The sequence below is a fragment of the Corynebacterium sp. ES2775-CONJ genome, from assembly GCF_024814515.1.
Taxonomy (GTDB): Bacteria; Actinomycetota; Actinomycetes; order Mycobacteriales; family Mycobacteriaceae; genus Corynebacterium.
In genome coordinates this window covers 115,344-173,014 of the sequence record NZ_JANUXT010000001.1, presented here as the reverse complement: position 1 = coordinate 173,014, position 57,671 = coordinate 115,344, and the positions used below count along the sequence as shown (strand labels likewise).

The 57,671-nt window shown below is 53.5% G+C and carries 54 protein-coding genes (2 of these 54 cut by a window edge); 9 read left to right on the top strand and 45 right to left on the bottom strand.

What is annotated here, in order from left to right:
- The 6 genes from NXT01_RS00765 to rimP form a co-directional block, all read right to left on the bottom strand.
- Positions 1 to 399, bottom strand: the 5' portion of a protein-coding gene (locus NXT01_RS00765; protein ID WP_259076347.1) for an MATE family efflux transporter. 966 nt of this gene lie to the left of the window's left edge; 399 of the gene's 1,365 nt are visible here — the first part of the coding sequence; it begins with the start codon at positions 397 to 399; its stop codon lies beyond the left edge, outside the window.
- Positions 400 to 425: 26 nt separating this feature from the next.
- Complete coding sequence (gene rbfA / locus NXT01_RS00760) at positions 426 to 851, bottom strand: 30S ribosome-binding factor RbfA (RefSeq protein WP_259076344.1); 426 nt, start codon at positions 849 to 851, stop codon at positions 426 to 428.
- A 185-nt stretch (positions 852 to 1,036) separates the two neighbouring features.
- Positions 1,037 to 3,940: a translation initiation factor IF-2 gene (gene infB, locus NXT01_RS00755; protein ID WP_259076342.1), complete on the bottom strand. Its 2,904-nt coding sequence runs from the start codon at positions 3,938 to 3,940 to the stop codon at positions 1,037 to 1,039.
- A 121-nt stretch (positions 3,941 to 4,061) separates the two neighbouring features.
- Entirely contained in the window at positions 4,062 to 4,418 is a 357-nt protein-coding gene (locus tag NXT01_RS00750) for a YlxR family protein (protein WP_259076340.1), read from the bottom strand.
- 294 nt (positions 4,419 to 4,712) lie between these two features.
- Positions 4,713 to 5,711 (bottom strand): transcription termination factor NusA, encoded by a 999-nt coding sequence (nusA, locus tag NXT01_RS00745; RefSeq protein ID WP_259076339.1) that lies wholly within the window; start codon positions 5,709 to 5,711, stop codon positions 4,713 to 4,715.
- Positions 5,712 to 5,759: 48 nt separating this feature from the next.
- Positions 5,760 to 6,299 (bottom strand): ribosome maturation factor RimP, encoded by a 540-nt coding sequence (gene rimP / locus NXT01_RS00740; RefSeq protein WP_259076337.1) that lies wholly within the window; start codon positions 6,297 to 6,299, stop codon positions 5,760 to 5,762.
- A gap of 28 nt (positions 6,300 to 6,327) precedes the next feature.
- On the opposite strand from rimP, the gene NXT01_RS00735 reads away from it, so the two are divergent.
- Positions 6,328 to 7,170, top strand: a complete 843-nt coding sequence (locus tag NXT01_RS00735; protein ID WP_259076329.1) for a DUF4439 domain-containing protein — start codon at positions 6,328 to 6,330, stop codon at positions 7,168 to 7,170.
- A gap of 59 nt (positions 7,171 to 7,229) precedes the next feature.
- On the opposite strand, the gene NXT01_RS00730 is transcribed toward NXT01_RS00735, so the two are convergent.
- From NXT01_RS00730 to NXT01_RS00720, 3 genes are all read right to left on the bottom strand, one after another.
- Positions 7,230 to 8,987, bottom strand: coding sequence for a proline--tRNA ligase (locus NXT01_RS00730; RefSeq protein WP_259076328.1), 1,758 nt, complete (start codon positions 8,985 to 8,987; stop codon positions 7,230 to 7,232).
- Between the two features lie 11 nt (positions 8,988 to 8,998).
- The gene (locus NXT01_RS00725) at positions 8,999 to 9,712 is read right to left on the bottom strand and encodes a copper homeostasis protein CutC (RefSeq protein ID WP_259076326.1); all 714 of its coding nucleotides are present in this window, start codon (positions 9,710 to 9,712) and stop codon (positions 8,999 to 9,001) included.
- An 87-nt stretch (positions 9,713 to 9,799) separates the two neighbouring features.
- Positions 9,800 to 12,022 (bottom strand): acyltransferase family protein, encoded by a 2,223-nt coding sequence (locus NXT01_RS00720; RefSeq protein ID WP_259076324.1) that lies wholly within the window; start codon positions 12,020 to 12,022, stop codon positions 9,800 to 9,802.
- A 214-nt stretch (positions 12,023 to 12,236) separates the two neighbouring features.
- Between NXT01_RS00720 and yaaA the strand changes: the two genes are divergently transcribed.
- Complete coding sequence (gene yaaA / locus NXT01_RS00715; RefSeq protein WP_259076322.1) at positions 12,237 to 13,001, top strand: peroxide stress protein YaaA; 765 nt, start codon at positions 12,237 to 12,239, stop codon at positions 12,999 to 13,001.
- A 2-nt stretch (positions 13,002 to 13,003) separates the two neighbouring features.
- Here the strand turns inward: yaaA and cobA are convergent, their stop codons facing one another.
- Positions 13,004 to 13,741 carry a uroporphyrinogen-III C-methyltransferase gene (cobA, locus tag NXT01_RS00710; RefSeq protein ID WP_259076321.1) on the bottom strand — a complete coding sequence of 246 codons (738 nt, stop codon included), beginning with the start codon at positions 13,739 to 13,741 and terminating at the stop codon, positions 13,004 to 13,006.
- Positions 13,742 to 13,776: 35 nt separating this feature from the next.
- Between cobA and NXT01_RS00705 the strand changes: the two genes are divergently transcribed.
- Positions 13,777 to 15,147, top strand: coding sequence for a protein adenylyltransferase SelO family protein (locus tag NXT01_RS00705; protein WP_259076319.1), 1,371 nt, complete (start codon positions 13,777 to 13,779; stop codon positions 15,145 to 15,147).
- Here NXT01_RS00705 and NXT01_RS00700 read toward each other — a convergent pair.
- From NXT01_RS00700 to mqo, 5 genes are all read right to left on the bottom strand, one after another.
- On the bottom strand, positions 15,144 to 16,532 hold the full coding sequence (locus tag NXT01_RS00700) for a cobyrinate a,c-diamide synthase (protein WP_259076317.1): 1,389 nt from the start codon (positions 16,530 to 16,532) through the stop codon (positions 15,144 to 15,146). The two genes, NXT01_RS00705 and NXT01_RS00700, sit on opposite strands and share 4 nt — an antisense overlap.
- Positions 16,526 to 17,146, bottom strand: coding sequence for a cob(I)yrinic acid a,c-diamide adenosyltransferase (gene cobO, locus NXT01_RS00695; protein ID WP_259076315.1), 621 nt, complete (start codon positions 17,144 to 17,146; stop codon positions 16,526 to 16,528). The genes NXT01_RS00700 and cobO overlap by 7 nt, the downstream gene beginning before the upstream one ends.
- 78 nt (positions 17,147 to 17,224) lie before the next feature.
- Positions 17,225 to 17,911, bottom strand: coding sequence for a VWA domain-containing protein (locus NXT01_RS00690; RefSeq protein WP_259077088.1), 687 nt, complete (start codon positions 17,909 to 17,911; stop codon positions 17,225 to 17,227).
- 70 nt (positions 17,912 to 17,981) lie between these two features.
- The gene (locus tag NXT01_RS00685) at positions 17,982 to 19,064 is read right to left on the bottom strand and encodes an ATP-binding protein (RefSeq protein WP_259076313.1); all 1,083 of its coding nucleotides are present in this window, start codon (positions 19,062 to 19,064) and stop codon (positions 17,982 to 17,984) included.
- A 137-nt stretch (positions 19,065 to 19,201) separates the two neighbouring features.
- Positions 19,202 to 20,701: a malate dehydrogenase (quinone) gene (mqo, locus tag NXT01_RS00680; RefSeq protein WP_259077087.1), complete on the bottom strand. Its 1,500-nt coding sequence runs from the start codon at positions 20,699 to 20,701 to the stop codon at positions 19,202 to 19,204.
- A gap of 407 nt (positions 20,702 to 21,108) precedes the next feature.
- Between mqo and NXT01_RS00675 the strand changes: the two genes are divergently transcribed.
- Both NXT01_RS00675 and mtr read left to right on the top strand, forming a co-directional pair.
- Positions 21,109 to 22,167, top strand: a complete 1,059-nt coding sequence (locus NXT01_RS00675; RefSeq protein ID WP_259076312.1) for an alpha/beta hydrolase — start codon at positions 21,109 to 21,111, stop codon at positions 22,165 to 22,167.
- Between the two features lie 21 nt (positions 22,168 to 22,188).
- Entirely contained in the window at positions 22,189 to 23,577 is a 1,389-nt protein-coding gene (mtr, locus tag NXT01_RS00670) for a mycothione reductase (RefSeq protein WP_259076309.1), read from the top strand.
- Between the two features lie 48 nt (positions 23,578 to 23,625).
- Here mtr and NXT01_RS00665 read toward each other — a convergent pair whose 3' ends face one another.
- The 6 genes from NXT01_RS00665 to dxr form a co-directional block, all read right to left on the bottom strand.
- Positions 23,626 to 25,065, bottom strand: coding sequence for a cobyric acid synthase (locus NXT01_RS00665; protein ID WP_259076307.1), 1,440 nt, complete (start codon positions 25,063 to 25,065; stop codon positions 23,626 to 23,628).
- 23 nt (positions 25,066 to 25,088) lie between these two features.
- Complete coding sequence (gene map / locus NXT01_RS00660) at positions 25,089 to 25,961, bottom strand: type I methionyl aminopeptidase (RefSeq protein WP_259076306.1); 873 nt, start codon at positions 25,959 to 25,961, stop codon at positions 25,089 to 25,091.
- A gap of 62 nt (positions 25,962 to 26,023) precedes the next feature.
- Positions 26,024 to 27,859 carry a penicillin-binding transpeptidase domain-containing protein gene (locus NXT01_RS00655; RefSeq protein ID WP_259076304.1) on the bottom strand — a complete coding sequence of 612 codons (1,836 nt, stop codon included), beginning with the start codon at positions 27,857 to 27,859 and terminating at the stop codon, positions 26,024 to 26,026.
- 118 nt (positions 27,860 to 27,977) lie between these two features.
- Complete coding sequence (ispG, locus tag NXT01_RS00650) at positions 27,978 to 29,168, bottom strand: flavodoxin-dependent (E)-4-hydroxy-3-methylbut-2-enyl-diphosphate synthase (RefSeq protein WP_259076302.1); 1,191 nt, start codon at positions 29,166 to 29,168, stop codon at positions 27,978 to 27,980.
- A gap of 165 nt (positions 29,169 to 29,333) precedes the next feature.
- Positions 29,334 to 30,539, bottom strand: coding sequence for an RIP metalloprotease (locus NXT01_RS00645; protein ID WP_259076301.1), 1,206 nt, complete (start codon positions 30,537 to 30,539; stop codon positions 29,334 to 29,336).
- Positions 30,540 to 30,561: 22 nt separating this feature from the next.
- On the bottom strand, positions 30,562 to 31,725 hold the full coding sequence (gene dxr / locus NXT01_RS00640) for a 1-deoxy-D-xylulose-5-phosphate reductoisomerase (protein WP_396124683.1): 1,164 nt from the start codon (positions 31,723 to 31,725) through the stop codon (positions 30,562 to 30,564).
- A 338-nt stretch (positions 31,726 to 32,063) separates the two neighbouring features.
- Between dxr and NXT01_RS00635 the strand changes: the two genes are divergently transcribed.
- The gene (locus NXT01_RS00635; RefSeq protein WP_259076300.1) at positions 32,064 to 32,486 is read left to right on the top strand and encodes a DUF2631 domain-containing protein; all 423 of its coding nucleotides are present in this window, start codon (positions 32,064 to 32,066) and stop codon (positions 32,484 to 32,486) included.
- Positions 32,487 to 32,544: 58 nt separating this feature from the next.
- Here the strand turns inward: NXT01_RS00635 and rlmN are convergent, their stop codons facing one another.
- On the bottom strand, positions 32,545 to 33,657 hold the full coding sequence (gene rlmN, locus NXT01_RS00630) for a 23S rRNA (adenine(2503)-C(2))-methyltransferase RlmN (RefSeq protein ID WP_259076299.1): 1,113 nt from the start codon (positions 33,655 to 33,657) through the stop codon (positions 32,545 to 32,547).
- A gap of 487 nt (positions 33,658 to 34,144) precedes the next feature.
- Between rlmN and NXT01_RS00625 the strand changes: the two genes are divergently transcribed.
- On the top strand, positions 34,145 to 34,573 hold the full coding sequence (locus NXT01_RS00625) for a lipopolysaccharide assembly LapA domain-containing protein (RefSeq protein ID WP_259076298.1): 429 nt from the start codon (positions 34,145 to 34,147) through the stop codon (positions 34,571 to 34,573).
- Between the two features lie 67 nt (positions 34,574 to 34,640).
- On the opposite strand, the gene NXT01_RS00620 is transcribed toward NXT01_RS00625, so the two are convergent.
- From NXT01_RS00620 to rpsB, 5 genes are all read right to left on the bottom strand, one after another.
- Positions 34,641 to 35,510, bottom strand: a complete 870-nt coding sequence (locus NXT01_RS00620; RefSeq protein WP_259076297.1) for a phosphatidate cytidylyltransferase — start codon at positions 35,508 to 35,510, stop codon at positions 34,641 to 34,643.
- A 129-nt stretch (positions 35,511 to 35,639) separates the two neighbouring features.
- Entirely contained in the window at positions 35,640 to 36,197 is a 558-nt protein-coding gene (frr, locus tag NXT01_RS00615) for a ribosome recycling factor (protein ID WP_259076296.1), read from the bottom strand.
- A gap of 151 nt (positions 36,198 to 36,348) precedes the next feature.
- Entirely contained in the window at positions 36,349 to 37,083 is a 735-nt protein-coding gene (gene pyrH, locus NXT01_RS00610; RefSeq protein WP_259076295.1) for a UMP kinase, read from the bottom strand.
- Positions 37,084 to 37,402: 319 nt separating this feature from the next.
- Complete coding sequence (gene tsf, locus NXT01_RS00605) at positions 37,403 to 38,230, bottom strand: translation elongation factor Ts (RefSeq protein WP_259076294.1); 828 nt, start codon at positions 38,228 to 38,230, stop codon at positions 37,403 to 37,405.
- Between the two features lie 281 nt (positions 38,231 to 38,511).
- A complete protein-coding gene (rpsB, locus tag NXT01_RS00600) occupies positions 38,512 to 39,336 on the bottom strand; it encodes a 30S ribosomal protein S2 (protein WP_259076293.1) in 825 nt (274 codons plus the stop codon).
- Positions 39,337 to 39,749: 413 nt separating this feature from the next.
- Between rpsB and NXT01_RS00595 the strand changes: the two genes are divergently transcribed.
- Positions 39,750 to 40,289 (top strand): M23 family metallopeptidase, encoded by a 540-nt coding sequence (locus NXT01_RS00595; RefSeq protein WP_259076292.1) that lies wholly within the window; start codon positions 39,750 to 39,752, stop codon positions 40,287 to 40,289.
- A 42-nt stretch (positions 40,290 to 40,331) separates the two neighbouring features.
- Here NXT01_RS00595 and NXT01_RS00590 read toward each other — a convergent pair whose 3' ends face one another.
- The 15 genes from NXT01_RS00590 to rimM form a co-directional block, all read right to left on the bottom strand.
- A complete protein-coding gene (locus NXT01_RS00590) occupies positions 40,332 to 41,231 on the bottom strand; it encodes a tyrosine recombinase XerC (protein WP_259076291.1) in 900 nt (299 codons plus the stop codon).
- Between the two features lie 44 nt (positions 41,232 to 41,275).
- Positions 41,276 to 42,451 (bottom strand): DNA-processing protein DprA, encoded by a 1,176-nt coding sequence (locus NXT01_RS00585; protein ID WP_259076290.1) that lies wholly within the window; start codon positions 42,449 to 42,451, stop codon positions 41,276 to 41,278.
- A complete protein-coding gene (locus tag NXT01_RS00580) occupies positions 42,438 to 43,970 on the bottom strand; it encodes a YifB family Mg chelatase-like AAA ATPase (RefSeq protein WP_259076289.1) in 1,533 nt (510 codons plus the stop codon). Before NXT01_RS00580 ends, NXT01_RS00585 begins: the two co-directional genes overlap by 14 nt.
- Complete coding sequence (locus NXT01_RS00575) at positions 43,960 to 44,358, bottom strand: YraN family protein (protein ID WP_259076288.1); 399 nt, start codon at positions 44,356 to 44,358, stop codon at positions 43,960 to 43,962. Before NXT01_RS00575 ends, NXT01_RS00580 begins: the two co-directional genes overlap by 11 nt.
- A 211-nt stretch (positions 44,359 to 44,569) precedes the next feature.
- Entirely contained in the window at positions 44,570 to 44,875 is a 306-nt protein-coding gene (locus NXT01_RS00570; RefSeq protein WP_259076287.1) for a DUF2469 domain-containing protein, read from the bottom strand.
- Positions 44,865 to 45,545, bottom strand: a complete 681-nt coding sequence (locus NXT01_RS00565; RefSeq protein WP_259076286.1) for a ribonuclease HII — start codon at positions 45,543 to 45,545, stop codon at positions 44,865 to 44,867. The genes NXT01_RS00570 and NXT01_RS00565 overlap by 11 nt, the downstream gene beginning before the upstream one ends.
- A gap of 15 nt (positions 45,546 to 45,560) precedes the next feature.
- Positions 45,561 to 46,352 carry a signal peptidase I gene (gene lepB / locus NXT01_RS00560; protein WP_396124698.1) on the bottom strand — a complete coding sequence of 264 codons (792 nt, stop codon included), beginning with the start codon at positions 46,350 to 46,352 and terminating at the stop codon, positions 45,561 to 45,563.
- Between the two features lie 124 nt (positions 46,353 to 46,476).
- Positions 46,477 to 46,818: a 50S ribosomal protein L19 gene (rplS, locus tag NXT01_RS00555; protein ID WP_259076284.1), complete on the bottom strand. Its 342-nt coding sequence runs from the start codon at positions 46,816 to 46,818 to the stop codon at positions 46,477 to 46,479.
- 162 nt (positions 46,819 to 46,980) lie between these two features.
- Positions 46,981 to 47,544 carry a methylated-DNA--[protein]-cysteine S-methyltransferase gene (locus NXT01_RS00550; protein WP_259076283.1) on the bottom strand — a complete coding sequence of 188 codons (564 nt, stop codon included), beginning with the start codon at positions 47,542 to 47,544 and terminating at the stop codon, positions 46,981 to 46,983.
- Between the two features lie 7 nt (positions 47,545 to 47,551).
- Complete coding sequence (locus NXT01_RS00545; RefSeq protein ID WP_259076281.1) at positions 47,552 to 49,825, bottom strand: Tex family protein; 2,274 nt, start codon at positions 49,823 to 49,825, stop codon at positions 47,552 to 47,554.
- Between the two features lie 93 nt (positions 49,826 to 49,918).
- Complete coding sequence (locus tag NXT01_RS00540) at positions 49,919 to 50,569, bottom strand: FMN reductase (RefSeq protein ID WP_259076280.1); 651 nt, start codon at positions 50,567 to 50,569, stop codon at positions 49,919 to 49,921.
- 6 nt (positions 50,570 to 50,575) lie between these two features.
- Complete coding sequence (locus NXT01_RS00535; RefSeq protein ID WP_259076279.1) at positions 50,576 to 51,694, bottom strand: CE1758 family FMN-dependent luciferase-like monooxygenase; 1,119 nt, start codon at positions 51,692 to 51,694, stop codon at positions 50,576 to 50,578.
- 154 nt (positions 51,695 to 51,848) lie between these two features.
- Positions 51,849 to 52,229 (bottom strand): hypothetical protein, encoded by a 381-nt coding sequence (locus NXT01_RS00530; RefSeq protein ID WP_259076278.1) that lies wholly within the window; start codon positions 52,227 to 52,229, stop codon positions 51,849 to 51,851.
- Positions 52,222 to 53,109, bottom strand: coding sequence for a tRNA (guanosine(37)-N1)-methyltransferase TrmD (gene trmD, locus NXT01_RS00525; protein ID WP_259076277.1), 888 nt, complete (start codon positions 53,107 to 53,109; stop codon positions 52,222 to 52,224). The genes NXT01_RS00530 and trmD overlap by 8 nt, the downstream gene beginning before the upstream one ends.
- On the bottom strand, positions 53,109 to 53,624 hold the full coding sequence (rimM, locus tag NXT01_RS00520; RefSeq protein ID WP_396124681.1) for a ribosome maturation factor RimM: 516 nt from the start codon (positions 53,622 to 53,624) through the stop codon (positions 53,109 to 53,111). The genes trmD and rimM overlap by 1 nt, the downstream gene beginning before the upstream one ends.
- Before the next feature lie 78 nt (positions 53,625 to 53,702).
- Between rimM and NXT01_RS00515 the strand changes: the two genes are divergently transcribed.
- Positions 53,703 to 54,095, top strand: a complete 393-nt coding sequence (locus NXT01_RS00515) for a cupin domain-containing protein (RefSeq protein WP_259076274.1) — start codon at positions 53,703 to 53,705, stop codon at positions 54,093 to 54,095.
- Here the strand turns inward: NXT01_RS00515 and NXT01_RS00510 are convergent, their stop codons facing one another.
- The 3 genes from NXT01_RS00510 to ffh all read right to left on the bottom strand — a co-directional run.
- Entirely contained in the window at positions 54,096 to 55,721 is a 1,626-nt protein-coding gene (locus NXT01_RS00510; RefSeq protein ID WP_259076272.1) for a hypothetical protein, read from the bottom strand.
- Positions 55,722 to 55,828: 107 nt separating this feature from the next.
- Positions 55,829 to 56,308, bottom strand: a complete 480-nt coding sequence (rpsP, locus tag NXT01_RS00505) for a 30S ribosomal protein S16 (protein ID WP_259076271.1) — start codon at positions 56,306 to 56,308, stop codon at positions 55,829 to 55,831.
- Between the two features lie 196 nt (positions 56,309 to 56,504).
- Positions 56,505 to 57,671, bottom strand: the 3' portion of a protein-coding gene (gene ffh, locus NXT01_RS00500) for a signal recognition particle protein (RefSeq protein ID WP_259077084.1). It continues 393 nt past the right edge of the window; the window shows 1,167 of its 1,560 coding nt (coding positions 394-1,560); its start codon lies off the right edge, out of view — the gene reads right to left on this strand; its stop codon occupies positions 56,505 to 56,507.

The window sequence follows — 57,671 nt, the reverse complement described above, 5'->3', positions numbered from 1 at the left end:
ATTAGCGGAGATCCACAGGCTAAACCATGGAGCCCCGAACCACATAATCAGTGCGAGCACGATTCCCACGGCGATCCCCACCCAAGTTGCCTGTACCCCTTCGGCGATAGCGCTGCTTCGATCCCCCGCTCCGAAATATCGTGCAGAACGGGCAGTGGTTCCATAAGAAAGAAAAGTCAGCTGCGTGGTCACAATAGAGAACAACGTCGTTCCTGTTGCTAAAGCCGCTAAGAACTCTCCTCCTCCAAACCGTCCGACTGCTGCAGTATCGAGTAGCAGGAAGAGCGGAGTAGCAATGAGGACGCCAAGGGCAGGAAGCGCCAGCGCGAGAATTGATCGAGCACTAGGCAACTCATACGTATCCGGGTGGGACTGCTCAGTAATCATCGAATTATTCATAGCCTATCGGCTGCGAGCGCCTAGCTCTAGTTCTTGTAGGGATTCTCGTCGCCAGCGGGCCGGGCATTCTTCCGCAACTCCGCCAATTCTGCATCGCGCTCACGAGCCCGCGCTAAGAGATCCTCCATGCGGGCAGAGGTCTCCGGGACGGTATCGAGTTCGAATTTCAGGGTAGGTGTAAAACGCACTGAGAGCGCTTCACCTACTATCTTGCGTAGTGAACCACGAGCTTTTTCCAGCCCTTCAGCGGCTCGTTCGTGGTCTGCTGGCTGGTCGATGCTAGCTCCACGCACGGTGTAGTAGAGAGTCGCATCGTGGAGGTCACCGGTTACTCGAGCGTCGGTGATCGTAACAAATTCCAAACGCGGATCTTTGATCTCCCGTTCGATGGCGGTAGCAACAATTTGTAGGATCCTTTTTGCCAGACGCTGTGCGCGAGAATTATCTGCCATGAAAACTCACTCCTTGAATAATATTTTTTTCCCGAGGTGCGGGGGCGCTCACTTTTCGGTGCACCTGAACCTCTCTTAAATAGTATCGGTTTAGTGCTCAATTAACGATCCGAGGCGAGAAAGCTATATAGCGCAGAAAAATCCCGCTGTGAGAGGGATATTCTTCTCACAGCGGGATAGTCAGCCTATTTATCGCGAGGTACTTCGACCTTCTCGTAGGCTTCGATTATGTCGCCCACCTCGATATTCGGGTAGCTGAGCACCATACCGCACTCATAACCTGCAGCCACCTCGGTCACGTCGTCTTTTTCTCGACGTAACGAGCTGATTGTGGCATCACTGGTTACTACGTTGCCATCTCGGATCAAGCGGATCGATGCACCACGGCGCATCTTGCCATCTTCGACCTTGCAGCCCGCGATAAGGCCGACAGAGGAGGCCTTAAAGATGGCGCGAATTTCAGCGCGTCCGACATCGCGGTCTTCGTAGACCGGCTTGAGCATGCCGCGCAGAGCGGACTCAACTTCCTCAATCGCGCGGTAGATAACCGTGTAGTAGCGGATATCTACACCCTCAGCGTTTGCTTCCTCGGTTGCCTTACCTTCGGAACGCACGTTGAAGGCGATGATGACGGCATCGGAAGCGGCAGCAAGCGATACGTTGGTCTGGGTTACTGCACCCACGCCGCGGTCGATGATATTGAGCTCGACTTCGTCGTCCATATCGATCTGTAGGAGGGCTTCCTCCAAAGCTTCCACCGAACCGGCGTTATCGCCCTTAAGGATGAGGTTGAGCGTGGAGTGCTCGCGCAATACTGCATCCAGATCCTCGAGAGAAACGCGCTTGCGAGTCTTCGCAGCCAATGCGTTGCGCTTGCGGGCATTTCGCTGATTTGCAATCTGGCGAGCGACGCGATCATCCTCAACAACCAGTAGGTTATCACCAGCGCCTGGAACTCCGTTGAGGCCCTGTACCTGGACTGGACGCGATGGACCAGCTTCCTCCACGTCATTGCCGTGCTCGTCGACCATGCGGCGAACACGACCATATGCGTCGCCGGCTACGATCGAATCGCCGACGCGCAGGGTGCCTCGCTGCACAATTACGGTGGCCACCGGGCCACGGCCGCGATCCAGGTGTGCTTCAATAGCAACGCCTTGGGCATCCATCTCGGGGTTAGCACGCAGATCCAATGAAGCATCCGCGGTGAGCAGAACCGATTCGAGGAGGTTATCGATATTGATATTTTCCTTAGCGGAAATATCAACGAACATGGTGTCGCCACCATATTCCTCCGGGATCAGTCCATATTCGGAAAGTTGACCACGGATACGATCAGGAGAAGCCCCCGGCTTATCAATCTTGTTCACAGCCACAACTACTGGCACATCTGCTGCCTTGGCATGGTTGATCGCCTCGATGGTCTGGGGCATCACTCCGTCATCTGCGGCCACCACGAGTACGGCGATATCAGTGGATTTGGCACCACGGGCACGCATGGCGGTGAAGGCCTCGTGTCCTGGCGTATCTAGGAAGGTGATCTTTCGATCGCGGCCCTCGATATCAACCTGAACCTGGTAGGCACCGATCCCCTGGGTGATTCCACCTGCCTCGCCGGAACCGACGTTAGCCTTCCTGATGGTATCCAGTAGTCGAGTTTTACCATGGTCGACGTGGCCCATTACGGTCACAACTGGAGGCCTAAATTCTAGATCGTCTTCGGTTCCGGCGTCTTCGCCAAACTGCAGATCGAAGGTCTCCAGTAGCTCACGATCTTCATCTTCTGGGGAAACGACCTCAACGACGTAGTTCATTTCTTCGCCCAAAAGCTGGAGGGTTTCCTCGGAAACGGAAGCCGTGGCTGTTACCATCTCGCCCAAGTTGAACAGTGCTTGCACCAATGCCGATGCATCGGTATCAATCTTGTCAGCAAAGTCGGAGAGAGAAGCTCCGCGAGCGAGCCGCACGGTAGCGCCAGCGCCATTGGGCAGCGCGACGCCACCAATGACATTTGGCACCTGCATGGACTCGTACTCGTTACGCTTCTGCCGTTTCGACTTGCGTCCGCGGCGAGGGGCGCCACCTGGGCGTCCGAAAGCACCCGCGGTTCCTCCGCGTCGACCACCGCGACCTGCGCCGCCTGGTCGATTCGGTCCAAAGCCGCCGCCCTGATTATTGCCACCTCGGCCACCTCGACCCCCAGAAGCTGCGCGCTCTGGCATAGCTCCTGGTGATGGATGGTTCGGCATCATAGCTGGCGAAGGACGACGTCCTCCTCCTTGACGCTCTTGGTTATTCGGACGATCTTGTCCGCCTGGGCGCTGACGATCACCTTGAGGGCGATTGCCACCCTGACCTCCGCGAGCACCGCGAGCTGGGCGGTCGCCGGTGGATCCTCCTGGGCGCGGACCGGGGCGCCCTCCTGGACGCGGACCTGGTCGGTCTTGGCCTCCGGTAGAGAATGGGTTATTTGCCACTCGACGTGCGCCTGGCTTTGGAGCAGGCTTCGCTTGTGGCTTTGGCATTGTCCCTGGGGTGGGTCCCGCTGGCTTAGCAGCTGGAGCAGGCTTATCAGAGCTTGCACTAGCAGGCTCTGAGAAAGTTGGGCTTGCCGGCTTGGCAGTTTGGGCTGCTGGATTGACAGGCTTCGCTACTTGCTCAGTGGGCTTCGCTTTGGGTGCAGCTGGTTTTGCTTTTTGCTCCACAGGTTTCGCAGGGGTGGCGGCAGGCGCACTTGGCTTGGGAGAAGCCGGTTTTGCAGTCTGAGCTGCTGGCTGAGCGGCTGGAGCGGCTGGCTTTGCGACCTGAGCTGCGGGTTTAGCCGCTTGGGCTGCAGGTTTAGCAGGCTTTGCTGCGGGTTTGGTAGTCTGCTCAGCTTTTTGGGTATCAGCTTGAGGTTTTTCTGCGGCGGCAGGTGCAGCTTCCGCCTGCGCGGCATAATGCGCCTTCATGCGCTTGACTACCGGTGGTTCTATGGTTGAGGAAGCAGTTTTGACAAACTCGCCTTTATCTCTGAGTGTGGCAAGTAACTCCTTGCTGGTGATACCGAGCTGTTTAGCGAGCTCATGTACACGTAATTTTCCGGGCACTTTTCTCCTTGTGTTATGGATAGAAAACAAGCAGATAGCCTGAAGTCCTGGAAAATACCCGCGGAGTACAGCCTATATGCAGTTTTCTAGCCGAATGTCATTGACGTTCATCGCTGATGCTTCATGATGTGCTCATCAGTGTTCGGTCTCTTTCTATTTCCTTGGTGTGTTCGTGGCTCGCCTGAATATGTTGGCGCAACGAACGGGTATCGAGTGGTCCCGACACGCGCAGCGACCGGGTAAACGCCCGCTGTTTTTCCGCTAATTCCACTGCTTCAAGATTTGGGGTAATCCAACATCCACGACCTGGAAGCCGGCGGTGCGGATCGGGCACGAGTGCATCTTTATTCGAACTGAGAACAACGCGCAAAAGCGTGCTGTCATGAGCCCGGGTACGGAAGGCGATACAGGTGCGAATACGGATAGTCGGTGCATTAGCGCCGTCGCCTGGCGACGACTGCATAAAGCTCGAGCTCACGTACTATTCCTTATCTTCGACCTTCACAGGCCACTCGCACTATTGATTCCAATATCAAGTCTGCGTAGTTTAAGCGGTAGCGTTTGATCTTTTTCCGCGCTTAGATATTATCGACATCTTGATAATACTGGCAGTAAAAATGAAACAGCTCTGCGTGACTGCAAATTCCACAATCAACAGGGCCTAAACCCATAGTAGTCGACGGAACAGAAAAAGTTAAGTTCTTTCCCCCTAAGAGACCGTGCATCGCTGTCTATATAGATGTCGGCTCAACACGGTCGTCGGAATAATGATCTATTCCGCGTCGGAGCGAATATCGATTTTCCAGCCAGTCAGGCGAGCGGCCAAACGAGCATTCTGTCCCTCTTTGCCAATAGCTAAGGAGAGCTGATAATCAGGAACTGTCACTTGGGCGATCTGCTGCTCGGGGTCCGTAATAGTAACATTGACTACTTTCGACGGAGCGAGCGCATTTCCTACATAGGTTGCAGGATCGTCGGAAAAGTCGATAATGTCGATTTTCTCCCCTCCCAATTCCTGCATGATATTACTGACTCGTTGTCCACGCGGCCCGATGCATGCACCTTTTGCGTTAAGCCCTTTGACATTAGCTTTCACAGCAACCTTGGAGCGATGGCCTGCTTCGCGCGCAATGGAAACGATCTCTACCGAGGAATCGGCAACTTCAGGGATTTCTAGCTCAAATAGCCGACGCACGAGCTCTGGGTGGGTACGCGAGAGATTAATGCTGAGCGAGCGTTGATTCTGACTAACCCCCACGACAAAGCTCTTGACGCGGTCTCCGTGGCGCAGCTTTTCTCCTGGAATCTGTTCAGCTGGAAGAAGCACGCCGTCTTGGCCGTCCATCTCGGTACCAAGGTGGACCACTACCATGCCGCGCTCGTTGGCCATAGCATCGGCTTGAACGACACCAGTAACAACAGTGCCCTCATAATCCGAATATGCTACATACGCCTGCCGAGCTTCAGCCTCGCGGAGCCTTTTAACGATTGCGTCTCGCACAGCGTGGGCGCCGAGTCGATCGAAGTGGCTTGGGGTATCATCGTATTCCGATTCCACGTTGCCCTCGGCATCGAGGCTGGAGACGATGACCGCGACGGAACCTGTTTGAATATCGATATCCACCCGGGTACGCGTATTGTCCTGTGGAGGGACATCTTTATACTCGCGGTAGGCGAACATCAAAGCGGTGGCAATGGTATCGACCAAGTCTCGCACCGGGATACCTTTTTCCGATTCAATTGCTTTGAGTGCCGCAACATCAATATTCACTTTTAATAAAGTCCCTTCGTGGAGATTAAATCTGACTGTTTTAGCTAACTACACAGTGGCCAGCTCGTCAAAAGACATGGACACAAGCTCGAGTTCGGACTGAGGTGCGTCAGAAAACTCAACTTCCTGGTGTGCGTGCAGGATCTGTTCAATCTCGAAAGCTGCTGCGCGAGCTATCCCTTTTGTACTGCTAATGAGCATGACGTGAGTGTGATCCTCATTCAGGGGACCAACACGAAACCGCTCCTTTTTATCATGGACGACCACCGTCACCAGGCGGCCACGGGCACGGCGCCAATGACGCGGTAGGGTTAACGGCAGATCCAGACCCGGTGTACCAACTTCGAGGGTATAACCGGCACCAAAGTTGAGCCTCCGGGCCTCCTCCTCGGCATCGAAAAGCGCAGAAATTTCCAACGACAAAGCCTCAAGCTGGTCTGAATGTGGGTGCTCATCAGAGTCAATGGCAATGGCTACGGTGGTTTTCTTGCCAGCGAGAGCAATACGGATATCTTCAATATCTACACCATACTGCGAAGCTAGGGGTTCTAGAGTTATCAGGAGAGTTTCTTTGCTAGGAAAAGCCATAAGGGCGATGGTAGTACAATGACCGACTATGACACGATTTCGCATCTCATTCCTGCCCCTATGCGCTCTCGTCCTCGGTCTTATCCTCGGTGGCTGCGCAGCCCCATCACCCCACCCCACCTTGGCTGGGCTTTACCGGGTCAGCGAGGGGGAGCAACAGCAAGAACTGGGTGCCGAGATCGCCAGGTTGTGCGGTCACCTCAGGGATGGCGAGGTCCCGGCCAGTTGCACTCCTGAGGGAACTGATACATTCCTGACAGAATCCTCGACACAGGATTTTTCCGCCGATACAGCGGGCATCCTCAATATTATCGCTGATATCCCTCAAGAGTCTCTGCCTCTTATCGTTGACCAATATCTCTTCTATGCCACAACAAATGCCGAACCTATTTCCCAAGTAGTGGTTAAGTTGGATATTCCCGCTGCCGCACAACGCAATCCAGACGGTACGGCTCCCCAACAGGAACCAGATCCCGAGACCCACTCTCATAATGCTGCTTTTGTTGATCTCGTTGCGGCCAGGGAAGCGCTACGCCGCGAATACGGTTTTCTCTACGCCCTTGGCATGGCAACTGCATTTGCTGACGATATGCAGGACCAGAGAATAGCGCAGCTGGAAAAAGTCCATCAGCGAATTGCGGATAGTCTGGAGTTCGCCCTCAACGAGGATGCTTTTATCCCGGTGCCAGCGGCCGGATATAGCTTCGATGATCTCGAGCTTCCTTACGATGATAGAAGTGCAGCCGCATTTGTGGACGAGCTAGTTGCAAGTAACGAACGGGACTGGCAAGCCTTCGCTTCCCAGGCGCATCATGCGCCATGGCGCACGACTTCACTGAGCACCTTAGGTTACCTGACGAATCCACAATAGGCACGCAGCAGAAAAGGGCCACGGACGCTAGATAGTCCCGTGGCCCTTGATACTCGAAGTTATGCGGTGACCGTGTCGAGGATAGTAGAGACGATATCAGCGGCGTCGACTTCTACAATGTCGTGACCCCGACGGCGTAGCTCGACCTTGCCTTCATTAAATGAGCGCCCCAGCACCACTACATACGGGATACCGAGGAGCTCCGCATCCTTGAACTTAACTCCTGGGGACACCTTAGTGCGATCGTCGAACAGGACCTCGACACCTTTATGATCTAGTTCTGCAACGAGGCGATCACCGGCAGCTAAGGCTTTTTCGTCCTTATTAGCCACAACAACGTGAACGTGATAAGGGGCCACCTCAAGTGGCCAATTCAGACCTCTGTCATCATGACGCTGCTCAGCCAGGACAGCCATGAGCCGCGATACACCAATTCCGTAGGAACCCATGGTGGGGATGACTCGCTTGCCGTTTTCATCCAAGATCTGCACATCGAAAGCCTCGGTGTACTTCCGCCCCAGCTGGAAAATATGACCGATCTCGATACCACGAGCCAAGGTAAGGGAGCCTTGACCGTCAGGCGCTGGGTCACCTTCGCGTACCTCGGCCGCCTCAATATATCCATCAATAGTAAAGTCGCGGCCAGCAACAACGTTGTTGGCATGTTTCTCGAAAGCATTGGCACCAGTTAGCCAGGCTGTTCCCTCTGCCACCCGAGGGTCAGCGAGAACTCTAATGCCGTGCTCATTGAGCGCCTGAGGGCCGATATAACCCTTGACAAGGAACGGACGAGCGGCGAAATCCTCCTCAGAGGCCAATTCCACTTCAGCTGGCTCGAAAGAGGCCTCGAGACGCTTCTCATCGACTTCGCGATCACCGGGCAACAAAATACCAATAAGCTCATCGTCCTGGGCGCCCGGCGTGTGCACCTTGACCATGAGGCATTTGAGCGTATCACTAGCGCCACATTCCCGCCCATCGATACTAAGACCACTGCGGCGTGCCCACTCCACCAGGTTGTCTATAGTTTCAGCGCCTGGGGTGTCATGAACCTCGAGGGGAGCTTGGCCGGCGATTTCCCGGGGTGTACCTGGTTGAGTTGTTACAGCCTCGACATTGGCAGCATAGTCTCCCTTCGTGGCACGCACGAAGGTGTCTTCACCATGAGGAGAAATAGCAAGAAATTCCTCCGAAGCCGATCCGCCCATCGCACCCGAGGTTGCTTTACAGATCGCGTATTCAACGCCGAGACGGTCGAAGATATTCTGATAAGCCTGACGGTGGCGAGCATAGGATTCCTCCAGACCAGCGTCAGTCATGTCAAAGGAGTAGGAATCCTTCATAACGAATTCGCGGCCCCTGAGGATACCCGCGCGAGGGCGTTCTTCGTCACGATATTTAATTTGGATTTGATACAGCGTCACAGGGAAGTCTTTATAGGAGTTATAAAGATCCTTAACCTGAGCCGTGAAAAGCTCCTCATGGGTGGGCCCCAATAACATATCTTGACCCTTGCGGTCCTTGAGTCGGAAGAGTGAGTCCCCGTACTCTGTCCAGCGGCCAGTTTGTTCATAAGGGTCGCGCGGAAGGAGTGCTGGAAATAACAATTCTTGGCCACCGATAGCGTCCATCTCTTCGCGAACGATATTTTCGATCTTTTTCAAGGTGCGTAGCCCGAGCGGAAGCCAGGTATACACTCCCGGGGCAGCGCGGCGAATATAGCCGGCGCGCACAAGAAGTTTGTGACTAGGTACTTCAGCATCTGCTGGGTCTTCACGCAGGGTACGTAAGAAGAGTGTGGAAAGACGAGTAATCATGGTTGGTTAGTTTAGCACCAGCTTTGTACCTTACTGACCAAGGCTCTAATAGCTTGCTCATCTGTGACCTGAACTGGTGCTGCTCCCCCACCCGGCCCGGCGGGTCCTCGCTCAACAAATGTCGAAGCTGAACTATGAATGGCGGCTACTCCGGTGGTCGCCAGAGCATCAATATTATCTGGGCGGATGCCTCCTCCAGCCATAATTTCGATCTCCGGTACGTGGGCTACGAGCATCGCCAATTCCTGGGCTCCAGCAGGGGCACTAGATTGTCCACCGGAACTAAGGATGCGCTTGATTCCGAGGTCCTTGATGCTGTGGCAGGCATCTATTCGCGAGGGTACTGTATCGAATACACGGTGCAGGGTCACCTCCGCGCCGTGAGCATGATCGATTAAATAACGCAGCGCAGGTATGTCTAGAGTGCCGTCTGATCGAGCAGCCCCAATAACAACTCCGTCGGCGCCGGCGCTAATGGCCTGTGAAATATCAGTAGCCATCACTTCGATCTCAGCCTCGCTATAAACGAAACCGCCGGGCCGCACCCTGATGAGGACGTGGGTGGATATGATTGTGGAGCACGCCTGGATATTGCCAATGGTGGGAGTAAGCCCACCGGTTGCGGATAGTCCCACGCATAACTCGATGCGGTCGGCTCCTGCGTGGGCAGCCTGGGCTGCTCCTACCGGGTCTTGCACTGCGATTTCAATGGCCGGGTATCTCATAAAGAATCCTCTTTGCTGACGTTAGGAGTCGGGATATTTAGATGCTTCATGTGCAAGTGACACCCTAAGTATATGGCCTAAGTCCAGCTAAACTCCACAACCGGTTGTTGGATTCTTGCGGTGATTGGCCCATTGGGATAGAGCATCGCTGATCGCTTGGCTATATAGCTCGCGACCTTGCTCATTGGGATGAATTCTGTCGGAATAAAGCTTGTCGGGGTTCGCCTGAGCCAGTTGGCACCAGGGAGCAATATAGAGATTCTCATAGGTGTCTTGAGCACGGGCGATACGTTCTTGAGAGATGGGAATCCAGGTGCGCTCGCCATAAGGCATCACCATAATGACCACGCGCTGCTGGCCGATTATATCCATGACCTGTTTCAATGCCTCCTCGCTTAGTGCTCCGTTGGTTCCAAAACCTAGAACGACAAAGGGATCAAGGCGCCCCGCATCAGCTAATGACTGGAGGATACTTGGTGCTGCCACGAGCGACCGCGACACTTCGGCATCGATATACATGCCCGGAAAGTTCTTCTCCAGGGCAGGTACGGACCCGAGCATAACGGAATCTCCCACAGCCGTCATTCGATCCCCTGTGGGAGGAAGCTGCGGTCCATATAAGGGGGTGGCAACGTCTGTTGCCTCTGCAGCTGGAATTGCTGTGATCTCACGCGGCGCTGTCTGATTGTGAGCCAGCCGCTCTAACTGGGATTGAAGTTCAGTTTGTTGCGGAGAGCGCACGATGGCCAGCGCAGCAGCCGCTAAGAGGGTTATAAGCGTTCCCGCCACCACAGCACGAACTCGAGGGTCAGAGCTACGCCATAGGTGCCGATATCCGCGCCGGCGTACGGGGGTTTCCACAAAGACATAACTGAGATGGCTGATAACTAGGCTGGTGATCAGCGCGAGCAGACCAATGACCTCCGAATGCTGTGCCCACATTTGTTGGTGGTTGAGTTCTTGCAGGAGAACAACGATTGGCCAGTGCCATAAGTATAGGGAGAAGGAACGTTCACCGAGCCACCTCAGCACCGAGGTCCCCATCACACGGGAGAGTATTCCTACCTCGGAACTTACTTGCGCCAGAATCAAAACAGTGAACAGTGAGGCTAAAACCAGGCCTCCGCGGTATGTGAAGGCAGCCGTATCGGATACGACAAAGAAGAGAGTCGTTAGTCCGATCATACTGAGCACCCCGACCACAACACCAGGTAAACCAGCTAAGAGGTTTCGGTTGCGAGGCCAGGAATCCGCATGAGGGTCTGCAGAGGTCGAGGTCATGATCAGAGCTAAAAATACCCCCATTAACAGCCCGAAGCTGTGGGTATCCGTTCCGTAATACACGCGGGTGGGATCGGCTGCTGGATCATAGAGAGCGAGCATCGCGGCAAATGATGCAGTGCCAAGTACTAAGACCGTCGCAAGGATCGCACACCCTATTTTCTTAAACATCCTCATAAGGGCCACGAAGATTAGTGGCCAGATGAGATAGAACTGCTCCTCCACGGCAAGCGACCAGTAGTGGGCTAAAATCTGCACCCCTGAATCGGCAAAGTAGCTGGCACTTGCGGCAATTTGAGTCCAGTTGTTGGCAAAAATCAGTGTGCCCGCAAACTGCTCACCTAGTTTGACACTGGGGTCACCACCGACGAGTCCTGCAAGAGCGGTGGTGATGATTAAGACGATAAAAGCTGCCGGGAGGATGCGTCGTGCGCGGCGAATCCAAAATTTCTTTAGATCAATCCTTCCCAGGACCGAATACTCTCGAACTAAAAGTGAGGTGATCAAGAATCCCGACAGCACAAAAAACATATCCACGCCCATAAACCCCCCGGGCATGGCCGAGCGGAAGAAGTGGTAAAAGACCACTGCCATCACCGCGATTCCGCGCAGCCCATCGATGCCAGGGACTCGACGAATTCGATAGGTCACGGTTTTCTTGGAATCATCGTGCTGCTGGGAGCTGGCTGCCAGGTGGTTGCGGTCCCCCACTCTCTTTGCCACGGGGTGCGGAGCAGGCGGCTCTGGGGTCTTTTTAAGGTTTTCTTCCCCGATCCTTCCACGGCTGCCCTTGGCGATGGCCGCTTCGAGATCGGCCGCGAAATCCGGTCGAACGGGTTTGCGGACAGTTGTTATCGTATGCCCCGTTAGCAACCTCAGCAGTGCTAAAAGGAGGCTAAGCATTAGGTAGCGCACGAGGGCAGCTAACCAAGGGACTGCCCGTATCACTCGCCGCGTGACCGCTGTGATAAAGCGGGTGACGCGACGGTTTGAACCGGATCCCTTGCGATTTAATGGTCCTGCCAACACGTGTCCACTTTGTCCTCGTTACTCGCGCCTATCGCGGACTCACTTAGTCCACGACCGTCCCTCATCCACCGCTATTAAAAAGGAAGGGGCGAAAGGGCCTTACAAAGTAGTCATCTTAACGCATCACCCCAACCTTCAGTATTCACTGCGTTCACGGCCGAAAAATTAGCCGAGCTCCACCTCGGCGGGGATGAGAAGTGTACGGTGAAAAACTATGTTGATCATACTTCCCCCATCCGAGACCAAAGCTCGAGGTGGCAGTGGAGCGCGGCTTTCTTGGGACACTCTCTCTTTCCCCGTGCTCAATCCCATCCGCCGCAGCATCGCCCGGGATCTTGGTGCCCTCCATCCTGATGAGGCTTTGCAGGTACTCAAAATTTCGGAAAACTTGAGAACAGAAGCCGTCTCGAATACACACCTTCTCCACTCCCCGACTATGCCCGCCATTGAACGCTTTCAAGGTGTGCTTTTCGATGCCCTCTCCGCCGATACTTTGCCCGTATTCGCTCGAGAGCGCCTAGCTGTTGGGGATGCACTATTCGGTCTGGTCAAGGCAGATGACCTCATTCCCCACTACCGCTTATCAGCTCATGCGAAGGTGCCTTACCGAGAGGATCGCAATATTTCTCCGGCACCGACGATGAAAAAAAGATGGGGTGCGGCCATCTCAGCGGAACTGGCGAAACTCGATGAACTGATTATAGATATGCGCTCAGGAGCTTATAGACAATTAGGCCCAGACAAACAGGCAATAACTGTTCGAGTTGAAAGCGTCAAGGCTGACGGGAGTCGGTCAGTTGTCAGCCACTTCAATAAGCATTATAAGGGGCTCCTCGCACGAGCGTTGGCTATCACTGACACGGAGCCGACGTGCGTGCAGGATGTATTAAAGACCGCAACTCAGGCCGGCTTCGATGTTGAACACGGTGGCGGGCGGGACATGATCCTTGTAGTTCGCCCCTCACAACCTCATCCCTAAGGCTACAGTCCCGCTACCTCGCCGATCACATATACAGCGGGCGGCTTAATGTGGTGAGTACTGAAGGTCTCGGCGAGGGATTCAAGGGTACAGCGGTACGAACGCTGCTCGCTGGTGGCTCCATTTTCTATAACCGCTGCTGGCATCGTTGGTCGCATCCCAGCATGAATGAGGCGTTCAGCGATTCGGGGAGCATTCTTAACACCCATGATGACCGCCAAAGTTCCCCCAGATTGAGCCAGAGCATCCCAGTCGATCAGACTCTGAGGATGCTCTGGCGGCAGATGTCCAGAGATAACCGTAAAGCTGTGTACAACTCCCCGTTGGGTAATGGGGATTCCTGCGAGAGCAGGAACTGAGATTGCACTTGTCACCCCTGGTACAACCTCGACTGTGAGGCCATGGGCGGAGAGATATTCAAGCTCTTCAAAACCGCGCCCAAAAACATACGGATCTCCTCCCTTGAGGCGAACAACTTTCTTACCAGCGCGAGCGTGCTCGACGAGTAGTTCATTGATCTTTGACTGAGCCACTTGATGACCGTATGGCAGCTTGGACACATCGATAATTTCTTTGCTGTCAACATTGCAGAGTCGGTCGAGTTCTTGGGTGGGGCCGAGGTGATCGACGAGTACTATATCGGCAGCTTGGAGTCTGTTCATTCCGCGAATGGTCATGAGATCCCAGGCGCCCGGCCCTCCACCGAGGAGCACAACTGGGTGGGTCTTGATTTCAGTCATGGTAAATAAGCATAGTCATAGATAAAGTAATCTCCATGCATCTGCATCAGGACTTCGCCGCCGCCCTTCCCGAACTGGTTCATCCCGCCACACCACCTCATTTTCCCAGCTTGCAACAAATTTATTGCAATACCGACGTGGCGACTTCCCTGCTCTTAAATCCGGCTGATCTCAGCGCAGATAGGCTGGCTAGCCTGCTGGAAAATAATTATCCCGCCATGGCTTATGCGGGCCACCAATTCGGTCACTTCTCTCCGCGCTTAGGAGACGGGCGAGCTTTGCTCCTCAGTGAACTCACAAAGGGCGAGGACGTGGTGGATCTTCATCTAAAAGGCAGTGGCCCGACCGTTTTCGCACGCGGAGGTGACGGAAAAATGCCGGTTGATGCAGCGTGGAAGGAAATTATCTACTCCCGAGCACTTACTGGTCTAAAAATTCCCAGCTCTCGCATTCTTGCGGCTTTTACCACGGGTGAAATGATAAAAAGAGAGCAACTGGTACCCGGCGCGCTCATCATTCGAGCAGCCTCAAGTCATATCCGCGTAGGAACTTTTCAATACGCTGCGACGCTGGGAGATAACGTCGTGCAGACCTTGTGTGATTATACGATCGCTCGTCACTATCCTCTCGCCCGCGGGCCCGAGCGTTACCGGGATTTTTTCTCCTCAGTAGTAGAGCGTCAAGCTCAGACGGTGGCGCTGTGGATGCGCCACGGTTTCGTGCACGGAGTGATGAATACTGATAACACCACATTAAGTGGGGAAAGTATTGATTTTGGGCCAGCAGCCTTTAGCGATACCTATAACGATGATGCCTGCTATTCGTCGATTGATACGCATGGACGTTATCGCTACGGTTACCAGCCATCGATTCTTGGCTGGAATTTAGCGCGCCTGGCTGAGTGCCTTGTTCCGTTGGTTGGACTCGAGTGGGCCCAGGAAACCATGGCCACCTTTGGTGAGGTGTATTACCGCCAGTGGCTCAAGTATATGGGTCGTGCGCTCGGGATCTCCCACCTCGAGCGGTCATACCTGGAGAGTACGATCGAGGAGTTTATGGAGTTGATGAAAAATGATCAGCTCGATCGCACGCTCGTCCTTCGAGCACTCAGCGAGCAGCGCGCTCTACCACAGGTGGGCGACCTCGTAGATTCGGGGGCATGGGCGTCTTGGATGGCTAGGTGGCGAAAAATGGATCCAAACTTCGCGGCGATGCTGAAGGTGAACCCCGTTTATATCGCCCGTAATCACCTCGTGGCGGCAAGTAGCGAGGACCCGCGGGTGCGCACCCTCCTCCTTGACGTTTTGGGGGATCCTTTTAGGCGCAGAACTGGGCAAGACTATGCGTTCTTGGAGCAGCTCGCTCCCCGGGACTTTGGACCCTACCACACGGTTTGTGGCACCTAGGAGGTTACTCGTTGGCACGCTTGAATAAAGCGCTGCACCATCTCAGGATAAGCGGCTGGATGAGTGTGTAGATAGGAAGCGTGGACGGTCGCCGTGGTGAAGCCCTCGCTCTTGGTATTACCGTAGTAGTCTTGCCACGCCCATGCGGGGTCGAAGCCCTCGGCGGTTTCCTGATCCACACCGCTGTGGTGAAATTCGTGGCCGGTAATGCGCTGTCCGGCACGGCATAGCAAATTATCGCCCAGTGCCACAGCGCTTCGGTAACCCAAGGTGAGACGCTTTTTCATACTCGCTGATACCGGGATCGCTCCAAGCATATGCCGCTCATCGAGGCGATCGACAAGCCATAAAAGCCCCGCACATTCCCCATGTACTGGCTTTTTCGCGGCGATATGTCTTCTGATATCCTCCCTTAAGCTGTCGCGGGAGGCGAGGATATCGGCATACTCTTCAGGGAAACCTCCTGGGATGATAATTCCCTCGCATGAAGGAAGTTCGTCGACGAGGGGGTCGAATTCCACGACTCGCGCTCCACCAGCCGCCAGCAGCTCACGATGCTCGGCATAGGAAAAATTGAAGGCAGGACCACTAGCAATTGCCACGGTAACAGCATTCCCACGGTCCATGAGGGCAGCGGGGTTCCAGCTGGGGCCGGAATAACTAGTGGAGGCGAGCGCAGCGATGGCATCGGTATCGCAGTAGCGGTCTACTAAATCAGCCATGTGGGCGATGGCTTCGGCCGCCTGGTGACCGTGTTCTGTGGCGGTGACTAGCCCGAGATGTCGTGATGGTACGGCCACCGCATCTTGGCGAGGTATGGCGCCCACCACGGGGATACCTTCGTATTCGACCGCCTGTGTACAAATATCGCGGTGGCGTTCGCTACCAACCATATTAAGGATGACACCTGCAATGCGAACATTTTTATCTACGGTGGCGAAACCACGTACGAGGGCACCTACTGACTGGCTCATACCGCGAATATCAACGACCAGAATAACGGGTAGCCCGAGTAGTCGGGCAATATCGGCTGAGGATCCGAGTCCATCAGGGATACGGCCATCAAACAGTCCCATCACGCCCTCCACGACGGCAATATCGCATCCGCTGGAACCATGTCGATACAATGGCCCTATCAGATCCGCGCCACACATCACCATGTCAAGGTTGCGCCCGGTGCGTCCCGCGGCCAGCCCGTGATAACCAGGATCAATATAGTCAGGACCGACCTTGAAGGGCGCGACGGACAAGCGGGCGCTGAGGGCCGCGATGAGGCCGGTGGTTATGGTCGTTTTTCCTGTCCCAGAGGCGGGGGCAGCGATTAAAATCCCCGGTGTTGTTGGCTCCTGATCCCGGGATCTCTGCGACTGAGCTCTATCTACCATTCGATTCCTTTTTGCCCTTTACGACCAAGGTCCATGGGATGCTTAACCTTGTGCATGTCGGTCACAAGATCGGCGAGTTCAATGAGTCGGGGGTGAGCATTGCGTCCTGTCATAACTATGTGCTGGACACCGGGGCGGTTGGAGAGGGTCGTGATAACATCGTCGATATCGATCCATCCCCAGCTAACGGGATAGGTGAATTCATCGAGCACATAGAAGTCATGGTGTTGATGAGACAGGCGATGCTTAATTTCCTCCCATCCCTCGAGGGCTTGCCGAGCATGGTCAGCCTCGTTTCCTCGCTTTTTCGACCAGGACCATCCTTCTCCCATTTTGTGCCACTCCACTGCGCCCCCGATGCCCTCGTCGAGGTGGAGCTGGCCGAGTTTTTTGAAGACTGATTCTTCGCCGACTCGCCATTTGGCAGATTTGACGAATTGAAAAACTCCGATATTCATGCCTTGGTTCCACGCGCGCATGGCCATGCCAAAGGCAGCGGTGGATTTTCCTTTACCGGTGCCCGTGTGGACCGCCGTGACGGGGAGCATACGACGTTGCCGGGTTGTTAAACCGTCGTCGGGAATTGAAAGTGGGTCTAGTTGTCCGCGGGCCATCTCGGGTGCTCCTTAAAATAATAAGTTGTTACGTTTTCACTTTACGGGCTCTTGGGAAAGCTGGATGGGCAATAGTGTTTAGAATGCGTCAATAATACCTGTAACCGAATCAGCGTTTAATTCATCGACTTTAATGAGTGCTCCGTGTATATTTTCAGCCAATTCACGAGCTAAACCGAGTTGGATACGTCCCGGTTTCTCGCAATCGATCACTATATTTGCCCACGCTTTTCGACGCGCGATGACTTCGCTGATGGTGCGTAGTCGCTGCAAACCATCAGGGCCGGTGGCGCGTCCATCAGAAAGAATCACTAGTATTGCTGGGCGTCCTGGCTCGCGGCGTAATTCCCGCTCGATGAGCTCCGATGCAAGGCTGAGTCCTTCAGCGAGCGGGGTGCGTCCTCCCGTTTTAACATCTGCTAGTCGTTTGAGGGCTATGTCGATGGAGCCGGTGGGTGGTAGGACGATTTTAGGATTCGTGCCTCTCACGCTAATGACAGCGACTTTATCGCGGCGCTGGTAGGCATCTCCCAGGAGGGATGTCACCGCACCTGTTACGGCAGCAAGGCGATCGCGCGCTGCCATTGATCCTGAAGCGTCGACTAAGAAGACAATGAGATTAGATTCCTTTGAGCGCAGGGTTGATCCCACGAGGTCATCGGGGATGAATTCGAGGCGCCCACCATCTATGCGCGCCCCCCGTTCGGCTGCATTGCGAACCGTTGCGACCATATTTACTCCGCGTCCCGTCGCGCTGGCGCGCACCACGGACCCTTCTCTGGTATGGGCTGCTTGCCGTCGTCCTGGAGTTGCCTCGTTTTCGGTCTTTCTCCGCTTACGGCGAAGCTGTCGGACTGCGAAAGGTAGCGCCCTGATCGGCGCTTACCTCCTCGGTTTCACTCATATCAGGAGTATTAGAGTCATCGTCTTGCGATGCGGGTGGCTGATCGCGATTGTGCTGCTCAGAGCTCTCAAAGGGATCTTCATCGGGGTGGGATTGTTGGGCCTGATCCATGACCTCATCGAGCTGTGATTCGTCGAGACCTGGCTCGTCGAATGGATTGCGACGCTTGCGGTGCGCAAGAGCTAATTCGGCGGCAACGCGTATATCTTCGTCTGTTACCTCCACGCGACCCTTGAGGGCTGCGTGGGCGATGGCTGTTCGAGCTATGACGAGGTCAGCACGCATTCCGTCGACATCGAAACTTGCGCAAATAAAGCCAATACGCTCCAAGTTGGTATCGCTGAGTTCGATCGATCCCACCAATTGTTTGGCCTCAGCGATCGTACGCTCAAGCTCTAATTCCTGCGCGCGCCACTTCTCGCAGAACATTCTGGGGTTTCGATCAAATTCTAGGCGGCGGCGCATAATTTCGGTGCGCACCGCCACGTCCCGAGAAGCCTCTACTGCGACCGAGAGGCCGAAGCGATCGAGTAATTGAGGGCGCAACTCTCCCTCCTCGGGATTCATGGTGCCCACTAGAACAAATTTAGCGGCAGCAGAGTGAGAGATTCCATCGCGTTCGACGGTGACTATCCCTGTTGCGGCTGCGTCGAGAAGCGCATCAACGATGTGGTCGGCCAGTAAGTTGACCTCATCAACATAGAGCACGCCCCCGTTGGCGGCAGCCAGCAAACCTGGGCGGTATTCAGCTCTACCGCTGTGCAGGATGGTTTCCAGGTCGAGCGCGCCTACTACTCGATCTTCGGTAGCCCCAATCGGTAGATTGATCAAGGGCGCGCCTTCTAATAACCCAGCGAAGGCGCGAACTGTCGTGGTTTTAGCTGTACCTTTTTCGCCGCGAATGACAACCCCGCCAATTTGGGGACTAATGGCGTTTAGAAGGAGAGCCACCTGTAGTTTTTCATGGCCGACTACGGCGGAGAAGGGATATAGTGGAGGGATCTGAGCGCTCATATCAACCCAAACTTTCTTAGCCTCAAGCATAAAGGCCTCGGAGGACTACTAGTACCAGACCGCATGCGGGCCTCATTGTGGTCTACTTTAACCACAAATAAGGCCCGAGTGAAAAGCTACACTATTTTTCGCAGCCGTTACTCTTCTAATTGCAGAGTCTGCTGGGTATAGGCCCACATCTTGTTGAAGAGTTCCCGGTCAGTTCCGAGTTTCACTCCATAGGATGGCATCATTTCCTTGATTTTGTCGCCCCACAAGACCATGCGCTCTCCAAAGCAGTGTTCCAGAACCTCGACCATTGCTGCTGGAGCAATTGAAGCTCCGGGAGAGGCGCCGAGCAGCCCAGCGATCGAGCCATCGCGGTGGGAGATCAGGGTGGTACCAAACTCGAGGGAGCCGAATGACGGGCCAACCACCGGCTTGATGACCTGAACTCGCTGCCCTGCGACCACGACCTCCCAGTCATCTTCCTCGGCGAGTGGCATATATGCGCGCAGCGACTCCATTTTCGCGGAACGATCTTTCAGCAATTCCTGAATGAGGTATTTCGTCAATCCTAATTCGCGGACTCCGACAGACAATAAGGAAGGAAGGTTCGTTGGCTTGACTGAGTGCAAGAGATCAAACCAGGAACCATTCTTGAGGAATTTTGGCGTCCATCCTGCATAGGGGCCAAATAGAAGTCCCCTCTCACCGTCGATCATTCTCGTGTCGAGGTGGGGTACCGACATCGGAGGCGCCCCAATATCGGCTTTGCCATAGACCTTGGCATGATGCCGTGAGATAATCTCTGGATTTGTACACCGCAACCATTGCCCCGCCACGGGGAATCCGCCGTAACCGCGGATCTCTGGGATTTTGGATTTCTGCAGAAGTGGGAGAGCCATGCCGCCCGCGCCAACGAATACAAAATTGGCGCGATAGGTCGACTCTTCACGGGTGTGAACGTTGCGTACTGTGACCTTCCACTTCTTGCCCTCTCGTTTGATGTCGGTTACCTCATGTCCGTAGCGGATTTCGGTACCCTCCTCGGCGGCGTTTTTCAAAAACTGCCGAGTTAATGCACCATAGTTGATATCGGTCCCGCCATCGAACCAGGAGATAGCCACTTTTTCGTTGGCATCTCGACCCTCGGCCATCAGCGGCAGCTTGGTATTGAAAACTTCGCGGTCATCGGAGTATTTCAGTCCTGTGAATAGCGGATGCTGGGCAAGCGCTTCATAACGCTTACGCAAATACGACACCTGATCGGGGCCTCTGCCAAAAGAGATATGAGGCACCGGGTGAATGAATTGCCGCGGATTGGGTAAAACTCCTTGGTTGACTTGGAAGGCCAAGAATTCCCTTGATAATTGGAAGCGCTCATTGGTCTGAAGAGCGGTGGAGATATCAATGCGCCCGTTGACTTCCGGTGTGTAGTTCAACTCGCACAGTGCTGAGTGACCCGTGCCTGCGTTATTCCAAGGCGACGATGATTCCAGCGCCGCACCATCGAGGCGTTCGAAGATGAGCTGCGACCACTGCGGCTCTAATGTGCGCAGCATAGCGCCTAGGGTAGCGCTCATAATCCCAGCGCCGATGAGGATGACGTCTACATCATCCTCCACTGTTTTTCCCGCGGTCATCGAGTCATTTATGCCATTATTCATAGTAAGAACTTCCTTGGTTAGATCTGTTTCTGAAAGCATATCTAGCTTGAAACGGTCTAGTAGCTATCTCGTTGCCCGTAGCGTGCTGACAACTATCCTTGTGAGAAAATGATAAGAATAAGTGTACGCCACTCCACCCTAGTGAGTGTGACCCAAGACAAATGGTACCTACTCGCCATCATAGACTCGATCCTTGCACTGAGGCTGTGCGTAAAGGCCTCATATGCCCACCCCTTTTTAGGTGTCCCATTCATCTGCTACCCCTATCCATCCATCCTTTATTGAGTTACACCTTGATACTTCTGAGGCCTTTTCCAGCAGTTGGCTGGCCCATTACCGTGATCTACATCTATCCCTCAAGCCACTGATATAAAACTCGGGCTACACTACGAAGTATGAAATCACCGACGCATTCCGAACGCTCCTATAGCCCAGATCTTCCCCGAAAAAAGGTGCCGCCTGCACCTCCGACTTGGGATACGGCTCAGTGGGAGGACGATATTCTAGGCTCGGAATTCCGGCAGCTTACTTTTGATCTGGGGTCTGACCCGGACGAGGAAGGACGGGTGAGTACCACCCTCATCCGGCACCAAAGTCACCGCACAGAGCCAGCCCAAACGGCCGTCCTCTATATCCACGGTATGACCGACTACTTTTTTCAGACACATTTAGCCGAGCACTTTTCCCACAACAGTTTTGACTTCTTTGCTCTTGATTTGCGTAAATGTGGGCGCTCTCGACAGGCGGGTCAAACGTGGCACTATACCTCGCATATGGATCACTACTACCCGGATTTGAGTACCGCGGTGGATTTCCTCAGCTCGAAATACGACTCCATTGTGCTCATCGGTCACTCGACTGGCGGACTCGTTGTCGTCGACTGGCTTGATCATATTAGGCGTACAAACCCGACCCTTCACTCCGTGGTCACAGCCGCTATTCTCAATTCCCCGTGGTTTGATGTCCCACTCCCGAAGGCATTGTATCCTTTTGCTTACCTGTTGATCGGAACCGTAGGCTATTTCAAGCCTTTCACCCCGTTTACGCTCGGGAATTTAGGTACTTACGGAGAGTCCGTGCACAAGGATTACTCTGGGGAATGGGATTTTGATACACGGATGAAACCGATTGGGGGGTGCCAGAAGTACTTTGGGTGGATGCGTGCAGTGATGAGGGCGCAGCTCAAACTGCGTCGCCGCACCATCAACACAGGAGTTCCGGTCCTTACTCTGTGTTCCTCGAGGTCGCACACGTCCATGGTCATCGACGATTATTCTCATCGGAGTGATACTGTGCTCGATGTTGATCAGATAAAACAATGGGCGCCCTTTGTTTCCTCACACTCGACCATCGTGGAGATCGAGGATGGTATGCACGATCTATATCTATCTCCGCGGCCCGTCCGCGACCGAGCTCTCCAGGCCTCGACGACGTGGCTGCAACACCTTCAGTAATCCCTCGTTATAAGGAATTTTATGAAAACTGCTCATTTTGACCTCATCGTTATAGGCGCCGGTTCTGGAAATATGATTCCAGGCGAGGACTTCCGCGATAAATCCATCGCTATCGTAGAAAAGGGCGCGTTTGGCGGCACCTGCCTGAATGTAGGATGCATTCCTACTAAAATGTTTGTCTACGCCTCCGAGGTGGCGGGCATGATAGCCGAATCTGAGAAGTACGGCATCGCCTCCGAGCGCGGCGAGATTGATTGGAACAGCATTCAAAAACGCGTATTCGAGGAACGCATTGACCCCATCTCAGCGGGCGGCGAGGAATACCGACGCGGTCCTCAGACGCCTAATATCGAGGTTTTTGATCAGCACGCTCGTTTCACCGGCCCCCGCACTATTCGCACCGCTCAGGGTGCAGAGGAATGGGAAATTACCGCTGAGGACATCGTCATCGCTGCTGGCGCTCGGCCAAGAATCCCCGAAGTAGTCCGGGATATTGATTTTTTTACTAACGAAAATATCATGCGCATCGAGCGCCTTCCTGAGACGATGGCGGTGTGGGGTGGCGGCTTTATCGCTCTCGAATTTGCCCATATCTTCCATCAGCTGGGAGTAAAAGTAACCATCATTAACCGTTCGGATCTTCTCTTGCGGCGATTGGATGCTGATATCGCCGAGCGGATCACGACACTTACAGCGCAGCAGATGGATACCCACGTGGGTGTCGAGATTGTTAAAGCTGAGCAGTCAAAAGAAACAGGAGCCGTGGATCTCGTTCTCGACAATGGTCACACCGTGCATGCAGATATGTTGCTAGTAGCAACCGGGCGCATCCCTAATGGAGATTTGATGGATCTAGAGAAGGCTGGCATCGAACTCGATGCAGGTCGGATCAAGGTCGATGATTTCGGGCGCACTACGGCTGAGGGCGTATGGGCTCTGGGAGATATATCCTCACCATTCCAGCTCAAGCATGTTGCTAACGCAGAGTCCCGGGCGATTAGCCACAATCTCCTCCACCCTCATGATCTCGTTCCCATGCCCCATGACAACGTGCCTTTTGCCATTTTCACCCATCCTCAGATTGCTAGTATAGGTCTCACGGAGGCTGCCGCACGCCAGCAGGGTCATGAGCTAACCGTGAAAATCCAAGACTACAAAGATGTAGCCTACGGATGGGCTATGGAGGACACCACGGGCTTTGTCAAACTTATTGCAGATAGGGACAGTGAGAAACTTTTGGGAGCCCATATAATTGGCCCCCAAGCTTCCACCCTGATCCAGCCGCTGATCACTGCGATGTCTTATGATCTTAATATCAAAGAATTTGCCCGCAAGCAGTACTGGATTCACCCAGCTCTGCCGGAAGTTGTGGAAAATGCTCTCTTAGGACTGGAGTTTGCGTCGGCCTAAAATCTGCACGTACCCCCGCGATCTCTACGTAGCGATCGCGGGGATATTTTAGGATATTTCCTGAAGAAGCTGATCGAGATCCCAATGGTCTTCAATATGGTCCGCGATCATATCGAGTTGTGTCAACCGTTCAGCTGCGAAATCGGTAGTGGGGCTGATAACAAAATCGTTTTTTCCTAGCGCACCTGCGATATCTCCGAGGAATTCACGCCGGAAGTTGTTATTTTCCATTTGCCCGTGCCGATGAGTGCCAAAGAAGTTTCCGCGCCTTAATCCCTCGCCTGAAATCCACGGGTCATCGTGTGCTCGCACCAGCTGGCCATAGTGCACTTCATAGGCCCCGTGGTCATGACGGATCAGGGTTTTGGTGTCGGCGAATTCTATATCGGCATCGAAGAAATTTAGGCCCTGAGCTGAGGTCTGATCACTAGATTCGACTGTATCGACGATGGTCTTGCACATCATTTGAAATCCCCCGCAAATTCCAAGCGTCGGTAGATTATTGATGCGACGGTGCTCGAGGGCTGCGGCGATGTGAGTATCATGCAGCCATTGTAGATCCGAGAGAGTGGATTTACTCCCAGGGATGACAACTAGGTCAGCTTCGGCGATATAGTCGGGATCGACACTGTAACTTGCATTTATCCCAGGTTCGGCGGCGAGTGCCTCGATATCGGTGGCGTTAGAGATACGCGGCAGCCTGATAGCTGCAACGTTAATGCGCTGTGAGCCGAGGGCCTGCTGGTGCGGGCCGATGGTAGCTCCAGGTTGGGACTGCAGGGAATCTTCTGCATCGATCCACAAGCCCTCGATAAAGGGCAAGACGGCTTTTGTTGCCACACCGGTGAGTCGCTCTAATTCTGCCAATCCCGGCTCGAGTAGTGATTGTGTTCCACGGAATTTGTTCACTACAAAACCTTGAATGCGAGCTCGGTCTGCGGGACTAACGATCTGGTGTGTGCCGTAAAAATGGGCTAAGACCCCACCACGGTCGATATCTCCGACAAGATAAACGGGCAAATTCGCTTTCTCTGCAAGACCGAAGTTCGCTATATCAGTGTGACGGAGATTGATCTCGGCGGGAGATCCCGCCCCCTCACAGATGACGAGGTCAAATTCCTGTTCGAGTTCTTTCAACGCTGTCACCGCTACATCGCGAATATGGCTACGGTGGTGAAAATAATCGTGGGCGCTTACTACTCCCATCGCTTGGCCTCGCACGACAAGCTGGCTAGTGCGATCGCTGCCGGGTTTGAGCAGAACTGGATTGAATTTTGTCTCCGGCTCGAGACCTGCAGCAAGGGCCTGGAATGCCTGTGCCCGTCCGATCTCACCACCATCAGGGGTGACGTCAGAATTATTGGACATATTTTGGGCTTTGAAGGGTGCTACTGCGACGCCGCGGCGATAGAAAGCGCGGCAAAGTCCGGCTACGACCACGGATTTACCCGCGTCGGAAGTACATCCTGCTACTAAGAAACTCACCATATTATTCGTTACCCGTGAATAGGCTATGAGCCGGAGCTGGGAATAGTGAGAATTTCATTCCCGTCGTCTGTGATCACGAAGGTATGTTCGAATTGTGCGGTGAATTTGTGATCGGTATTTTGCACGGTCCACCCGTCTTTCCAGATCCGGTAGTCTAGGGATCCCAGATTAATCATGGGTTCGACGGTTAAGGTCATTCCTGGTTGTAGGGTATCCGTATAGGCGTCGGAATCATAGTGGAGAACCACGAGTCCGTTATGGAAGGTGGGCCCCACTCCGTGGCCAGTGAAATCCCGTACTACGTTATAGCCAAACCGCTTGGCATATGATTCGATCACGCGACCAATCACATTGATTTTACGGCCTGGTTTGGCCGCGCGAATCCCTCGCATTGTTGCCTCGTGCGTGCGCTCGACGAGGAGGCGGTGTTCCTCCGAGACGTTGCCAGCGAGAAAAGTAGCGTTAGTGTCGCCATGCACTCCATTTTTGTAAGCCGTGACGTCTATATTGACTATATCCCCGTCCTGAATCACCGTGGAATCGGGAATTCCGTGGCATACGATCTCGTTAAGCGATACGCAACAGGACTTGGGAAAACCAAGATAACCTAGGGTCGATGGGTAAGCGCCGTGATCGAGCATATACTCGTGAGCAATACGGTCGAGCTCGTCGGTAGTCACTCCTGGGGCGACTGCCTTACCAGCTTCCTGTAGGGCGCTGGCGGCAATGGCGGATGACTCCCTCATAGCTTCGATGACCTCGGGGGTCTGGATAAAAGGCTCGCCCATATTTTCACGAACCTTTTTCTTCCACACATACTCTGGTCGTTCTATGCTATCCGGGACGGTGCGAATCGGAGTGGGTTTTCCAGGCTTAATGGGACTTCTTTTCTGCATGAGTTCTATCGTAGTACGCCCCCGCTTCAGGTCGCGATTTTCTACCCGACCAGATCATCTTCCTATTGCCCGCCCTCTCTTAGCTCATCGAGACGACTAAAGAAGCGATCGGTCATCGCTACAGCCGATTCTGAACCCCCACCGAGGACGATGAGCGTGGCAAATGCGATATCATCACGATACCCTGTAAACCATGAGTGGGATCCTGAGTTAATTTCGGCCTCGCCTGTCTTCGCGAAAATCTTTCCACCAGCGCGCATTCCGGCGGCCGTGCCCCCTGGTTCGGTCACGGCACCCATTAGAGCCCGCAATTGTTCGATAGTAGCTGGATCGGGATCTTTCTTCTTTCCTGTTACCTTGGTGTCAAACCCAGAGATCAGCCACGGGAGTGGAGTTTTTCCGGTTGCGGCGGTCGACGAGGCCAAAGCAAGCCCAAATGGACTGACTAAAACCTCTCCTTGGCCGTAGCCGGACTCTGTACGTTCAAGGGGCTTCTCCCCTGTGGGGACCGAGCCAGTCACGGTGGCGAGTCCCGGGATCTCATAGTCCACTCCGAGGCCGAATTCCTTAGCGACAGCCTGCAGTTCTCCTGCGTGCAAGTCGGTTGATATCTGTGCGAATGTCGTGTTGCAGGAACGCGCAAACGCGGTTTCTAAGGGAACATTTCCGAGGCTGAAGCCATTATAGTTATTGACTATGCGTCCATAGATATTCATCGAACCAGGGCAAGGGACCACAGTGTCGGGGTGAAGGCCCCCTTGTTCGATACCCGCTGCAGCGGTGATAATTTTAAATGTCGAACCAGGTGGGAATAGGCCCGTCAGGCCGAGGGCACCTTGTTTATCTGCTTCTTTTGTTTGAGCCACCGCCAAAATCTCTCCCGTTGTGGGGCGTAGTGCGAGAATTATGGCTTGTTGCTCACTGCGCATCGCCACGGCTTCCTCCGCAGCCCGTTGCACAAGATGATCCAAACTAATCTCGATGGCGGGAGCAGTATCCGGTTCGTGGTGCTCGATGGTATCAATCACCGCTCCATCGTGGGTCACCACCACGATACGCCAGCCGTTGACTCCGTCGAGACGATCGTTGACGAGGTGGGCCACACGGGACACGATCTCGGGCGCAAATCCCGGATCTGTTGACACCATCGCTGCTTCTTCGTGGAAAATTATTCCCGGTTTTCCTCCCAAAATAGCCTTGATCTGAGCTGATATTTCCTTGCGCGCGGTGGTCACCGAGTAAACTCCGCTGGCTTCTTGTAGATTAGCGGCTAGAGTGGCCTCATCGATAAGGAGAGCGTTGGGATCAGTGCGGTGAATCTCGGCGAATGCTGCCGCAATGGCCCGTGCCATTGCTCGTCGATCCCCTACTTGATCGAGATCGACCAGGATCCGATCCACAACTCCCGGAACGAGTACTGCTGCCCCATCAGAGGAAATGATGCTTGCCCGTTGGGCATTAATGGCACGTAACTCTAGGTGCTGATTGGCCCCTAAGCGCGGGTGAATTATCGAGGGCTGCCAACGGATCACCCACTGATCGTTGAATTTATTTAAAACCAGAGAGCTCTCATATTCCAAAGTGCGCTCGCGCGGGATAATCCATGTGAGCTGGTAGTAGACTGTAGCTAGAGTTTCACGCGCCTCGACCTTTGTGATAGTAGCCTCGAGAGCGTCGGCTTGCAGCCCTTGGAAAGTTTCCGCGAGGACATTTTCCGCGTCTTTCGGTATATCGGTAAGAGCAGCGGCTGCGGCGAAATCTTGGTCGATAAAATGGGAGAGAAATTCTTGCGCTATTGGCTTTACTGCGGCTGGTTTAGGGGTACAGGCCGTAAGCGAAGCGATGAGGAAAACGGCGCATACAAGGGCCTGCGGTGACCGCAATAAAGCTCTGATCATGGGAAAATTTTAGCACTCAGCCATGTGCTTATTGCGATGGCGCACCTATTTCTTTGATCGAGACAAAACCCGACGGTCTTGAAGCGGGACCGTCGGGTTATATGCGTGGAGGAAATCTTTAGGATGTGATGGAAACTTTAGTGGTTCCACCCTCTTTGATTTCGAGGCCCTCAGCCTCAGCAATCTTCATAGCTTCTTCGATCAAAGTTTCCACTATCTGGGATTCCGGAACCGTCTTTATAACTTCTCCCTTGACAAAGATTTGCCCCTTGCCATTACCGGAAGCTACTCCCAGATCGGCGTCTCGGGCTTCCCCAGGTCCATTGACCACGCAACCCATAACAGCGACTCGCAGTGGAATATTCATGCCGTCAAGAGCAGCCGATACTTCTTCGGCTAGGGTATACACGTCAACTTGAGCACGTCCGCAGGATGGGCATGAAACAATTTCGAGGCCACGTTCACGAAGTCCCAGCGATTGCAGGATTTGGTCGCCAACTTTGACTTCTTCTTTTGGATCCGCCGACAGTGACACCCTAATCGTATCGCCGATTCCCTCGGATAAGAGTGCACCAAAGGCAACAGCAGACTTGATCGTGCCTTGGAAGGCTGGGCCGGCCTCGGTCACGCCAAGATGAAGCGGGTAATCACACTGCGCAGCTAGTTGGCGGTAGGCTTCCACCATGATGACTGGGTCGTTGTGTTTGACAGAGATCTTAATGTCGCCGAATCCGTGTTCTTCAAATAGAGAAGCCTCCCACAGCGCAGATTCCACGAGGGCCTCAGGCGTGGCTTTCCCATATTTCTCTAGTTGGCGCTTATCGAGGGATCCAGCGTTAACACCGATCCGAATGGGAACCCCAGCTTCACCGGCCGCTAGGGCCACCTCTTTAACTCGGCCGTCGAATTCCTTGATATTTCCTGGATTAACACGCACTGCCGCACAGCCTGCTTCGATAGCTGCGAAAATATATTTCGGCTGAAAGTGAATATCGGCAATCACTGGAATGGGCGATTTCTTCGCAATAATCGGCAGCGCTTCAGCGTCGATGGGTTTGGGGCAGGCAACGCGTACGATATCGCAGCCTGATGCCGTAAGCTGCGCAATTTGCTGCAGGGTGGCATTGATATCGTGCGTCTTGGTGGTTGTCATTGATTGAACTGAGATGGGATATTCGGAACCGACGCCTACGCTACCAACCTGCAGTTGACGGGTGGTGCGCCGTGGGGCCAAAACTCGGGGCGGAGTTGAGGGAAGACCTAAACCTATCGAGGTAGACACTGAAACAGTTACTCCTTTATCCGTCATTCCCCAAGGGGGAAATGAAAAATGTGCGAAGCCTCAAATCGGACTTAATGAGTTAGTAAACCGGTGCTTCTTTTTCATAGCCTACCACCGACGTGGGCAGCGCTTGGCAGTGCCTATACCTTAGGTTTCCCTAAGATATAAGCGAGCGATAGCTAAAGCTCAGCATTAGAATAACCGAACTGGGTTCACTATATCGGCCACGATAACAAGCACTCCGACAATAGTCAGTAAACCTGCAAAAAATAAGGTGACCGGAATGAGTTTGGTGTAATCGGCTGGTCCGGCTGGGGCTAGGCCGCGGAGGGCGCGGAAGAAATCTCGCACTTTCTCGTAGAGCACCACAATAATATGTCCGCCATCGAGCGGCGGTAATGGTACGAGATTGAAAAATGCGAGGAAAAGATTAAGGCTGGCAAGCATCATAAAAAACATAGCCCATAAAGATCGCTCTACTAATTCGCCGCCTACTCTCGAAGCTCCCACCACACTAATAGGACCATCTTGAGCACGCTCTGCGCCAAAAATAGAGGCTACGACGCCGGGGATCTTCGCTGGGAACTGTGCAAGTCCGCGAGCGGTTTCCTTGACTGCGGTATTGGTGAAGGAGGCCGTGGCCGATACTGCTTCGATGGGGCCAAATCGCTTGATATAACCAAGCGGGGCGCTGCTAATTCCAATAGCTCCAACCGTCACGGATTCACCCGTGGTGGTAATCCTGCGAGCCGCGGCCACCTGCACCGTTATATCCTGCACCTCTCCAGCTCGTTCTATACTGAGCTCGATCACTTTACCCGGTTTGTCGAGAATATATTGTCGCAGCTCACCGAAATTTCCGAGGGGATTGCCGTTTGCGGCGATGATCTTATCACCTGGCTGAATCCCCGCCTCCCCCGCGGGCCCGAGGCCGGAACATTCACTGAGGGATCCATCCGCTCGCTGTATTTCAGCGACGCACCCAGTGCTCGCCACAGTGGCACGCACATCTGCACGTGGATCGGGCAAGCCAGAAGATACAGCTATGCCATAGAGGATTGTGACGGCAATCAGGAGGTTCATCGCGATTCCTCCCATCATGACGATGACACGCTGCCACCACGGCCGATTACGCATCGCATAGGGGGCCTCCTCCGCGGTGACCTCGTCCTGATTGGTCATCCCAGCAATCTCGCAGAAACCACCGAGAGGGATCATCTTCAAGCCGTATTCTGTGTGCCCGCGATGCACGGAAAAGAGGGTGGGTCCGAATCCGATGAAATAGCGCCGCACCTTCATATGAAAAGACCGAGCCGCAAAATAGTGCCCCCACTCGTGCAAAGCGATTGTGAGTGCAATTCCTAGGGCGAACAGTATCACTCCTGCTATATAGCTCATCTAATTATCTTTCTCCGCAAAATTACCTAGTTATGGTCCTGAGGAATTGGTCCGTGCGCAGCCTCGCCTCTCGCTCAACGGCGAGGACCTCGTCGATTGTGGTGGCGGGTTCGGCAAAAGCTGGGGCTTGGGAGAGTATCTCATCCACGGTGTCGACGATCTGCGGGAATTTAATGGACCCTTTCAAATAGGCAGCAGCCGCTTGTTCATTGGCTGCGTTATACACTGCTGGATAGGTTCCACCTTCGCCAGCTGCCAGTCGAGCAAGACGCACGGCAGGAAATGCCTCATCATCGAGGGGCTCAAATTCCCACATATGCTGGTGGGAAAATTGGAGGGCTGGTTGAGCCTCCTTCACGCGGTGAGGCCAGTTGAGTGCCAGAGAAATAGGCAGTTTCATCGAAGGAGGCGAAGCCTGAGCAATAGTTGCCCCGTCGTGGAAGGTGATCATGGAATGCACTATAGATTGCGGGTGCACGGTGACTTCAATGAGATCCGGAGCGATATCGAAAAGCAAGGTGGCTTCGATTAGCTCTAGCCCCTTATTCACCATCGAAGCTGAATTTAGGGTATTCATCTGCCCCATGGACCACGTGGGATGATTGGCCGCCTGCTGAGGGCTGACATCCCACATTTGCTGTCGTGTCCAACCACGGAAGGGACCCCCTGAGGCCGTAAGTACGATGCGCGCTACTTCTTCGCGGTGTCCAGCTAGAAGACACTGTGCCATGGCGGAGTGTTCGGAGTCTACAGGGATGATCTGACCCGGCTCAGCTGCTGCTATGGCCAAACGTCCACCTGCGACAAGGGATTCTTTATTAGCCAAAGCCAAATAAGCACCGCTGGCTAGCGTGGCCATCGTTGCAGCCAAGCCCATGGAGCCTACCAGCGCGTTCAAAACGGTATCGGCGGATACTGCCTCCACAAGTTCCTTCGCAGAATCGGATCCTTGGAGTACTGCTCCACCGAGAGCTTGAGAGACTACCGCGGCCGCTGCGGGGTCAGCGACAGCTATGTGATCGGGGGTCAAACCGAGAGCACGAGCCTGAGAGATGATAAGTTCTGGGTTGCGACCACCGGCAGCTATGCCACATACCGTGAATTTATCGGGGTTATCGGCGATCACCTCGAGGGCCTGGGTGCCGATCGAGCCCGTACTGCCCAAAATTAAAATTCGCTTGCTCATCTTTTCTATTGTTCCACTAATGTGCCCAACTGGAGAATAGTTGCCTGTAACTGGGTAAAATGCGGATCTCAATCCTATCGATAATAGCCACCATCCCCCTATAGTGGCTGTACTTTTGGTGGATGGATGTGATCGCACTAAGTGACGTCATCAGGATTCATGATGGCGCCACCAAGGCTTCGAGCACAATAAAGCGCGTATACGGTATGTGCTGGATCCTTCTGCAGCGCATGGGGTTTAGACCCACCTCGCATTTGCGGTACCGATATGCCAAAATGGTGACGTATAACCAGTATTATTAGTAGCGAAGTATCAGTAAGTAATATAAGGAGACTAGCGTGGCAGGTTCACACGAAATCACCCCGGAAGTTCATAATGGTGTGTCCACTTTGGATGAGCCTTCGGCTGCATGGGGGTGGCACCATCTAGGCCGCCACGCTGTCCAGCTATCTGGATGGACCACTGTATTTATCCTGTTGGCCTACAATTTTGGTAATCATACCGGACATGTAGAAACCTTTTATCTCTTTACTTTCGCGGCTCTTATTGCCGTCGGACTGCTGTGGCAGATCTTCGAGCCCCAGGGTAAACAAACGCGGACTCTCACCGCGCGCAATAAGCCCTTAGGCCATGAGGAACCAGACTGGGCCTATCTTCAAGCCACGGTCTCTGGCCCTTATGCTCAGCTGAAAGACTCTGAGTTGCGCGCTCTCAATATCGAGCCTTCGCGTGTGGCACACTTGCGTGCCCTCGACAACTAAGCGCTACGCATCTTAAAAAAAAGGAACGGCCGATTTGGCCGTTCCTTTTTTTATAATTCTACTGCGATGATTGGCTCAGTTCATCGGCGGCAAGCTGCCCACAGGCGGCGGCTATCTCCTGGCCCTTGGTATTGCGAACTGTGCACGTAACGCCCTGAGCGATAACACGGCGTACAAACTCTTCCTGGCGTTCTACAGGCGATGCGTCCCATTGAGACCCCGGGGTCGGATTGAGGGGAATGAGATTCACATGCGCCTTGGATCCGAGCGCCTTGTGTAATCGTTTGCCTAGAAGATCAGCGCGCCACCCTTGATCGTTGATATCTCTGATGAGTGCATATTCGATGGAAACGCGCCGTCCGGACCGATCCGCATAATAAGCGGCGGCGTCGAGGACCTCCTCTACCGCCCAACGGTTATTGACGGGGACTAAGCTATCGCGCAACTCATCGTCGGGGGTATGCAGTGAAACGGCTAGTGTAACGGAGAGATCTTCGTCCGCTAACTTGCGAATCGCAGGTGCGAGACCCACCGTCGAGACGGTTACATTTCGCTGCGATATTCCAAAACCCTCGGGAACGGGTTGCGTAATTTGGCGCACTGCAGAAACCACACGCTTATAGTTCGCTAGCGGTTCTCCCATTCCCATAAATACGATATTGGAGAGGCGTCCACCCTCACTAGCCATCGTTGCGGCCGCGGCGCGCACCTGATCGACGATTTCTCCGGTGGATAAATTGCGATCCAGCCCTCCCTGCCCAGTCGCGCAGAACGGACATGCCATTCCACAGCCCGCCTGAGAGGAGATACACAAGGTTGCGCGTTGTGGATAGCGCATTAATACTGACTCCAGGAGAGTCCCGTCGTGCAGTCGCCATAAGGTTTTTTGGGTCTCCCCATCATCAGCCTCGACTACCCGCACCTGCCTCATCAACGGTGGAAAAAGCTTTTCCGCCACACGTTCACGATCCTTCGCAGGTAGATCGGTCATGGTGCGCGGGTCGGATTCGAGACGCCCGTAATAATGTTTGGCTAACTGATTGATCCGAAACCTGGGCAGCCCCATCGCTTCGGCTGCAGCCTGACGCTCCGCGGTGTTTAAGTCAGCAAAGTGAGTAGGTGGCATGGATCGCCGTGGGGTGGAGAAATTGAGAGGAATTGCAGTAGCCATAGTCACTCCATCTTTTCATGTTTTGATGCAAAGGTCGATTAAGCACAGATTCTCGTTCTACCCAGCCGTGCCAGGCGTGCTCCAGATTCCATCTGCCGCCGCGAGCTCCAACACCGTTGCGATGGAGCTATCGGACGGTTATATTTTTCGTTCTAATGCTCACCCTGTATATAGCAGGCGCCGGTAATGATCACTCTGAACTTCCGCAAATATTTAGGGGCATTGCACGCGATGGTGATGGTATATATATCAGGGCTGCTAGTAGGCTGTGCGTCCAGGCGATATTTCCCTTAGTATGAGCCCTCTCCCTTCGATAGAGTCCATATCTTAAACTTTTAAAACTGACAGTTGCCACTTGGGTTGGGAGAACCTTGAGAAGGTCGCGGGCAATACCCCTTGGGGCCAGCTTTATACGATTGGGGGATTGTGGTGGTTTAGCTGTGAAAAATAGTTGCGTTGTTCCGCTGCTTAACGTTGAATTGATAATATGAATCAACTTAATCCCGAATCTCATCCCCTAGACGCCGATCCGGTCGTGGTCAACCCTGGCGATGCAAATCCCGCGACTTCAATCACCCCTGTTGTCCATGAAGGTGCAGCTGTGACGCCTGCCACCGCGGTCAACGAGGATAAAGCAAGCGCGACATCTTCCACATCCGAGGTAAAAAGCTCTATTGCCGGTGGCACGTGGGTGGCCTTGATCCTAGGGGCGCTGCTTCTTATTGTTCTTTTGGTCTTCATCCTGCAAAATCAGCAACAAATTGAACTGGTCTTATTCGCTTGGAACTTTACGTTCCCAGCTGGGGTTGGCTTCCTTCTCGCAGCTATTGCAGGCGCACTTATTATGGCTTTGGTCGGCGGTGTACGCATTCTACAATTGCGCAGTCAAGTGAAGAAAGCTGCTCACCACATCTAGTTCTTCGCTTTAAAAAAGATCGAAAAAACCGTAGCTCCCTCGACGCTACGGTTTTTTCATTTGATATTTAGCTTGCAATAAAACTCAAGACTAACCACGTCACCATGGCTGCGGGCAGCATGCCGTCAAAGCGATCCATGACGCCACCATGGCCAGGGAGCAAGTCCGACATATCCTTGATTCCTAATTCGCGCTTAAATTGGGATTCAACGAGATCACCCAGAGTGGCACAAATAACAAGACCAATCCCCAGAGCTATCCCCCAGAACCATTCGTAGCCGAGGAGAAAGTGCACACTCATGGCTCCAGTAGCTACCCCAAAAATTACGGAGCCTGCAAAGCCCTCCCAGCTCTTTTTGGGGCTAACGGCCGGAGCCATGGGGTGAGAGCCGATGAGCACCCCGACGATATATCCACCCGTGTCGGAGGCAATCACGCACAGCGCGAAGGTAGCAATAAACATCGTCCCGCTTATTCCGCCGTCGCCCTCAAGCAAAGACATCATCGCAGCAAAGCTACCAAATAACGGGACCCACGTAAGGACAAAGATTCCCATAGCGGTATCACGCAAATAGTTTTGTGGCGGGGCGTGGCGTCCGTGGTGGAAGAGTCTAGAGAACATTAGTAATAACACGGCCGTGACAAATCCGGAGACTAACCCCTTGGGGCCAAAGAAGAGACTGAGCCACAGCATCAGTTGGCCCCCAATTTGCAGCCACCAGCGTTGGACGATATAGCCCTTTTCATTCAACCGCGACATCACTTCCCACATAGCAATGGAGATGGCGATGGAGACGAAGAGGTACCAACCATGAGGTCCCGAGAACATTGCGAGGGCAGCGAGCACAAAGAGGGCGACTCCAATCAGAATCGCTTGTTTGAGATCGCGCCCCGCAGAATTCCTAGGCCTAGGTAAGCGGCGAGGTGTGGACGGCATTAATCATTTCCTTCAATCACGCACGCGCCATAGATCCTCAGAGAATATGAGAGGATCAGAAGGCTTGTGCGGGCCGAGCCGTTTTCCTCATATCGATAACGGCCGAATTCGGGGTCGGTGATATGTGGATTAAACTTCCATGAGTTCGGATTCTTTTTTGCCTACTACTTCATCAACAGCGGCAACATATTTAGCTGTGAGCTTATCAAGTTCCTTTTCGGCAGAGTTGACTTCGTCCTCACCGGCGTCGCCGTCTTTTTGGATCTTCTTAAACTGATCCATCCCCTTGCGACGAATATTACGGATGGCAATCTTGCCATCCTCGCCTTTGGATTTAGCTAATTTAACCATATCCTTGCGACGCTCTTCGGTGAGCTGTGGGATGGTCACTCGCAGCACTTGTCCGTCGTTGGTCGGATTAACACCAAGATCGGAGTTGCGGATCGCATTCTCTATTTCGCCCATCATGGACATTTCATAAGGCTTGATCAGGAGCATTCTTGCTTCTGGCACCGAAATGGTCGACATTTGGGTGATCGGAGTGGGCACACCGTAGTAGTCTGCGATGACTCCATTGAACATGGCGGGATTAGCGCGACCGGTTCGAATGGTCACCAAATCCTCTCGGGTGTGCTCGACGGAGTTGCTCATGCGTTCTTCGCACTCGAGGAGAATATCGTCTAACATTTTTCCTTCTTCTATGTGTTGGTAATGGTATGCGTTATGGGGGAAATTCTTTTCTCCCATAACAATCTTTTGGGTACTGTGGCCCGACCGGGTGCAATGGTCGATGCCGACTTTTAAATCTAGCTACTGGTTGAGAGTCTGAGCCCAGGGCCTAGGATTTCACCAAGGTTCCAATTTTCTCGCCAGCAATAGCACGGGCAATATTGCCTTCGGTGAGGAGATTGAAGACGAGGATCGGCATATTATTGTCCATGCAGAGGGAGAAGGCGGTAGTATCGGCTACTTTGAGGCTCTTTTCTAGTACCTCACGAGGGGTTATAGACTCATACAGCACAGCGTTAGGATTCTGGCGGGGATCATCAGAATAGACCCCATCCACGCCCTTAGCCATCAGGAGCACCTCGCAGTCGATCTCGAGTGCGCGCTGTGCAGCTGTGGTATCCGTTGAGAAATAGGGCATACCCATCCCCGCCCCGAAGATAACCACTCGCCCTTTTTCCAGATGGCGCTTGGCACGCAGGGGCAGGTACGGTTCCGCTATTTGAGCCATATTGATGGACGTTTGTACGCGGCATTCAATACCTTCTCGTTCCAGAAAATCTTGCAGTGCGAGACAGTTCATGACGGTCCCCAGCATTCCCATATAATCGGAGCGATTACGGTCGAGGCCTCGCTGCTGTAATTGGGCGCCCCGGAAAAAATTGCCGCCGCCAATGACTACTGCGATTTGTGCTCCGGAGCGGGCAACCCCAGCGATTTGACGTGCCACATTGGAAACAACGTCTGGATCGATACCCACTGCTCCCCCGCCGAACATTTCACCACCCAGCTTAAGCATGACCCGCTTATAGCCAGTACGAGGTTCCTCAAATTCAGTTATTGTCATAGTCCACAGCGCCTTTCCTCATATTCAACGATCGCGGTTATCCTGCACTTCTCTTTAAGAGGGAAGACAAACCGCTTTGTGGAGTTCATCTCGTCCTCGCCACCAATTGACCGCGGTGAGGATGAGACAGCAGTCTCAAATTCTTTATTTTACCTTATCCCTGATAAAACCTTGGTTCCCTCGAGGACACAATCGTTCCTATGGACCCCTCACCTACCCAACCGATATAGCTGTATCAGGCGGTAAAAAGCGACTTCGCTCCCTCTATCTCCGTGCGGAGGGGAGGAAGCGAAGTCGCAGATTGGTCAGTGAATTACTTTTAGTGCTGGCCAACCTCGAAGCGGGCAAAAGCGGTAATGGTAACGCCAGCGGCGTCCATCAGTGCCTTGACAGTCTTCTTGCTATCCGCAACAGAAGGCTGCTCGAGAAGAACGACGTCCTTGTAGAAGCCGCCAAGACGGCCTTCTACAATTTTGGCGATTGCAGCCTCTGGCTTACCTTCGGCGCGAGTGATCTCTTCAGCGACGTGGCGCTCCTTATCCAAAACATCTTCTGGGATATCTTCGCGAGTTAGGTACTGAGCCTTGAGTGCAGCAATTTGCATCGCGGCGGAGTGAGCAGCCTCTTCAGCGGCCTCTCCTTCACCGGTGTAGGCAACCATGACACCGACTGATGGTGGCAGGTCAGCGGAACGGTGGTGCAGATAAACGGAAACTTTCTCACCGGCGAGGGTAACGGCGCGGCGGAGTTCGAGCTTCTCGCCGATTTTTGCCGAGAGTTCCAGGATTGCCTCACCAGCAGTCTTATCACCGAGAGGTGCAGCAGCCAGCTCCTCGGGGGTATTAGCATTCACGCGAGCAGCGGCATCGGCAACACTCTGGCCAAATTCTTTGAATTCAGCGTTCTTTGCCACGAAGTCGGTCTCGGCGTTAACCTCAACCATTGTATTGCCAGAGACCGCGATGAGACCTTCGGATGCGTTGCGCTCTGCACGCTTTCCGACATCTTTAGCGCCTTTAATGCGCAGAATTTCGACGGCCTTCTCAAAGTCACCGTCGGTTTCAGCCAACGCATTCTTGCAGGCCAGCATGCCGGATCCGGTGATTTCGCGCAGCTTCTTTACGTCTGCAGCGGTGTAGTTCGCCATAGGGGGCGATCCTCCTCAGTTGTTGGAATTTTTACTAATATCTCTGTGCCTAGAGTACTCATCATGGAGCAGACTCGCACTGAAATACGATGTATTTGTTTGTGATTCTTTCTCTGTTCCGCGTTTTAAGCGAAAGGAAAAGAATGAGCGCCCCACCAATATATATAGCCGCCAAAGTTTTCGTGGCTGAACCGGTGAGGCGCTGCATCTATAGTCTCGTTATCCCCTCGCAGCTTGGCTGTTATCGAGTAGGAGCTCGGAGGCTTGATGGTGGGAAGTACTTATTTGGCTTCAGCTTCCTGCTGCGCCTCTTTAGCTTCCTCAGCAACCTCGGCAGGGGCCTCCACCTTAGCGGCTACCTCTACCTTGTCCTCCTTCTCGCCAGCTGCGTCTTTAGCAGCTGCCAGAGCGCGCTCTTCGCGGGCTTTCTTGCCTTCAATAACGGCGTGAGAAATGACCCGGGTCAAAACTGCAATGGAACGGATAGCATCGTCGTTGCCAGGAACTGGGAAGTTCACAACGTCAGGGTCACAGTTGGTGTCAAGAATGGCAACCACTGGAATATTGAGCTTATGTGCCTCGGCTACGGCAATATGCTCCTTGTTGGTGTCAACTACCCACAAGGCGGAAGGAACTTTGGTCATATCGGCAATGCCACCAAGTACGCGCTCAAGCTTGGTCCGCTCACGGGTGAGCATGAGGACTTCCTTCTTCGTGCGGCCTTCGTAGCCGTTCTCAGCGGCATCCATGGCCTGCAATTCCTTCATGCGGTGCAGACGCTTGGAAACAGTCTGGAAGTTGGTGAGCATGCCACCCAACCAGCGGTGGTTCACATAGGGCATCCCAACGCGCTCGGCTTCGTTAGCAATGGGCTCTTGAGCCTGCTTTTTGGTTCCAACGTAGAGGATGGTGCCGCCGTGAGCGACGGTCTCTTTGACGAACTCATAAGCCTCATCGATGAACGTCAGGGTTTGCTGTAAGTCGATGATATAGATGCCATTGCGCTCGGTGAAGATAAAGCGACGCATCTTTGGGTTCCAACGACGAGTCTGGTGGCCGAAGTGCACACCAGAATCGAGAAGCTCGCGCATGGATACAACTGCCATGGTGCTTCCTTTCTCTAGTAATTTTGGTTATATATCACTGGGCTTTCCCCAGTTCCTAGCAGCCAGCACCGACAGAAACACCGTTACACCCTGAAATATTAGGATTCACGGACCATGTCACTGATCACCGGCGTATTCCTGGCACATCCCCACACAAAGTGCGTTTGATACGACTGGAATACACGTGACTGCGCGAAATTTAAGCACGTGAATGCTAGGACATATCCAAGACGTATCCAAAGCACACACTGCCGCTGGTGAATTCTAGCGGAGCTAAGTAAGCTAATCAAGTCGAAAACCCGCCATATAGTCGGTCGACTTAATCTTTTTGAAAGGACACAGTTATCCACATTTGTGGCTCACAGCAGTTACCAGCACAGGCGCAGAGGCGGCCGTAGTGGTGCACTGTCATTATGGCTATGCTCACAAACATCAAATTGATCGTCATAATATCGGCGGGATTGAGTGTTCTCTCTATCGACGGCGTCGTCGCCGCGACTCCGAATGAACTCTATTCATCTAGCCAAGCGGCGTTCATAGACCCGATCACTGGCACTTCAACCGTCTCCTTTGTCATCCACGGCTTCGATGATCTCGAACACAACTGGCACGCTGGGCACCGCGGGGTGGATCTTCGCGCCAGTCGCGGAGCACCGGTTGTAGCTGCCGGTGAGGGGGAGGTATATTTTTCGGGCTCAGTTGCCGGAGTGCCGTCAATCTCTATCCAGCATCCGAACGGGGTACGCACCACCTATACGCCTGTCGACAGTACCCTCTCTAACGGAGATCCGGTGTATAAAGGTCAGGTCCTAGGAACCTTAGGAAATTCGGGGCGAGACCATGACGGATTGCACTGGGGTGCCAAAATAGCCTCCGATCGCTATATTGATCCACTTTCTCTTCTTGCGGATATAGATATCCGCCTCAAACCATGGAATCACATGAAAATCTGAAATCCACCGTCGACCCGAACAACATCAATACCCTCGTGACTACTAGGCTCGGGGATGCGATTGCTTGTAGGCCTCATAGAGCCGTTGGGAAGAGACATGGGTATAGATTTGCGTTGTGTTTAACGATGAATGACCTAAGAGTTCCTGCACCATTCGCAGGTCTGCACCACCGTCCAACATATGGGTGGCTGCACTATGGCGGACAGCGTGTGGCCCTAGCCCCGCGATGCGCAATTCCAGCCCGGCGCGCTCAACTAACCGCCGTACCACACGCGGATTAATACGTGCGCCTCTGGAACCGAGGAAGAAGGCGGGAGTGGATTCTTTGATTAACTCTGCTCGGGCTTGATCGCGGTAGGTTATAAGGCTTGTTCGGCACGGGTCTCCGAAGGGAACGACGCGCTGCTTATTGCCCTTGCCGGTGACTGTAACGACCATTCTGGTGAAGTCGAAGTCTCCCAAGTCGATACCGCAGAGTTCGGATACGCGGATTCCCGTGGCATAAAGAAGTTCCAAGATTGCGTGATCGCGCAGGTACTCCGGCTCGCGGGTGGCTGCGGAGGCTGTCATGAGTTGATTAATCTTAGGTGCGGGTACGACGTGGGGGAGATTGCGCGCCGGGGTGGGGCTTTGCAGGCGTTGGGCAATATCGCCTTGGATATAACCTTTTTTAAAAGCCCAGGTAGAAAAACTACGGATTGCAGCGATTCGTCTTGCCATGGTGGCCCGGGATTTTCCAGATTCAACCGCACCCGCAAGCCATGCCCGTAAATTTTTGAGACTGAAGTCCGTGAAGTTGCGGTAGGTGGCTGCAAAATCGCGCAGATCGGCGCGGTAACCTCTTACGGTCGCCGGTGAACGCCCCACCACAACTTCGAGGTGGGTGAGATAATCTGCTATTGCGGTCTCGAGTTGGCCGTATTCCTTATCTGAACCCGTCATATCTCTAGCGTAGGCGGATGTGAGCCTAAAGGTCTAGAGCACCGTTAGCTTTCGCCGCGAATCCAATAATTGCGCTTCCGGCTCACCATATTTTTCCCGTGCAATTCAATAAGGAGGTGCATGGTTAATCCCACGGGTAGTCCTGCACGTTCGGCTATATCAGTTGCGCTTAATGGCTGCGCATGTGTGGAATCGTAGACCCGCAATTCGTTCCGAGAAAGTCTTTGGACCGCTGTGGGTGCAAAATCGAGCTCGTATTGTGCTTCGGGGTCGACGGTACCCAGAGGTTGTACGAGTTCTCTGACCTCGTTCGGGGATCGAACCATCTGCGCTTCACCTGTTTTTATTTTCTCCAAGCACCCAAAGGAATTGATATCCGTGATAGGGCCTGGAACTGCCATGGGCTGGCGGCCGAGACTTGCCGCCCACTGCAGGGTATTGAGAGCCCCGGAACGCCATGCGGCTTGAGTGACAACGGTTCCTTGCCCAAGAACTGCCGCGAGCCGGTTGCGCGTGAGGAAGCGGTGCCGATACGGCGGCGCATCTGGAGGGTATTCGCTGATGAGTGCCCCACCAGGGGATTTCGCTATGGACCGAAACAGTGCCCTATTTGCCGCTGGATAGCTTCGATTGATTCCGCATGCCTGAACGACCACGGTCGCTCCACCCGCGTTGAGAGCTGTAGCGTGTGCGATGGTGTCCACGCCGAGTGCTCCCCCGGAAATAATGGTCCATTGGTGTTTGACGAGCCCTGCAACCATGAGTTCAGTGACATCGCGTCCGTATGCGGAAACAGCGCGAGTTCCTACCACTGTCAGTGATTGAGCGGTTAGAGCACGAATATTTGCCCCCTTGACCCACAGTGCATGGGGCCTCGCTGCGTCAGGTTGCTGACCTTTTGGGGACTGGCTCATGCCACGCTCAGCGAACCCGAAGCCCGAATCAAAAAGCTCACCTGGCCATTCCTTGTCCTCGGGTGTTATTAATCTAGCGCCGCAGTCATGGGCTTTGTCTAGGTCCTCTTTCGCCCGATCAATATGATAGCGAGCGGCCGTTGCAGCCGCTAAGGAGCCGATCCACGGAGCCCGCTTTTTGACTCCACACGCAATCTCCTCAATATCATGGCCTTGATCGATCAGGGCTTGGAGATGCCGGCTGGGACCTTCGATGACGCGCGATAGATAGGCCCACGCTTCGATTCTTGAGTCAGATATTGGCATAAGATCTCTCCGATCCGCGCAGTTTACTGGCACGCGCGATATGATCTACCCCAGGCTGGGGCGCACCTTCGAGGTCGGCGAGGGTCCAAGCGATTTTTAAGATTCGATCAACTCCTCGTTGTGTGATGAGTCCGCGGGCTAGAAAACTACTCATCATCGCCATGGCTTCGTCATCTGCGGGGTGGTTTCGGCGCACTACCGCTGGCTCCAATGTGGCATTGATCATTGGGCCGAAGCCCGCTTTTTCCCAACGATAACGCGCTCGACTTCGTGCTTGGCTCACCCGTTGGGCAATATTGGCAGAAGACTCGACAGTAGTCGCTGGGGTGACGGTTCCGCGGCTATGAGTCTTGGCATAGATATCGATCCGATCCCGCAGCGGTCCAGAAATATTAGCCAGGTACTTGGCCCGCGTAGTGGCGGAGCAGGTACATTCACTAACTTCATGTGCTGCACAGCGGCACAGGTTGGCGGCCATAATGAGCAGAAACTGTGCTGGTAATTCGATGATGCGGTGGCGGCGCTGCAAGCGCACGCATCCTTGTTCAAGGGGGACGCGAAGATGATCGAGCACCCTAGCGGGGATCTCCGAAACCTCATCGAGGAAGAGGACTCCGTGATGTGCCAGCGATGCCGCACCGGGCTTAGGGTGCCCATGTCCTCCTCCGATGAGTGCCGCCGCGCTCACGCTGTGATGTGGGGCTACGAAGGGGGCACGATATGCCTCATGGCTCATTCGCTGCCCTGCACGAGCATAGATCGCTGCGGTTTCAATGGCTTCCGCTTGATTCAAAGGGGGAAGAATAGTGGGGATTCGCTCGGCGATCATGGATTTTCCACTTCCCCTAGGCCCGGTTAAAAAGAGTGAGTGACCGCCAGCAGCCGCAATTTCGGCTGCCTCTTTCGCTACTGATTGATCCATGATCTGGTTCATATCAACGACACCCTGTGGTGGTGTCTGTGGGTTGGGGCAACTCGATACGGTTGGGAGGACTATATCCCCTCGTAGCCAAGCCACGATATCGCCGACAGTCTTCGCCGCCCTGATCTCAACGCCGATACCGGCGGCTACTTGAGCTTCTTCGATATTGGCATGAGGAATGATGGCTGTTGGTATTTTATTACGATGAGCGCACAGTATTCCAGGTAAGGTCCCACGAACCCCGCGGAGGCGACCATCTAAACCGATTTCTCCCACAATCAAGGTGCGAGCGGCGCGCCTATGAAGATCTGTGTCTCCCGATTGCGCAACTAAGATGGCGGTGGCTATAGCGGCATCGAAGTGGTTGCCCGTTTTGCTGATATCCCCGGGCAGGAGGTTCACCGTGATCTTAGTCTTCGGCCAAGGAAGGTTGCGATTGTGGGCGGCTGTTTTTATGCGATCTTTAGCCTCGATAACTGCGGCCGACGCCATCCCTACGATATAGGTTCCAGGCAGACCCGGCCCTATATTTGCTTCCACTTCTACGGGTATGGAGTTGATCCCATCAAAGGCTACTGAATAAGTTTTAGCGAGCACCCGAGTCCACCCCTCGATACCAGGTGATCTCAGCGAAGCGACCATCGCGTGTGACCACAGTGATAACGTCAAATCGCATGGGCAGGAAAATTCGCGTTTTCGCCCATAAAATCGCGGTGGCCCGCATCCGCCGTAGTTTCTTCTGATCTACTGCTTCAGCGGCTCCATAGGTGTAGGAGCTTCGAGTTTTCACTTCTACCACCACACGTATGCGGTGGAGGGGATCGTAGGCGATAATATCGATCTCTCCGCATGGATAGGCGATATTGCGACCAAGGATCTTAAGACCTCGCCGCCGCAGAAAATCGACGGCTGCGTTCTCGCCGACGGTGGCGAGTATTGGAGGTGGCAGTTGCTGAGTTGAAGAAGATAAAGAGGTTATAGACATTGGGGTGCTCTTCTCTAGCAAGGCATAAAACTTAAAGTGATTGGACGCAGATTTTTCTGCGCTCACTTCTTAGCGTTGACGAGAACGGGCACCGTGGCAAAGGTAAAATATGCTGGCAAACAGATTCTGTGGGATTCTGCTTAAAGGGTCCATATGGACCATAGCTATCATTGGTCTAAATGGACCCGTAAAAGATCGAGTTGCGTTGCCTCTAGTCAGGGATGACTAACTCAGGTTTATCTAGTTCTTCAATATTGACATCTTTGTACGTTATAACTCTCACGTAGCGAACAAAGCGTGCGGCTCGGTACATATCCCACACCCAGGCGTCGGACATCCGAACTTCATAGTAAACATCAGCGCCGTTGGTATGCGGAATGAGCTCCACCGCATTCGCAAGATAAAAGCGCCGATCAGTTTCTATCACATAGGAGAATTGACTAACCACATCCCGATACTCGCGGTATAGGGCTAGTTCGACATCAGCCTCATAATTCTCTAGATCTTCAGCGCTCATCAATCTGTTCCTCCCTTTGATGTGGGAAATTTTCTTGTGCCAGCCACTGCTTATGCGCTGCGGCTATATTTGCATAACTATAACGATGAATAGGGCTGGCTCCATGGAGGCGCACCGCGTGGATATGCTCACGGGTGCCATACCCTTTATGTCGGGCGAAATTATAGACAGGGTATTTCTCATGGTATTCCTCCATCACCGTATCCCGCGCGTATTTAGCCAGAACCGACGCGGCTGCAATGCACCGCGCTTGGCTATCGCCGCCGATAATCGGCAAGGAGGGCGCGGAAAAACCTTCAATGCGCAGGGCATCAGTCAGAATATAGTGCGGGCTTAGTTTTAATTGAGCCACCGCTCGACGCATACCAGAAGTATTCGCATTCTGAATTCCGCGGATATCAATTTCTGGGGCGCTGATATGAACAATTGCGCTTGCGAGTGCGTAGCGGAGGATCAGTGGGTATAACTGGGCTCTTTTTAACGGTGTGAGTTTTTTGGAATCGGTTAATTCCGCGAGTTCGGCAATGGGATGAGAGGGTAATATGCACGCGGCGATTGTAATAGGGCCAGCGCAACTCCCCCGCCCTGCTTCGTCGACCCCCGCAACGGGCCCTAGACCTGCTTTGTCTAGGGCGACTTCGAAGGTGCGAAGATATTTCAGGGTGCGCATGGATAATATGGTTAACTAATTGGTGCCTAGGTCTACGTGCTCAATAAAACCAGTGCGCGGTAGGGGGAAGAGAATAAAGGATACTTTACCTTTCACATTATCTACGGGGATGGTTCCTTGGGTGTTGTCCCCCAAGTGGTAGCGCGAATCGGCTGAGTTGGTTCGGTTATCTCCCATCATGAAGAGGTGTTGGTCGGGTACTTTAACCGGGCCGAAATATGGGCCCCCGCATGCATCGGAACCAGTGTCAGGCGAAATTGGGTATTGAGGTGGGGTATTGATAAAGGAATCGTTTGTTCGCTTCCCGTCAACCATGACGCCGGAATCACCCGGCAAACACTGCACGGTTTGTCCTCCCGTAGCAATGACGCGCTTGACTAGATCGTTTTCATCTGGAGCGACGAATCCGATGAAGGCTCCTGCCTCCTGGAGACCAGAGATAAGAGGATTGGTGGAGCGCGAAGATACGAAATTCGTGTTCCATGAATCGGTACCCTTAAATACCACTACATCGCCTGGCTGAGGGTCATCGAATGCGTAGGTTATTTTCTCTACAAAGATGCGGTCGCCGAAGCAACCCGCGCATCCATGCAAAGTGGGTTCCATCGATTGCGAGGGTATGAGATAGATGCGGCCGACGAATACTTGCAGAATCGAAATGAAGATAATGGTGAGGAGAACAACCAGCGGTATCTCGATATACCAGGGCTTTCCCTTCTTCTCTTTCGGCTTCTTATCGTCGGGATCTTTCGCGCCCGATGCGTCATATTCTGGATGCTGATTCACACTGTGGAATCTTAGCAGCATCTCGTGCAGCGTCTGATTCCTATTGCTAGATATCGGATGACTAAGCTGAGCTGGCACCAACAAAAAATCCTGTGGGCGGATGGTCTCCGTACCCACAGGATGAATTCTTTTTACGCCAGAAAAATTAGCGCTTTTCGCGAATCTTGGCAGCCTTACCACGTAGATCACGCAGGTAGTACAGCTTAGCTCGGCGAACACGGCCCCGAGTGATCACGTCGATCTTTTCAATATTGGGGGTGTGCACTGGGAACGTACGCTCCACACCGATACCGAAGGACACCTTGCGGACGGTGAAAGTCTCACGGATGCCGGATCCCTGGCGGCGGATTACGACACCTTTGAAAATCTGCACACGAGACTTGCTGCCCTCAATAACCTTAACGTGGACGTCAAGAGTATCGCCGGCGCGGAAATCTGGGATATCGTCGCGCAATGAAGCTGCATCAACTTTGTCAAGAAGGTTCACAGTTAAACCAATCCTTTTCTTTTATAGGAAAGAGGAACCTAGCGGCACTTCCTTCTAAAAAAACTTTTGGGCGCTCGTGCTGGTTCATATCCACTACAGAGTATTGAAGGCTGGCAAGAAACCAGACAACTGTGGGAATATTACCGTTGTTAGCTAGGAACATCAAGTTAGCTCAGGGAGGCCACCATCCGTCGCTTGCGGTCTCTTCAGCTCCCTCCTTTTCACCGCGCAGAGATCTGCTCCTTCGAGCGTGAGGAGAAATTCCTTGATGACCATGGGGGCTGCGAACCCGCCGAGTGAGTGCGCCGCTACGACGCGGTGACATGGGACGATGAGCAGGAGTGGATTGGCTCCAAGTGCGCGTCCCACCGCTCGGGCGGTTCTTGGTTTTCCAATAGCACGAGCTAATCCTCCGTAGGTGATCATCTCCCCCCTCGGAAGGGTTTGAAGGGCTCGGTATACACGCATCGCAAAGTCGGTTCCCTGAATCTCAGGCGTGATGAGACCCTCGTCAGGTTCGTCTCCGGCAAAATACTGAGCTAACCACTGTCGTAATCCAGCCGCAGCATGAGATGGAACGGTATCATTCGAGATCTGATTCTCGTCGGGGAAGCCGCGCTGTTCGCGGTGCCACAAACCCACAATACGCGTTCCGCAGAAACGGGCCCGCAATTGTCCTACTGGAGAGTCGATATCGATGCTCGCATAGTGTGGTAGGCGCGCCATGGCGAGACTAGTTTTGTTCCAGGTTATTTTCCAGGCCGGCGCGTCGCATGGCATCAGCTAGAGAGCCGGAGGCCGACGCTTGCTGCTTCCTCTGCGGCTGTTTTTTATTAGGAGACCGCGTCGCTTTTTCATCTCGAAGGCGCATGCTGAGACTAATTCGATGGCGCTGGGGATCCACGTCGAGAACCTTCACGCGCACGACTTGGCCCGAACGGACAACCTCGTGGGGATCAGAGATAAATTTCTCACTCATAGCGGAAATATGCACTAATCCGTCTTGATGAACCCCAATATCAACAAATGCACCAAATTGGGCAACGTTGGTCACAGTTCCCTCTAGAATCATGCCTGGCTGGACGTCACCAATCGAGGTCACGCCTTCCTTAAAGACCGCCGTTTTGAATTCTGGGCGAGGATCTCGACCAGGCTTATCTAATTCAGCCAGAATATCTACCACGGTGGGAACACCGAACATATCGTCTGCGAAGTCAGCTGGATTGAGGGAGCTGAGAAGCCTGGTATTACCTATGAGGTCAGCAACGTCGAGGTTGGCGCTGCGTGCAATCGCGCGCACGACCGGATAAGCCTCTGGGTGCACGGCGGAAGCGTCGAGGGGATCTGCGGCACCGGTGACTCTTAAAAATCCAGCGCACTGTTCGAAGGCCCGCGGCCCCAGACGGGGTACGTTCTTGAGTGCAGCTCGAGAGCTGAAAGAACCATGCTCATTGCGGTAAGAAATGATGTGGCTGGCGATCGTTGGGGTGATACCAGCCACCTTGGTGAGCAAAGGATGGGAGGCGGTGTTGAGATCTACGCCGACCCCGTTGACGGCATCTTCAACGACGGCATCAAGAGTTGACGCTAACTTTGCCTGGTTGACATCATGCTGATACTGGCCCACCCCAATTGCCTTCGGATCGATCTTGACCAATTCGGCGAGGGGATCCTGCAAGCGCCGAGCAATGGAGACAGCGCCGCGCAGGGAGACATCCAAATCGGGAAATTCCTGCGCTGCTAGTTCGGACGCAGAATATACCGAGGCACCAGACTCGCTCACGACCACTGGGATCGGGCGGGCTGCGCCGGATTGTGAGGTAGCAGCGGCAATTTCTGTTGCTAGTTTCTCCGTTTCTCTCGAGGCCGTTCCGTTGCCGATTGCGATTAGTTCCACTGCATAGTGTTGGCACAGGTGAGTGAGGTGCTGGCACGTCTTGTCCCACTGGTTGTGAGGCTGATGGGGATAGACCACAGCGGTATCGAGAACTTTTCCGGTGCCGTCGATCACCGCACATTTCACTCCGTGGCGATAGCCCGGATCCAAACCTAAAGTGGTGCGTTGACCCGCGGGCGCTGCAAGCAGGACATCTTTGAGATTGCGGGCAAAAACATCGAGGGCGCCTGCTTCGGCCTTCTCATTTAAGCGCATCCGCGTATCGAGGCTCGCACCGACATAAAGCTTGGTTTTCCAGCCCCATCGCACCGCGTGGTCGAGCCATGGATACCCAGCGGTGAGCCCCAGATGCTTCATGACCAGTCCGATATAGAATTCATCATCCCCCGGGTTTAATTCGAGCTTAAGAATCCCTTCTTTCTCTCCTCTCATGATCGCCAGAATGCGATGGGAAGGGAGGCTATGGAAGGGTTGGCAGAAATCGAAGTAGTCGGCGTATTTCGCCCCTTCCTCAGCTTTACCATCAATTAATTGTGAAGATAGTACTCCATTTCTAAACATGGCCTCGCGGATCTCAGTGAGCAGATCCGGGTAGAATGTCAACCGGTCAACAAAAATGGCAAGCGCACCTTTATGCACAGCCTTGATATCAGGGAAATCGGCGTGGATAAATCGCGCTGCATACTCATCTGGGTCATGGGGTTTATCGGTCATGAGCTCGTCGAGGAGGGCTTCGAGACCTGCTTCGCGTGCGGTATCAGCCTTGGTTTTCCGGCGCTTTTTATAGGGTGCGTAGAGATCTTCTAGGCGGGCTTTATTCTCGCATCCCGCAATGAGCTCACGCAGTGTGGGGGTAAGTTTGCCCTGCTCGTCGATGGCACTGAGGACAACGTGCTTACGGGCCTGAAATTCCTCTAAATATTGGCTGCGTTGGTGAATATGACGCAGTTGGGAATCGTCAAGTCCACCGGTGTGTTCCTTGCGATAACGGGCGATAAAGGGAACGGTATTTCCAGCGTCGATTAGCGCCAGGGCACGGCGAACTTGATCGGGGTCGACACTGAGTTCCGTGGCAATGGTCTCGACATGAAACGCTGCTGACTCACTCATGAGCGTTATTGTAGTCAGGCCAGAAATCGATTGTGAAAAGGAAAATACTACCGCCATCATGGACTTCGACGACGGTAGTATAGGAGGAAGGTTCTAGCCGGTATGCCCTTTCAGGAGGTCTGCAAAGCTTCTGACTTCGGGATTAATGGTGGTATTGGAGCTACGCTGCGGTAGTGAATCGTAATCGGGACCGAATCCAACAACTCCGGAGTTGGTGCTCACAATATGCTCTGCAAGTTCGGTAGCAGCACGGTTGACGCGGTGTTCGATCTCGCTGTCGGAACCGAAATCATCGGTGGCCGCGAAGACCGCAGTTGGCACAACCACAGCTCTCATATAGGCAAATAGCGGGCGCATCGCATATTCGAGAGCGAGCGAATGCCGTGGGGTTCCCGCGGTAGCTGCGATCAAGACAGGCATCCGAGTTAATGCCTGCGGATCGAGAGTGTCAATGAACATCTTAAATAGCCCTGAGTAACTTGCCGCAAAGATGGGGGTTGCCGCCACCACAGCGTGAGCGTCGGTGACGTTGTCCATAGCCTCACGCAGTTTATCGGTATAGATACCTGTGGTCATCACCGTGGCAAGATCAGTTGCGTATTCGGTGAGGTTCACATACTCAACCTCAAGTCCCTCACCCCGCTTAGAAACCTGGGCCACCACCGATTGCGCAATACGTTCGGCCAAAAGCCTGGTACTCGAGGGGCTAGACATTCCAGCGTTAAGCACTAATAGTTTCTTCATCTCTACCTACTTTCCTTCAGCCGGAATAACGAGGCGATGGTACGAGTTCTCACCTTCAGCAACCAAGCTCGCGTGGGTTGGAGGATCGCTTGGTACGTGGGCGGGGCGACGAGCTTCGAATTCTTGTCGTAGTACTGGGGCGATTTCCTTACCCAGAATCTCGATCTGCTCGAGCACAACCTCCTGAGGAAGACCGGCATGGTCGATTAGGAACATCAAACGCTGGAAGTCGCCTACCGCATCGGCATAGCCGAGGTACCGTTCAATGATCTGTTCTGGGGTCCCCACCGTCAGTGGGGTCATGCGAGTGAAATCTTCCATAGAAGGCCCGTGTCCATATACTGGCGCCTCGTCGAAATAAGGGCGGAAAAACTCCTGAGCCTTACGCTCGGTTTCGGCAGCGAAGAATTGTCCCCCGAGACCGACTATTGCTTGATCGGCGGCACCGTGTCCGTAGTGCTCGAAACGCTGGCGATAGAGATTCACCATGCTGGCGGTATGTTCGATATTCCAAAATATATTGTTATGGAAAAACCCATCACCATAATAAGCTGCTTGCTCGGCAATCTCGGTGGAGCGGATGGAGCCGTGCCAGACAAAGGGGGCTACGTCGTCGAGGGGCCGCGGAACGGCTGTGAACTGTTGTAGTGGGGTGCGGAATTCCCCCTTCCAGTTGACATTTTCCTCACGCCACAATCGACGTAAAAGGTGGTAATTTTCTACTGCTAATTCAATGCCTTTGCGGATATCTTTACCAAACCAAGGATAAACGGGGCCGGTATTACCACGGCCCATCATCAGGTCCACCCGGCCTTCCGCTAGATGCTGGACATACGCATAATCTTCAGCGATTCGAACGGGGTCGGTGGTGGTAATCAGAGTCGTAGCTGTGGTGAACTGGATATGACGAGTTTGAGCCGCTAAGTGAGCCATTAAGATGGGCGGATTCGCCGGAGCCACGAAAGGCGGGTTGTGGTGTTGCCCTGTACCGAAAACGTCGAGGCCTACTTCTTCGGCCTTCTTGGCTATGTCTACGGTGGCCTTAATACGCTCGTGTTCGGTTGGGGTTGTACCTGTCGTTGGGTCTTTGGTTACGTCGCCGATTGAGAAAATTCCGATTTGCATAACCATAGAATAAATAAAAGTTGTAGACGTGTCAACAACTAGGGACTCTCAACCCTCATCCCCGGCTCACCACCACAAAATTTGCAGCTTAATGTTCTACCTCGACCGCTTGTTGTGCCTACACAGAGGTTAAGCACCGCTCATATCTAGCGAATCAGCTCTCCTCAGTTTTAAATTGGCAGATAGCATCGATGTGGGGATTTACACTTCCCTCCACACTGGTGCCATACCAGTAGGTTTGAGGGGGAAACGAGGAGCTTACAGCCTGGGTAGCCGCCTTCAAGTCCAACTTGGTTGATCCGTGGATCAGTACCCTAAATAGGACTTCAACCAAAGGAACGCGGCCCTCACGCTGTTCATATTCCGAAACCAGCATATTTTCCGGCTCGCAGCTCATGGTTACCGCCTCACTATGAATCGCACGCACTGTATAACCGTGCGATTTAAGAGCTACCGGTAAATCGGCCACGAGTTGATCGAGTGTCAACGGATCCATCAATACGGAAAGATCAGTTGTCACAGCTCGATTAGTCATCGAATTCCGTTCCTCGCTCTTTCTTTTTAGGTTGGTCGGCTAAGAAGGTGCATTCACGTAAAGCCTGCATATCTCGAGCACTCAACTCTACTGCGTCCAAGAGATCTGGGCGTACGAGATAAGTTCTTAAAAGAGCTTGATCGCGACGCCACCGCGCCACTTTTTGGTGATTACCGGAGAAAAGTACCTCCGGGACATCAAGATTACGCCACTGCCGCGGCTTGGTATAACTTGGCCCCTCAAGCAAACCAGTGGAAAAACTATCGTCCTCATGGCTGAGCTGATTGCCTAAGACGCCAGGAATCAATCTCACCACGGCTTCGGCAATGACTAAAGTAGCTACTTCCCCACCGATGAGAACATAATCACCAATGGAGACCTCACGCACCCGATAACGTTTGTGAGCGTCATCGATGACTCGCTGATCAATACCCTCATAACGCCCGCAGGCAAAGACGATATGATCTTCCACCGCAAATTCCTCTGCATCCCGCTGGCTAAAGGGTTTACCCGACGGGGTGGGAACCACAAGCAGGGGTCGAGGATCTCGACAATCCGCACGGGCTTCATCAAGGGTGGAGGAATTATCGCTGGACCTGTGACGGTGCGCCGTGGCGGAGCTAAGATCCTGAGCAGTGGAGAATAGTCCATCTCGCGTAGCTATATCGTCGAGGGCTGGCCCCCACACCGTCGGTTTCATGACCATACCAGGTCCTCCACCATAGGGAGTATCATCGACCGATTTATGCACATCATGAGCCCACTGGCGTAAATCATGCACGCCAACTTCAAGAATTTTCTGCTCAATAGCCTTCCCGAGGAGTGCATGGCGTAGTGGCTCAAGATATTCGGGGAATATTGTGATGATATCAAGACGCATTAGAGATCCAGGAGCCCTTCGGGAGGGGTAATAACCAGGAAGCCAGATTCGAGGTTAATATCTGGCACGATGGCGTGCACAAAAGGTATCAGCGCCTCTTTGCCCGAACGCAACCGTACTTCAAGTAGTTCACCTGCTGGTCCGTGGCTTACTCCGATAACCTCGCCAATATGTAGACCGTTATGGTGGACCTCCAGACCTTCCAATTCGTGGTCATAAAAGGCCTCTTCGTCATCCTCAGCATCAAGGGGCTCGGCATAAAAGTGAGTGCCGCGCAAACTATCCGCTTGAGTGCGGTCAGCAATTTCTTCAAATTTAATTAATAACCGATGCTGATGTGGCCTGAGACTCTCAATAGTTAATACGCTATCCTTGCGGCCCTGACGAGCCTTCAGGGGCTCACCGACCCGAAACCGAAGCTCCGGATCATCAGTGGTTATCTCTACAGCCACTTCGCCCTTGATCCCGTGGGATTTTACTACCTTGCCAATCATCAATTCCATGGTCAATACCATAGCAAACACTGCTTAGAGCATAATCCCTGGGCATAAATTTTGGCGCAGAACTATCGGGACTGAACTATAGTGGCGGGTATGAATACTGAGCCCGTACATACCCCAGAGACTTTCGGCAACCTCGACCGCACCGACAGCGGTCTCACCGTCATCGACGCCCCGCAGGCAGCACCACAACCGCACGGGGATAAACCCGGGGTGCAAAGGGTAGCTCGAGCAAATGGCGCAAATATCATTCTCTTTAATTTCGCCCCAGGCCAAGAGCTCAAAGATCACAAGGCAGCGCACCCCATCACAGTGCAATGTTTAGCCGGCTCACTTGTCTTCGGCTGTCATGGCGATAATATCGTCCTAACCCCTGGACGTGTTATTCACTTGGATGCGCATACGGTCCACCGCGTGAGTTGTCCGACCGAGGCCGCAGCTGAGAATATTCTGCTTCTCACCATGCTCACACCGGTTAAGGATTAGCTAGCGCCCTTGCAAAGCACTGAGATTTTCGGCAGCAGCCTCGTAGAGCTCATTGATAATCGGATCATTGAATTCTCCATTTTCCACCATATCGATAACATTGCGATAGCACAGAGCTGCCGATTCGTTCTCCCCTAGTTCCTCGCGCACAGCACCCATCTCGTAGGTGGCATAAATCAGTGGCGTCCGGTGGGCGGGATCGGGGGAATGCTCGGCAATCTCGACACAGCGACCGAAGTAGTAAATGGCACTGGACCAATCCCCTTCGCTTTGCGCAAATATTCCACAATCGTATAGGTACCTTACCGCTTCGGTAACCGATGACACCATGTCGAGACCGTGGCGATCCAGTTCCACGTGCTCCCAAATATTTCGAACGAGAAATTCTACCGCTTCGTTAATCTGCTCGATTTTCAGCGCCCGGTAGATATCGCTCATAGCTTCTTCACAGTGACCATCCTGATATAAGCGTTGGGCTCGTTCGGCAAGAACCAAGGCTAATAGAGAACGCCCACGATGAGACTCCTCGTACGAATCTGCTGCAAAATGAGCGGCTCGTTCCCCAAGAAACGTGGTGGCGGTGGCGTTATCTCCCGTCTTCAGCGCTTCGGCATGTAAATAGAGAGCTAGAATAACTCCGTAATCGCTGACAGGGGCGCTCTTTTCATAGTCAGCGAGAATATCTAAAGCTTCCTCTGTGGCTACACCAGGTTCGACAGTGACCAAACACTCGATGCGCATGGCTTGGAGTTCGTGGTGGGTTGTCAGAGACAGAAACTCTTGGCCGACTTTAGCGTCGTCGCGCTCCTGCTCCGGACGCGCGTCCCAATCGTAGAATTCCATTAATCGATCAATCTCAATCAATGCCTCTGGGTAACGCGCCCCAGCCATGAGATAGAGAGCATACTTCTTGCGCGCAATGAATTCGACCCCGGGACTATCCTGCATGAGCGCTAAATCGGCAAGAGTCCGCGTGTGCTCCTGGAGCACGGGGAGGATAACGGGATCCTGTATGGCACCCGACGATTCCACGCTATCGAGAAACTCGATATAGAAGTCAAGACCCGCGCTCGTATTCCGAACTTCTGGCCAGGAGAGGACACGCTCATAACAGTGGATCCGTTCCAAGCCATCAAGAAGCGCGAGATTTCTTTCTAAGATAGCCACAATAGACTCAGGAACCATGGAAAAGAGCACATCGCGACGTTCGCCCAACCACGGTATAAAAACTCGCAAAAATTTGCGACCTTGCCACGCATTTTCCAACATAGTTAAAAGCTGCAAACCAGTGAACTCGTGAGCTGGTTCTAAAGCGATCGAGTTCAGTCGCTGCAGTAACTGGGCGACGGGAGTGGTATAGCCAGGCTCCGTCTGTAGGCGCGCATATTCGAGCCAGCACCACCCACTATTGCCGGAAAAAGGGAGAGAAGAGGCCTTCAGGGCGTGCTCTTTTACCCTGTCCCATCGATTAAATTCGGCGTGCATCTCACACAGATAGATGTGAATACGACCCTGTTGCGCATCGTCGACCGTAGCAAGTAATTTCTCTAGTTTCTCGATCGCATCCTCGATATCACGATCGAGACCGCTGGCAGCGAGATGCAGACATTCCTCTATGGGATCCACTCTCAAGTTCTCCCTTCCCAAGGGTTAACAAAGCCCTTTTCAGTGCCTCGCCATCATTCTAGATCACGGATGCACACCGAAAAGGGCTGCGAAAAAATTAGGAAGAATTACTCTGAATCCTCGACTGATTCCTCAGCTTTAGCTTCTTCCTTAGCTTTAGCTTCTGCTTCTGCCTTAGCCTTAGCGTCAGCTTCTTCCTTAGCCTTACGCTTCTTTTCCGTAATAGCCTCAGCAGTAGGGCCCTCATTAGCCTCAGCGAGTGCCTTGTTGAAGAGCTCGAGCTTGGAAGGCTTCTCTTCTGCCACCTTCAAGGTACCTTCAGCACCAGGTAGTCCCTTGAACTTCTGCCAATCGCCTGTCACCTTTAGCAGAGCGAGAACAGGCTCGGTAGGTTGAGCACCCACGCTCAACCAGTACTGAGCACGCTCAGAGTCGATCTGGATGACAGATGGGTCTTCTTTGGGTTGGTAAATGCCAAGGTTCTCAATGACCTTACCATCGCGTCGAGTGCGAGCATCAGCCACAACCACGCGGTATTGAGGAGTGCGAATCTTACCGAGACGCTGGAGCTTAATCTTGACAGCCATGAAGGCTTCCTTTCAGTCACTGGGCCGTTCAGACACCGGAAAATATACCGGCCGGTTGCGACCCTTTCGTATTTATCCTGCGATGTGACGTACCGTTCGGCCGGAGCCGGAGGCGGTGTAATCTGCAGGTTGCGGGGTTATCTAAAATCGTAGATAACCCCGCCAAGACTAGTACACCTCCTGTATTCGGGTCAAACTAGCGCCCTTTGCCAAAGTCGAGATTATTCAGATCGATATTTTCCATACCCTTGGGCATCTGGGGAAAACCGCCGCCCATTTGCTGCTGCATTCTTTGTAATTCCGCAAGATCAGGCATACCCTGACCTTGACGCTTCGGGGCCTTCCGCTTCCCGTTCTTCTTCCGACGACCCTTAGCTTGCTTCTTGGTGGCGCTTCGATTAGGAAAGCCTCCTGGCATACCCATGGAGCCAGCCATCTTTCCCATCATCTTTTTGGCTTCGAAGAAACGGTCAATCAGCTGATTGACGTCGCTCACACTCACTCCGGAGCCACGTGCAATTCGCTTGCGGCGGGAAGCATTCAGAATTTTGGGGTTTTCACGCTCAGCGGGGGTCATACCACGAATAATTGCTTGGATGCGATCGAGCTGTTTCTCATCGACCATATCCGCGACCTTGGCCATCTGCGAGCCCCCAGGCAGCATCTTCAGAAGATTGCCTATTGGCCCCATCTTGCGGATCATCAGCATTTGATTAAGGAAGTCCTCGAGCGTGAGCTCACCCGAAGCGAGCTTGCCCGCAGCATCCATAGCTTGTTCTTGGTCGATGGACTTTTCGGCCTGTTCGATCAAGGAAAGCACATCGCCCATGCCGAGGATTCGGCTGGACATGCGATCAGGGTGGAAAACGTCGAAATCTTCGAGCTTCTCACCTGTGGAAGCGAACATAATCGGTTTGCCGGTGACTTCGCGAATCGAAAGCGCTGCACCACCTCGGGCATCACCATCGAGCTTGGTGAGCACTACGCCCGTGAAATCAACGCCGTCACGGAAGGCCTGCGCGGTATGCACCGCGTCCTGGCCAATCATGGCATCGATGACAAAGAGCACCTCATCAGGGTTGATAGCATCACGGATCCCGCGTGCTTGGTCCATGAGAGTCTCATCGATACCAAGGCGTCCAGCAGTATCGACTATCACCACGTCGTGCATTTTGGTTTTGGCATGGGCGATACCAGCGGCGGCCACCTCGATCGGATCCGCATGGGAGGTGCCCATTTCATGATCGACGGTATCAATGGAGGTTCCTGGATCTGGAGCGAAGGTCGGAACCCCAGCGCGGTCGCCGACGATTTCAAGCTGCTGCACTGCACCAGGGCGCTGTAGGTCGCAGGCCACTAAAAC

What these genes read in the sequence shown, in the direction of transcription:
- dxr (WP_396124683.1), bottom strand. Translation starts at nt 31,725, where the DNA reads ATGAGCAAGCGAATTTTAATTTTGGGCAGTACGGGCTCGATCGGCACC.
- NXT01_RS00625 (WP_259076298.1), top strand. Translation starts at nt 34,145, where the DNA reads ATGAATCAACTTAATCCCGAATCTCATCCCCTAGACGCCGATCCGGTC.
- NXT01_RS00685 (WP_259076313.1), bottom strand. Translation starts at nt 19,064, where the DNA reads ATGAGCGCTCAGATCCCTCCACTATATCCCTTCTCCGCCGTAGTCGGC.
- NXT01_RS00550 (WP_259076283.1), bottom strand. Translation starts at nt 47,544, where the DNA reads ATGGCGCGCCTACCACACTATGCGAGCATCGATATCGACTCTCCAGTA.
- rimP (WP_259076337.1), bottom strand. Translation starts at nt 6,299, where the DNA reads ATGGCTTTTCCTAGCAAAGAAACTCTCCTGATAACTCTAGAACCCCTA.
- lepB (WP_396124698.1), bottom strand. Translation starts at nt 46,352, where the DNA reads ATGCTGCTAAGATTCCACAGTGTGAATCAGCATCCAGAATATGACGCA.
- NXT01_RS00725 (WP_259076326.1), bottom strand. Translation starts at nt 9,712, where the DNA reads ATGAGATACCCGGCCATTGAAATCGCAGTGCAAGACCCGGTAGGAGCA.
- NXT01_RS00730 (WP_259076328.1), bottom strand. Translation starts at nt 8,987, where the DNA reads ATGATTACTCGTCTTTCCACACTCTTCTTACGTACCCTGCGTGAAGAC.
- mtr (WP_259076309.1), top strand. Translation starts at nt 22,189, where the DNA reads ATGAAAACTGCTCATTTTGACCTCATCGTTATAGGCGCCGGTTCTGGA.
- rimM (WP_396124681.1), bottom strand. Translation starts at nt 53,624, where the DNA reads ATGGTATTGACCATGGAATTGATGATTGGCAAGGTAGTAAAATCCCAC.
- yaaA (WP_259076322.1), top strand. Translation starts at nt 12,237, where the DNA reads ATGTTGATCATACTTCCCCCATCCGAGACCAAAGCTCGAGGTGGCAGT.
- cobA (WP_259076321.1), bottom strand. Translation starts at nt 13,741, where the DNA reads ATGACTGAAATCAAGACCCACCCAGTTGTGCTCCTCGGTGGAGGGCCG.
- rbfA (WP_259076344.1), bottom strand. Translation starts at nt 851, where the DNA reads ATGGCAGATAATTCTCGCGCACAGCGTCTGGCAAAAAGGATCCTACAA.
- map (WP_259076306.1), bottom strand. Translation starts at nt 25,961, where the DNA reads ATGCAGAAAAGAAGTCCCATTAAGCCTGGAAAACCCACTCCGATTCGC.
- ispG (WP_259076302.1), bottom strand. Translation starts at nt 29,168, where the DNA reads ATGACGGATAAAGGAGTAACTGTTTCAGTGTCTACCTCGATAGGTTTA.
- NXT01_RS00515 (WP_259076274.1), top strand. Translation starts at nt 53,703, where the DNA reads ATGAATACTGAGCCCGTACATACCCCAGAGACTTTCGGCAACCTCGAC.
- NXT01_RS00645 (WP_259076301.1), bottom strand. Translation starts at nt 30,539, where the DNA reads ATGAGCTATATAGCAGGAGTGATACTGTTCGCCCTAGGAATTGCACTC.
- NXT01_RS00585 (WP_259076290.1), bottom strand. Translation starts at nt 42,451, where the DNA reads ATGCCAATATCTGACTCAAGAATCGAAGCGTGGGCCTATCTATCGCGC.
- NXT01_RS00545 (WP_259076281.1), bottom strand. Translation starts at nt 49,825, where the DNA reads ATGAGTGAGTCAGCAGCGTTTCATGTCGAGACCATTGCCACGGAACTC.
- NXT01_RS00655 (WP_259076304.1), bottom strand. Translation starts at nt 27,859, where the DNA reads ATGATCAGAGCTTTATTGCGGTCACCGCAGGCCCTTGTATGCGCCGTT.
- NXT01_RS00575 (WP_259076288.1), bottom strand. Translation starts at nt 44,358, where the DNA reads ATGTCTATAACCTCTTTATCTTCTTCAACTCAGCAACTGCCACCTCCA.
- trmD (WP_259076277.1), bottom strand. Translation starts at nt 53,109, where the DNA reads ATGCGTCTTGATATCATCACAATATTCCCCGAATATCTTGAGCCACTA.
- NXT01_RS00705 (WP_259076319.1), top strand. Translation starts at nt 13,777, where the DNA reads ATGCATCTGCATCAGGACTTCGCCGCCGCCCTTCCCGAACTGGTTCAT.
- NXT01_RS00620 (WP_259076297.1), bottom strand. Translation starts at nt 35,510, where the DNA reads ATGCCGTCCACACCTCGCCGCTTACCTAGGCCTAGGAATTCTGCGGGG.
- NXT01_RS00535 (WP_259076279.1), bottom strand. Translation starts at nt 51,694, where the DNA reads ATGCAAATCGGAATTTTCTCAATCGGCGACGTAACCAAAGACCCAACG.
- NXT01_RS00590 (WP_259076291.1), bottom strand. Translation starts at nt 41,231, where the DNA reads ATGACGGGTTCAGATAAGGAATACGGCCAACTCGAGACCGCAATAGCA.
- rpsB (WP_259076293.1), bottom strand. Translation starts at nt 39,336, where the DNA reads ATGGCAGTTGTATCCATGCGCGAGCTTCTCGATTCTGGTGTGCACTTC.
- rpsP (WP_259076271.1), bottom strand. Translation starts at nt 56,308, where the DNA reads ATGGCTGTCAAGATTAAGCTCCAGCGTCTCGGTAAGATTCGCACTCCT.
- NXT01_RS00530 (WP_259076278.1), bottom strand. Translation starts at nt 52,229, where the DNA reads ATGACTAATCGAGCTGTGACAACTGATCTTTCCGTATTGATGGATCCG.
- NXT01_RS00700 (WP_259076317.1), bottom strand. Translation starts at nt 16,532, where the DNA reads ATGGTAGATAGAGCTCAGTCGCAGAGATCCCGGGATCAGGAGCCAACA.
- NXT01_RS00540 (WP_259076280.1), bottom strand. Translation starts at nt 50,569, where the DNA reads ATGAAGAAACTATTAGTGCTTAACGCTGGAATGTCTAGCCCCTCGAGT.
- NXT01_RS00675 (WP_259076312.1), top strand. Translation starts at nt 21,109, where the DNA reads ATGAAATCACCGACGCATTCCGAACGCTCCTATAGCCCAGATCTTCCC.
- NXT01_RS00595 (WP_259076292.1), top strand. Translation starts at nt 39,750, where the DNA reads ATGGCTATGCTCACAAACATCAAATTGATCGTCATAATATCGGCGGGA.
- NXT01_RS00570 (WP_259076287.1), bottom strand. Translation starts at nt 44,875, where the DNA reads ATGAGCGCTGAAGATCTAGAGAATTATGAGGCTGATGTCGAACTAGCC.
- rlmN (WP_259076299.1), bottom strand. Translation starts at nt 33,657, where the DNA reads ATGGCTACTGCAATTCCTCTCAATTTCTCCACCCCACGGCGATCCATG.
- frr (WP_259076296.1), bottom strand. Translation starts at nt 36,197, where the DNA reads ATGTTAGACGATATTCTCCTCGAGTGCGAAGAACGCATGAGCAACTCC.
- pyrH (WP_259076295.1), bottom strand. Translation starts at nt 37,083, where the DNA reads ATGACAATAACTGAATTTGAGGAACCTCGTACTGGCTATAAGCGGGTC.
- tsf (WP_259076294.1), bottom strand. Translation starts at nt 38,230, where the DNA reads ATGGCGAACTACACCGCTGCAGACGTAAAGAAGCTGCGCGAAATCACC.
- NXT01_RS00665 (WP_259076307.1), bottom strand. Translation starts at nt 25,065, where the DNA reads ATGGTGAGTTTCTTAGTAGCAGGATGTACTTCCGACGCGGGTAAATCC.
- cobO (WP_259076315.1), bottom strand. Translation starts at nt 17,146, where the DNA reads ATGGCCCGCGGACAACTAGACCCACTTTCAATTCCCGACGACGGTTTA.
- NXT01_RS00735 (WP_259076329.1), top strand. Translation starts at nt 6,328, where the DNA reads ATGACACGATTTCGCATCTCATTCCTGCCCCTATGCGCTCTCGTCCTC.
- NXT01_RS00565 (WP_259076286.1), bottom strand. Translation starts at nt 45,545, where the DNA reads ATGCGCACCCTGAAATATCTTCGCACCTTCGAAGTCGCCCTAGACAAA.